Consider the following 56392-nt stretch of genomic DNA (forward strand, 5'->3'; position numbering starts at 1 on the left):
TCCCGCACCACTCGACCGCGATCTCGACCTGGCCGGGGCCGACCTGCGGGTCGGGCATCTCGTCGATGCGGATGTCGCCGGGCCCGTGGAACCGCGCTGCTCTCATGTGTCCACGGTCACGCCGGCGCGGCGCCCGCGACAACCGTTGCACTCAGGTTGCAGAGCTGCGGCTTCGCCGCTCGTGCGTGGTAAGTGGTGCTCTGGCACCACTTACCACGCACGAGCGGCGCAGCCGCAGATCACGGGACCAGATCGAGGGCGCGGCCGAGGGTGGTCAGCTTCTCGTCGAGGGTCTCGCCTGCCGGGTAGAGGCGGACGGTGTCCACGCCCGCGGCCTGCCAGACCCGCAGGCGCTCCCGGACCCCCTCCTCGGTGCCGAGCAGGGTCGTGGCCAGCACCATCTCGTCCGTCACGAGGTCGGCCGCGCCGACGCGGTCACCCGCCTGCCACCGCTCCCGGACGGCGGCCGCGACGTCCGCCCAGCCCTGGCGGGAGTACGCGGCGTTGTAGAAGTTCGTGCGGGCCGACCCCATGCCGCCGAGGCTGAACGCCAGGCCGGGCTTGCGCGCGGCGACCATCTCGGCGAGCTCGGCCTCGTCCCGCGCGAAGCCGACCTCCGCACCCTGGCAGACGTCCAGGTCCGCCCGGGTGCGACCGGCTGCGGCCAGGCCCTCGTCGAGCGGCCCGAAGTAGGCGGCCGCGCCCTCGGGCACGAAGCTCGTGCCCAGCCAGCCGTCCGCCGTCTCGCCGGTGAGCCGCAGCATCGCCGGGGACAGCGCCGCCAGGTAGACCGGGATCTCCCGCGGGGCGACCGACACCCGCATCGGACGGGACTCCCCGGGCAGCGGGATCCGGACCGTGGACCCGTGCAGCTCCACCTTCTCCCCCGCGCACACCTGCCGGACCACGTCCAGCGTCTCGCGCAGCCGGGTCAGGGGCCGGGCGAACGGCACCCCGTGCAGGCCCTCGACCACCTGCGGCCCGGACGGACCGAGCCCGAGGACGAACCGGTCGCCCGACAGCTCGGCCAGCGAGAGCGCGGCCTGCGCGATCGCGACTGGTGAGCGGGTGCCGACCTGCAGGACCCCGGACCCCAGGCGGATCCGGGAGGTGCGGGCGGCGAGATGGCCGAGGACGGACACGGCGTCCGGGCCCCAGGCCTCGGCGACGTACACGTCGTCCAGGCCCAGCTTCTCCGCCTCGACGACGAACTCGACCGACCCGGCCCCCTCGACGGTGGTGGCGGTCCTCATGCCCCCTCGACGCGCTTCTTGATCGCCTCGACGGTGCCGGTCATGTTCCGCTCGAACTCGCGCAGCCGGACGAACACGATCTTCTGTTCCTTGTCCGGCATCGCCTCGATCGCCAGGCTCAGCCCCGACGGCGCGGGCCCCATCCGCACCCACTGGCGCAGCCGGGTGCCGCCGTCGACCGTGTCGAGGGTGAAGCGCCAGGTGGCGGTGGGCTGGTCGGGATCGGCGACGGCCCAGGCGAACACCCGCGGCTCCTCGCACTCGACGACGTGGGAGACGGTCTCCCACTCCCCCAGCGACGCGTGGGAGCTGCGCCCGCGGAACCGGGAGCCGACCTCCGGACCGCCGTCGAGCCACTCGACGTGGACGATCTCCGGGCTCTGGTCGGGCATCGCGGTCACGTCCACCACCGCGGGCCAGACCCGCTCCGGGGGCGCATCGACCCAGGTCTCGACCTGCACCGTCGGGCCGTCCGCGTACCGCGCGCCGGTCCACTCCATCGCGCCTCCTCCTCGAGTGCGGCCAGGGTTTCCGAGGAAGACCCAGTTGTCAACTCCGGACAGCCCCGTCACACCCCAGTTGTGCGAACCCCACGACGTGGAAGACTGGTCCCGGTCCGCCGTCGCCGACCGAAGCCAGGTGTCCCGCATGCAGGACCGCCTCCCCCGGATCACCGGGATCGGGCACGCGCTCCCCCCGCGGGTGGTGACGAACCACGACCTCGTGGCCCGTCTGGACACCTCGGACGACTGGATCCGCAGCCGCAGCGGCATCGCCACCCGCCACCACGTGGACCCCGGCACGGCCACGTCCGACCTGGCCGCCGAGGCCGGCGCCCGGGCGCTCAAGCACGACCTGCGCACCGGCGGCACCGGCGAGGTGGGGCTGCTGGTGCTGGCCACGACCACGCCGGACCGCACCTGTCCGGGCACGGCGCCGCTGGTCGCGGCGAAGCTCGGCCTGGGCACGATCCCGGCGTTCGACGTCAACGCCGTCTGCTCCGGCTTCCTCTACGGCCTCTCCACCGCGACCGGCATGATCGCGGGTGGCGTCACGGACTCCGTGCTCCTGGTCGCCGCGGACACGTTCTCCACGATCGTCGACCCGGAGGACCGCCGCACGGCGTTCCTGTTCGGCGACGGCGCGGGCGCCGTGGTGCTGCGCGCGGGCGGGGGCGGGGTGCACGCCATCACCCTCGGCGCGGACGGCGGCCAGGAGGACCTGATCATCACCCCCGGCGGGGGCTCCCGGGACCCGGAGGGCGACGAGCGCTGGTTCGCCATGCAGGGCCAGGCGGTCTACCGGCAGGCCGTGGAGCGGATGACCGGGTCGACCCGCGAGGTGCTCGAGACCGTCGGCTGGGGGGTGGCGGACGTGGACCGGTTCGTCGGGCACCAGGCCAACAGCCGGATCCTCGCGGCGGTGGCCCAGCGCCTCGGGCTGCCCGCCGACCGCGTGGTGATGAACCTGGACCGGGTCGGCAACACCGCCGCCGCCTCCATCCCCGTCGCCCTGTCGGACGCCCACGACCGCGGCCTGCTGCAGCCCGGCGACAAGGTGGCCCTCGCGGCGTTCGGTGGCGGGGCGACCTGGGGCGCGGCGGCCCTCACCTGGCCCGAGCTGGGCTGAGGGCGGAACCCCGCGTTCACGCCCGGTTCACCGGCGTCGGGGAGGGTGGGCGCGTGGCGGTCGACGAGAGCGGGCGGACCTTCGGGATCGTCGCCGTCGACGCAGCGGCCCGGCCCGTGGCCGAGGCGTGGGGGACCCGGTTGCGGGAGCTGGGGAGGCCCGTCCAGACCTGGTTCGGTCCCGCTCCCCCGCTCGACGCGTGGTTGACCGCGGCCCGGGTCGGCTACCGGTTGCTCCTGGCCGGGCCGGAGGCGGACCTGCTCGCGCTGCGGGCGCGGGCGGGGGTGCTGCTCGACGCGGAGATCACCCTGTACGTGACCGACTCCCGGGAGCGGGTGGTGCGCTGCGCCCGCTGCCGCACCGCGACCCGCACGGCGGCGGCCGTCCTGGACTGCGCGGGGTGCGGGCTCCGGATGGCCGTGCACGACCACGTCTCGACCGTCCACGGCGCCCACCTCGGATCCTGGTCGGGCGCGTGACCGAGCTCGTCGTGTCGCGCACGGCCGATCCCGCGCCGGGGATCCGCGAGCTCACCCTGGCCGACCCGCGCGGGGGCCCGCCGCCCGCGGCCCCGCCCGGCGCGCACGTCGTCCTGACCTGCGGGGACCGGCGGAACGCGTACTCGCTGGTCGACACCGACCCGTACGTCGTGGCCGTCCGCAGGCAGGGTGCGGGCTCGTCGTGGCTGCACCGACTCGCTCCGGGTGACCGGGTGGAGGTGAGCGGGCCGCGCAGCACCTTCGCGCCGGTCCGGACCGCGCGGCGGCACCTTCTCGTCGCCGGGGGGATCGGCGTGACCCCGCTGCTGTCGCACGCGCGGGAGGCCGTCCGCTGGGGACAGGACGTGCGCATGGTCTACGTGCACCGCCGCGGTGCGTATGCCGCCGAGCTGCGCGCGCTGCTCGGCGACCGGCTGCGGGAGGCCGGCCGGGCCGATCTCGAGCGGGCGCTCGACCTCACCGACCAGCCCCTCGGCACCCACCTCTACGTCTGCGGACCGCCCGGCCTGCAGGACCGGGTGGTCGACGCGGCCGCCCGCGCGGGCTGGCCCGGCGCCCGCATCCACCGGGAACGCTTCACCGCCGCGCCGGAGCCGGGCGTGGCGTTCACCGCGCGGCTCCGACGCACCGGCCGGGACCTCGCCGTGCCCGAGGGCACCACCCTGCTCGGCGCGCTCGAGGCCGCCGGACTCGCCGTGCCGTCCCAGTGCAGGCAGGGGGTGTGCGGCGAGTGCAGGCTGCCCCTGCTCGGCGGGCGCCCGCTGCACCGCGACCACTACCTCGCCCCCGAGGAGCGCGCCGCCGCGATCATGCCCTGCGTCTCCCGCGCCGAGACCCTCGTGGAGCTCGACCTGTGACCCGCCTGTCCCGCTTCCCCTTCCCGCTCGCGGCCGACACCTTCACCTACACCACGAACGTCGAACCCGCCCGGGTGCCGGTGGCGACCGCCGCGGGCGAGTGGGGCGCCGGCATCGTCGAGCCCGACGACGAGTACCGCACCGAGGTGGCCGAGCGCGCCGCGGTGGTCGCCCGGGACCCGTCACGGGTGCAGCTGCTCCCCCACATGCGCCCCGCCGCCTGGGACGCCCTGCTCACCCTGCTGCGCGAGCTCGCCGCGCAGTGCCCCGCGCACATGGCGCTCGTCGAGGGCCCGCAGTGCCTGTGGCGCAACGACCTCCTCGGCGTCGAGCAGCGGTTCACGGTCGGGGACGACGAGTCGCTGCCCGGTGGGCCGCTGGGGTTCCTGAACGGTCAGCTGCAGGAGGACGTGGTCCTGCTCGACCAGCGCGAGGACGCCCTGTGGGTGGACGCGGGCGCCGTCGCGTTCGCGGCGGACTGGTCGCTCGCCTTCGTGACCGGCATGCGGTTCGCGGAGGTCCACCGGCCCGTGGTGGCCCGCGTCCACCAGGCCGGCGTCCTGACCAGGGCGGAACAGTTCCTGCTGCGGCTGCCGCCGGGGGCCGAGTACCGCAGGCTCAACTGGACCCTGTCCGTGGATCGCAGGCTGGACCTCTCCACCGAGGTCCGCGAGGAGTGGGAGCCGCAGCGCGCGGCCCTCGCCGCGGCAGCGCCCGCCGAGCTCGGACGGCGCGTGCACCTGCGTGTGGAGCTGCAGCACCTGATCCGGTTGGGCGCCTCGGGCGCGGTCCTGTTCCTGATCCGCACCCACCTGCTCTCCCTCGACGAGCTCGCGGCCGTCCCCGCCTGGCGGCGGCGGGTCGGGCGGGTGCTCGCCGCCCTGCCCGACGACGTCGCGGACTACAAGGGGCTCAGCGGGGTGCGCCCCGGCGTCGTGCGCTGGTGTCTCGAACCGTGATCGTGGGTACACCGGCCCCATGGCTGACGGGGACCCGGCGTGGACGCGGCTGGAGTCGCGCGGCAGGCGGGAGCTGCAGCAGGGGCTGGACCGGGCCGGGCTCGACGCGGACGCGGTGTGGGTCGACTACCTGACCCTCGGCGGCGCGCTGTCCGCCGACGACCTCGTCGCGGCGGTCGCGGGGCGGCGGGCCCTGGCCCGGCGGGACCACGACCTGCTCGCGCACGCCGTCAACGAACGCCTGCCCGCGGACGGTCCCCGCGTCCCCTATTCCGACCAACTGGGCTGAAACACCGGACCCGGATCCCTACCGCCGGACCGATCATGCTCGCTACCCTCGCGCGGTCGGGCTAGCCGTAGAGGGGCGGAATGGGCGTCTCGTTGGTCGACGGGTGGGTCCCACTCGCGGTGCTCGGGCTCGGTGCGCTCGCGATGGCGGGCCTGCTCGCCCGGCGGGGGCGCGGCGCGGTGGTGTCCCTGCTGCTCGCGGTGCTGCTCGCGGCGCTGACCTACGCGCTGCTCAACCGCCTCGTCGTCGACGTGCTGCAGCTGGTGCCGGAGCCGCTGCCCACCACCGTGCTCGTGTGGAGTGCGGTCGCGGTCCTCGCGGTGGTGCTCGCGGTCGGCGCGCTCATCCGCACGGGCGTGGGCCGCAGCGTGGCCGCCGTCCTGTGCGGGCTGGTGGTGCTGGTCGCCTGCGCGTCCCAGGTCAACGTGTACTTCTCGCAGTACCCCACGCTCGGTGCCCTGCTCTCCAGCACCGAGGACGAGCGTCATTTCTCGGGCGGGACCGGGGCGCCCTCCCGGTCGATGACCACCCCGGTCGTCTCCCGGTGGCGGGGGCCTGCGACGGGTGCCTCGAGCATCGTGACGGCGCCGATCCCGGGCACGAGGTCCGGCTTCACGGGCAGGCCCGCGCAGATCTACCTCCCGGCGGCCTACAACTCCCCGAACCCGCCGCTGCTGCCGGTGCTGGTGCTGGTGGCGGGGCAGCCCGGCGGCCCGGAGGACTGGGTCGTCGGCGGGCAGCTGCAGGAGCTGATGGACGGCGTCGCCGCGGCGCACGGCGGGCTCGCGCCGGTCGCCGTCGTCGTCGACCCGAACGGCGCCGACTCCGCGGACTCGATGTGCATGGACTCGACCATCGCCAAGGCCGACACCTACCTGTCCCAGGACGTGCCGGCCTGGATCGAGGGCAACCTCGGGATCGACTCCAACAAGGCGCACTGGGCCTTCGGCGGCTGGTCCTACGGGGGCACGTGCGCGCTGCAGATGGCCACGATGCACCCGCAGATCTACCCGAACTTCATCGACGTGGCGGGTGAGCTGCAGCCCGCCATCAGCGCGGACCACGCCCAGGACGTCCAGCAGGCGTTCGGGGGGAACGAGGCGGCCTTCGACGCGGTCGCCCCCCTGACGCTGCTGCGGCAGAACCGCTACCCGGACGTCTGGGGCTACTTCGCGAACGGCAGCGAGGAGCAGGAGGTGGGGCAGTGGACGACCCAGCTGTCGACGGCGGCCCGGCAGGCCGGGATGACCGTGCAGACGCAGGTGGTCCCGGACCAGGGGCACTCGTGGGCGGTGCCGCACGCGGCCCTGCCACCGGCGCTGGACTGGTTGGGGCAGCGGATCGGGATCCGACAGTGACCACGGCCGCCACCCCCGAGCCCGCGAGCCCGCCCGTGGCACCGACCCCACCACCGACGAAGGCACCCGGGCCCCGCTCGTCCGCGCCGGTCACGGCCGCGGACGCACCCGCGGCGTCCGCCCCGCTGCCCACCCGCACGGTCACCTTCGAGGCGTGGGCCTCCCGGCTGACCGGGATGCTGCCCCAGGCGTGGTCGCGGATCCCGTTCACGCTCACCGTCGTCGCGCTGCTGCTGGTGGCGGGCATCGTGGGCCGCACGATCTGGCGCCCGCTGTGGCGGGAGGGCTGGTTCCCGGAGGTCGCCTACGGCGTGCCCGCGCTGCGCGAGGGAAGGGTGTGGACCTTCCTCACCGGCCCGTTCTTCGCGATCACCCCCGGCCAGTTCCTCAGCGGCCTGCTGCTGTTCGCGCTGATCGTCGGCGCCTGCGAGATCCGGATGGGCACCCGGGTCGTGGCCGTGACCGCCGTGCTCGGGCAGATCGGCGGGGTGCTGGCGGCGTCGTTGCTGGTCTGGGCCCTGTCCGGGTTCCCGTGGCCGTGGGCCCAGCACCTCGCGACGATCCGGGACGCCGGGTTCACCACCGGCACCCTCACCGTCCTCGCCGTGACGACCGCGGCGCTGCGCTCGCCCTGGCGGCTGCGGGTGCGGGCGGCGCTGGGCTTCTACGTGCTCGTCGCGGTGCTGTTCGAGGGCACCCTGTCGGACGTCTCGCACCTGCTCGCGGTGAGCGTCGGGCTCGTGGTGGGCCAGCGGCTGTTCGGCGTCGAGCCCGGGTTCGGGCCGCGGACCCGCCGCGAGACCCGGCTGCTGGCGTTCGCCCTCCTGCTCGCCATCGGGCTGACGGAGCTGGTGGTGCTGCTGTTCCCGGGCCGCGGCCCGTTCGGCCCCACCGGCGGCAGCGACACCCTGCTCGACGTCGCCGTCGACGTGGTGATCATCGCCGTGATCGCCAACGCGCTGCGCCTGGGCAAGCGGTGGGCGTGGTGGGCGGCCGTGGTGCTCGGCGTGATCAACGCGTTGACGCTGGTCGCGGCCGTGGTCGGGCTGAGCGTGCAGGCCGCGCGGCCGGATCTGGAGATCGACATCTCCTCGCCGAGCGTCACCATCGGCACCGGCCTGCTCTGGCTCGGCCTGTTGCTGACGCTGCTGTTCAACCGGCGCTCGTTCCGGGTCCCGATCCGGCGGCGGATCGTGGGCTCGCAGGTGGGCGAGGACGCGGAGACGCGCGCCCGCGCCCTCCTGACCACCGTCGGCGGCTCCACGATGTCCTGGATGACGCTGTGGCCGGAGATGCGCTACTACTTCACCCGGGACGGCCGCGGCTACGTCGGCTACCAGCGCCACGCCGGCATCGCGCTGGCCCTCGCCGATCCGGTGGTCCCCGCGGGCACGATCGCGGACGCCGTCTCCGAGTTCACCGCGGAGGCCGAGCGCGGCGGGCTCACCCCCTGCCTGTTCTCGGTCACCGACGCCGCCGCCGAGGCCGCGCGCGCGGCCGGGTGGCGGACCGTGCAGATCGCCGAGGACACCCTCATCGACCTGCCCGGCATCGCGTTCAAGGGCAAGAAGTGGCAGGACATCCGCACCGCGCTGAACAAGGCCAAGCGCGAGGGCATCGAGTTCCGGCTGGTCACCCTGGCCGAGGAGTCCTTCGCGATCCTCGCTCAGGTCCGGGCGATCTCGGAGCAGTGGGTCGGGGACAAGGGCCTGCCCGAGATGGGCTTCACCCTCGGCGGGGTGGACGAGGCCCTCGACCCGCTGGTCAAGGTCGGCCTGGCGATCGACGGGACCGGCAGCGTCCACGGCGTGACGTCCTGGATGCCCGTCTACGGGCCCGACGGGACGGTGCACGGCTGGACCCTCGACGTCATGCGGCGGCGCACCGACGGGTTCCGGTCGGTCATGGAGTTCATGATCGCGTCGGCCTGCCTGGCGTTCGGCAAGGAGGGCTATGCGTTCATCTCGCTCTCCGGGGCGCCGCTGGCCCGCGGGGACGTGCCCGCCGAGCTCGACCGCACCGACCGGCTGCTCGACAAGCTGGGCGGGGCGCTGGAGCCGTTCTACGGTTTCCGGTCGCTGCACGCGTTCAAGGCGAAGTTCTCGCCGCGCTACGAACCCGTCCATCTCGCGTTCCGTGACGAGGCGGATCTGCCGCGCATCGGGATCGCCCTGACCAGGGCGTACCTCCCCGACGCGACTCCTCGGCAGCTGCTCGCTGCGGGGTTCTCGGGCGGCGGCGGATCCGAAGATCATCGAATCTGACGAGTGTCCTTGCGGTGACGAAACGGTGTGCGCTAGGTTTCGTTCTGCACGGGGGATGCGCACTTGGGGCGCCCTGTCAGGTTCAATTCCTGTGTCCTCCACCAAACGTGGACCGAGGGTCGGCCGCCGTCATCGGTGGCCGACCCTCCGTCGTTTCCACCCCTGTTTCCGCTGGTTGTCCGAGGAGACCGCGATGGCCGCCCCGACCGCCGACACCGCCCCGCGCGAGCCGGACCGTGGCCCGGCCGCCCAGCCCGCGCTCACGGCGGAGGCCCGTCGGTCGGGTCTCCCGGTGCTCGACGCCGGCCGCGGCCAGCCGAACTGGATCGCGACCGCACCTCGCGCCGCGTTCTTCCGCCTCGGCACGTTCGCGGTGGAGGAGGCGGTGGCCGCGGGCTCCCCGGTCGCCGAGGACCCGTACTGGGGCCGCACACCCGTCGCGGAGGGGATCGCGGACCGGCTGGTCGCCGGGCTGGACCCGGCGGACTTCCTGCGCGCCGCCGTCGACTGGGTGGTCGCCGAGCTCGGCGCCGACCCGGACGAGCTGGTGTCGGAGTGGGTGCGCGCGATCCTCGGGGACGGCTACCCCTCCCCCACCCGGATGCTGCGCCACTGCGAGTCCGTCATGGAGCGGTACCTGCAGGAGGTGACCGGGGCCCGGGTCCCGCTGCGCGTCTTCGGCACCGAGGGCGGGGCCGCGGCGATGGCGTACACCTTCCGGTCGTTGAAGGAGAACGGGATCCTCGGGCCCGGGGACAAGGTCGCGATCGCCGCCCCGGTGTTCACGCCGTACCTGCAGATCCCGGCACTGGCGGACTTCGGGCTCGAGATCGTCGAGGTGCGGGCGGCCCCGAACGCGGCCTACCGGTTCGAGCCGGGGCAGCTCACCGCGGCCCTGCGGGACCCCGCGATCAAGGCGTTCATGGTGATCAACCCGGGCAACCCGGACACCCGCGCGATGCGGCCCGAGCGGCTCGCCGAGCTCGCCGCGCTGGTCGCGACGGAGCGGCCGGACCTGGTGGTGGTCGCGGACACCGTCTACGCGACGTTCGTCGAGGGCTTCCGCGGGCTGCTCGCCGAGATCCCGCGGAACGTGATCTGCCTGCACAGCTTCTCCAAGAACGCCGGGGCCACGGGCAACCGGCTCGGGTTCGTCGCGCTCGCCGCGGACTCCCTGCTGGACGAGCTGCTCACCCCCGCCACCGCGGCCCGCTACGAGTCGGTCACCGCGGACCCCGCGGCGCTGCCGTTCGTGGCCCGCATGGTCGCGGACAGCCGGGAGGTGGCGCTGCACAACATCGCGGGGCTGGCCACGCCGGACCAGGTGCAGATGGCCTTCTTCGCCCTGTCGCACCTGCTGCCGTCCGGAGCCGCGCCCACCGCGTCGCTGCGGGAGGAGCTCGCCGCCCGCGCCGCCGCCCTCCTCGGGCCGCTCGGCGTCGACGCCCCCGGCGGCCAGGACACGTTGTACTACGCGCTGGTCGATCTCGAGGCGGTCGCGCGGGTGCGCCACGGCGAGGCGGGCGTCGAGCGCCTGCGGGCCCAGGACCCCACCCGGGTCCCGGTGCGCCTGGCCCACGACCACGGCGTCGTCGTGCTGCCCGGTGCGGGGTTCGGCGCCCCGACCTGGGACGTCCGCGTCTGCCTGGCCGCTCTGCCCGCGGATGCGCTCCACCGGGTCGCGGAGTCCCTCACGCAGGTCGTGGACGCCCTCACCACCTGACCCGGCATTGTGGCTCCACACTGCACACGGTCCGGCCTCAGACGGCGGCTCTCGACCTCGTCTGCTGTGCCTGCATGAGGGTGTCGAAGGACGCGCGCCAGTCGTCGGCCAGGGGGTACTCCTTGCGGGCCGCCTCCTCCAGGCTCAGCTCCAGGGGCATGCCGAAGGTGTCGTGCAGCTCGAAGAGGTGGGCGCCGGTGACCGTCTCGCCCTGACGGTTCAGCCGACGCAGCAGCGACAGGCCCTTGCGCAGGGTCCTCGCGAACTGCTTCTCCTCCTTCTGCAGCACCGCGACGATCGCGGCCTCCTGCGCCGCGACCTCGGGATAGACGTCCGCGTACAGCCGCCCGACGACCGGCACCAGGTCCGCCGCCACCCCGGCCGTCAGCTCCAGGTCCAGGCCGAAGCGCAACGCGCGCCGGACCAGCCTGCGCATCACGTAGCCCTGCTTGCTGTTGCCCGGCTTCACCCCGTCCGCCGCCAGGAAGGCCGCGCCGCGGAGGTGGTCGGCGACCACGCGCATGCTCTCGGTGTAGTCGTCGTAGGACTTGCCGGAGACCTCCTCCAACGCCTGCACGATGGGCCAGACCAGGGAGATGCGGTAGACGTCCGGGCTGTCGATCGAGGCCGCGGCGATCCGCTCGAGGCCACCGCCGAAGTCCACGTTGTGGCGGGGCAGCTCGGCGAACCCGCCGTCCTCGGTCTTGCGGTAGGTCATGAAGACGGAGTTGCCGATCTCCAGGTACTGGCCGCCGTCGGAGTTCTGGTGCGGGTAGCGCCCGAACGCCGGGTCGTGCTCGACCTGCGGGAAGTAGTAGAAGACCTCCGAGTCGGGTCCGCCGGGGTCCCCCGCGGGCATCTCGTCGGGCCCGCCGAAGCGGCTCCACCAGTTCTTGTGCCCGTAGAACGCGATCCGGGCGCCCTGCGAGCCGTGCTCGTTGCCGTACTCCTCGGTGTCGAGGTCGATGCGGTCGGCGCTGACCCCGCGCTCGGTGAACAGCCGCTCCCAGATCGCGGCGCTCTCCTCGTCCCGCGGGATGCCGTGCTCCGGATCGCCGATGAAGCACGACACGTAGATCCGGTTCGGGTCGAGCCCGACCGTGTCGACCAGGAACCGGAAGAGCCGCGGGATCTGCTCGGCCTTCTCGTAGTCGCCGAGGCTCCAGTTGCCGAGCATCTCGAAGAACGTGGTGTGCCGGTTGTCGCCCACCTCGTCCATGTCCTGGGCGCGCAGACACGGCTGGACGTCCGCGAGCCGGGCCCCGTCCGGGTGGTCCGCCCCGAGCAGGTACGGCAGCAGCGGCTGCATGCCGGAACCGGTGAACAGGGTGGTCGGGTCGTCCCGCAGGACGATCGGCGCGCGCGCGACGATGGCGTGCCCGTCGGCGGCGAGCAGGTCGAGGAAGGCGCGACGGATGTCCTGGGCGTCCATGCGGTGACCCTGCCAGTGAGATCCACAGTGTGGACAGGTCCGAACGAACGATGTCGGCGGTCAGGACCGCCAGTTCCAGAGCGCGGGGTGCGTGACCGCCGTCAGTGCGACGGCCACCACGCAGGCCGCTCCCCCGGTCAGCGCCGCGACCTCCGGACCGGCGAACCCGGCCACGAACCCGGCGCGGGCGTTCCCGACACCCGGGCCGCCCGCTCCGACCACGTACTCCACCGAGGTGACGCGCCCCCGCACACCGTCGGGGGTCGCGAGCTGGACCAGGGTGCCGCGGGCGATCACCGAGACCGTGTCGGCCGCCCCGGCGACGGCCAGGCACGCCAAGGTCGGCCACAGGCCGTCGACCAGCCCGAACCCGGCCAGCGCCGCACCCCAGACGGCCGCGGCCACCACCGAGAGGCCGCCCGGTCGAGCCGCCCGGGCGACCGGACCGGACAGCGACCCCGCGACCATCCCGCCGACGGCGATCGCCGAGAGCAGGAACCCCAGCGTGCGCGGGTCGCCGTCGAACCGGGCAGCGTTGATCGCCGGGAAGAGGGCGATCGGCATCGCGAGGAGGGTCTGCGCCAGGTCGACCAGCAACGCCCCGCGCAACACCGGGGTGCGCATCGCGACGCCGAAGCCGGCGAGCAGGGACCGCGGGGAGCCGTCGACCTCCGGACGCATGCGGGGCAGCCGGGCCACGCCGTAGAGCGCGGCGACGGTGACCGCCGCATCGACGGCGAACGCGCCCTGCGCACCCCACCCCGCCACGAGGATCCCGCCCAGCGCAGGCCCGCCCAGCATGGCGATCTGGAACGCCAGGTGGTCCAGTGCCAGACCCGCCCCGACCTGGTCGCGGGGCAGCAGCCGGGGCACGAACGTGCGCCGGGCCGACGACCCGAGGGCGGCGCAGGCGGTCTGGGCCGTGACCAGCCCCAGGAGTAGCCCCACCGACTCGACGCCCGCCGCGGCCTGGAGCGCGAGCAGCGCCGCGGCCACCGCGGAGCCCGTCCGCGTGCCGAGGACGAGCGTGCGCCGGTCCACCCGGTCGGCGAGCGCACCGCCCAGGAGCCCCGCCACACCGGTCGCCACGCCGGTGCCCAACCCGATCGCGCCCACCCACACGCTGCTCCCGGTGAGCTCCCACACCCGCACGAGCACGGCCACCACGGCGATCTGGGTGCTGATCTGCGAGGCGGCCCCGGTGAGCCACAGCCGTCGGAAGTCGGCGGACCCGCGCAGCGGACGGAGGTCGACGGCCGCCCTCACTGGTCCGCATCCGGCAGGTGCGCCTCGATCCGGTCCGCGAAGGGCCGTGCGGCCAGCGCCGCGGCCATGTCCTCGATCACCTGCGTGACCCGGTACGGGAGCTCCCCGTCCAGCTGCGCGACGGCGGCCTCGGTCGCCCGCCACTCCGCCTCCAGGAACGGCACCAGCCCCGCGCCGCGCGGGGTCAGAGCGACGAGCCGGGTGCGGGCGTCCGGCCCCGGCGCGGACTCGACGAGCCCCTCCCGCCGCATCGCGGCGACGGTCTGGCTCATCGCCGAGTGCGTGACGTCGACCTGCCCGGCCAGCTCCTTCACCGACAGCGGGCCCCGGTGGTGCAGGCGGATGAGCGCCATCGAGAACCGCGGCCGCACCCCGGTGATCCCCCGCCGGGCGTAGACCTCGCCGATCGCGGCGTCCATGTCCGCGAGCAGCGCCTTGAGCGGGACGAGCCAGCTCTCACAGGTGGGGTCGGAAGATGTCACAGCGCTAATATAACAGTGCTGTCAGGAAACGGGGCAGGGCTCAGGCCAGCAGCGGGGCCAGCCGGTCGGCGTGGTCCCGCAGGAGGGCGACGATCTCGTCGTTGGGTTCGGCGATCCGGTGCGGCGGCCCCGCGATCGCGAGCCCCGCGGCCAACGTGCCGTCGGACGGCGCCCGGACGGGCACGGCGAGGCACCCGCGGTCCGCGCGCAGCTCGCCGCACTGGCGGGCGAGGCCCGCCGCGGCCACCGCCGCCAGGTCGAGGTCGGCCGCCCGCGTCGTGTGCGCGGTGAAGGCCCGTTCCTCCCGGACCAGGGCGTGCCAGTCCGGCTGCTCGGCGAGCAGCAGCCGTCCCAACGCGCTGACCTGCGGATACCGGGCCAGCAGGGCGCCGTCGCTCGGCGGGTGGTCCGGATCCGGGTCGACGATCACCACCTGCCCGGTCCGGAACGACGCCAGGTGCACGCCCCACCGGACCAGCCCACGCAGGTGCTCGACGACGGCGCGGGCGGCCGTCGGCGGCGCCGTCACCACGGGGACGGCGAGGCGGGCCGCGCGCCGACCGAGCTCGAACCCCTTGAGGTCGGGCAGCCGGACCAGGTACTCCTCGGCGACCAGGAGGTTGAGCAGCCGGTACGTGGTGGCCTGGGGCAGCTTGAGGGCCGCCGAGATCTCCTTGGCGGTCACGCCCGGCCCGGCCGCGACGACCTCCTCGAGCACCGCGAGCGCGCTGCGGACCGCCTTCGGCTGGCGACCGGACAGCGGCGCGGGGCCGGTCACGGGCGGGCCCGCGGCTCGGTCGCGCCGATCCGCCCGCCGACGACGTCCGCCGCCACGGTCTCGTCGTACACGCCGATGCCGCCGAGCGCGGCGGGACGGCGCCACCGCAGCCACGCCCACCAGCCGACGCCGAGCACCACGATCACACCCAGGACGGCCACCAGGATCGGGCGCTGGGCCACGAACGCCACCAGCACCACGACGAGGATCGGCGCGATCACCGCCGTGGCGGCGACGGCCGTCCAGGTCAGCTCGCCGATCCGGTGCAGGAACACCGGGGCCGCGACGCAGACCAGCAGGTAGGCCACGAGGAAGCCGGAGGTGGCGAGCGTCAGGAGGGTCACGAGCACCGCGCCGAGCGGGACGCCGAGCGCCACGGGCACGGCGAGCGCGGCCACCACCACCGGCATCGCCACGGCGAGCGCGACGTGGGGGGTGCGGAACCGCCGGTGCGTGCGACCGAGCGCGGCGGGCCCGACCCCGTCCCGGGACAGCGAGAACAGGACCCGGACCAGCGCCGTGGTCGTCGCGAGGGCGCAGGCGAGGAAGGACATGATGAGCCCGAGGTCGAGCACGACGGGCACCCAGGCCCAGCCGCGGGCGGTCGCGAGCACGAGCACCGGCTCGGCCTCCCCCGCCAGCCCGCCCGGGGTGTCGGCGAACCCGACGACCTGCACGTGCGCTGCGAACAGGTACAGCACGCCGGCGACCGCGGCGGTGATCCCGACCGCGCGGGGGACCGTCCGGAAGGGGCGCCGGGCCTCCGCGCCGAGGGTCGTGGCGATCTCGAAGCCGATGAACGCCGCCAGGGCGGGCAGCACCCCCGCGGCGACCCCGCCGAGTCCCGGCGACGCCACCCCGGACCCCGGCCCCGGGATGGGCCCGCCGACCAGCAGCAGCGCGAACACCACCACGAGCACGGTGATCGCCACGGACTCGACCAGCAACACCACGCGGGCCGCCAGCCGCACCCCGCGCAGCGCCAACAGCGCCACCACCCCGCCGACCAGCACGGCGACCCCGAACGGCACCCACCGGCCGTCGGTCAGGCCCAGCCGCCCGAGCAGGGCGTCGACGTAGGCCGAGACCCCGGCCAACGCCGCCGCGGCGAGCAGCCCGTACCCCGTCAACAGCGCGATCCCGCAGGCCAGCGCGGCACCGGGCGCCAGGCCCTTGGCGGTCAACGCGTAGAGCCCGCCGGGCGCGGCCATCCGCCGGGTGAAGCGCGCGATGCACCCGGCGATCAGCAGTGCCAGCACCGTCGCGACCACGAACGACCACAGCGTGGCCCCCGCGGCGGACGCCGCGACGATCACGGGGACGGCGGCCATCGCGGCGCTCGGCGCGGCGCCGGACACCGACGCGGCGAGCACGTCCACGGCGCCGAGCCGCCTGCGCTCGAGACCGTGCACCGGCGAGCGGTCCCGCAACATGGCCACCTCCTGATCCTGGCCCGCGCACGTTAGCCGGTGATCGCGTCGCCGTGACCTGCCGCGACGGGTCGAATGAGAATTCGCGTCCGCCGATTCCCGCAGCCCGGGAACGGCGGGGGCGGTGATTCGCAGCACAGGGGAACGGCGGTTGCCTGGCCCGGGCGCCGCGGGCACGGTCCTGCGCATCCGCCACTCCCCTGGAGCCTTGATGAGCACAGGCACGCGCACACTCACCGGACGTCTCGGTGTCGGATCCATCGTCTTCATGGTCGTCGCGGCCGCCGCGCCGCTGACCGTCATCGCCGGCACCGTCCCGCTCGGCCTCGCCGCGGGCAACGGCGCGGCCTTCCCCACGACCTTCGCCCTGTGCATGGCCGTCCTGCTGCTGTTCGCGGTCGGGTTCTGCGCGATGAGCAGGCACGTCCCGAACGCCGGCGCGTTCTACTCCTACGTCGCGCGCGGCCTCGGGCGCGCCCCCGGTCTCGGCGCCGCGTTCCTGGCGCTCGTCACCTACACCGCCGTCCAGCTCGCCGTGTTCGGCTACATCGGCGCGGTGATCGACGGCCTGGTGCAGCACTGGGGCGGCCCCGCGCTGCCGTGGTGGCTGTGGTCGGTCGTGGTGCTCGGGATCGTCGGCGTGCTCGGGTACCGGCACATCGAGCTGTCCGGCAAGGTCCTCGGGGTCCTGCTCGTCGCCGAGGTGGCCATCGTGCTGGTGTTCGACGCCGTCGTCGTGGCGCGCGGCGAGACCCTCTCGACCGCGTTCCTGCAGCCGTCGCAGTTCGTCTCCGGCTCGCTGGGCATCGCGATCATGTTCGCGATCGCGAGCTTCATCGGGTTCGAGGCCACCGCGGTGTTCCGCGACGAGGCCCGGGACCCCGAGCGCACGATCCCGCGGGCGACCTACACCGCCCTCCTCGTGATCGGGGTGTTCTACACCCTCTCCGCGTGGGCCGTGGTGTCCGCCTGGGGAGACGACGCCGCCGTCGAGGCCGCGGGCGCCGACCCGGGGAACATGATCGTCACGACGATCACGACCATCCTGGGGCCGGTCGGCGGGGACATCGCCCAGGTGCTGCTGATGACCAGCCTGTTCGCGGCGATCCTGTCCTTCCACAACGTCCTGGCCCGCTACTGGTTCGCCCTCGGCAACGCCCGCTCGGTGCCCGCCGCGTGCGGCCGCAGCCACCCCCGACACGGCTCGCCGCACGTCGCGTCGCTGACCCAGTCCGGCATCGCGCTGATCCTCCTCGCGGTCTTCGCCCTCGCCGGGATGGACCCGGTGGCGCAGGTCTTCGCCTGGATGGCGGGCACCGCGACGCTCGGGGTGCTCGCGCTCATGGCGCTGACCTGCGCCGCCGTGCTGGTGTTCTTCCGCCGCGACCGCCCGGACACCCGCCCCTGGAACACCCTGATCGCCCCCGCCCTCGGCCTGGCGGGCCTGCTCGCCTGCCTCTGGCTGACCGTCTCCAACTTCCCGACCCTGATCGGCGGCTCGCCGGCGCTGGCCGCGGGGATCGGCGCCGTCCTGGTGCTGGCCTTCGCGGTCGGGGCGCTCTGGAGCCGCAAGCCCGCCACCGCCCCCGTCGCCGCCTGAGGAGAGACATGACGACGCTCGAGAACCGCACGCACGCCCTCGCCATGACCTCCGCGGAGGAGGTCGCCGCGGTCCGGCGGGTCCTCCTGGACGAGGGCCTGCTCACCGAGACCGTGCGCTACACGTTCTTCACGCCCGAGGAGCCGCCGAAGGCAGACGTCCTCGCGGGCTCGGGATGGTCGGCGACCGAACGCCGGTTCCGGGTGATCCTGCTGGACATCGCGACGGGCCGGTCGTGGGACGTCGTGGCCTCGACCACCGCCGTCGTCTCCCGCCGGGAGATCGAACCGGCCGTCGACGGCCAGCCCCCGATCATCGACACCGAGTTCGAGATGATCGAGGACATCCTGAACGGCGCCCCGGACTGGCTCGCGGCGCTGCAGAGCCGCGGCCTGGACCCGGCCGCGGTCCGCGCGGTGCCGCTGTCCGCGGGCGTCTACGACTACCCCGACGAGGTGGGCAGGCGGATCGTCCGCGCCTTCGGGTTCCACCAGGACCACGAGCAGGACCACCCCTGGGCGCACCCGATCGACGGGCTCGTGGCCTACGTCGACCTGACGGCGCGCCGCGTCGACCGGGTGATCGACACCGGCGTGGTGCCCGTGCCCGCCACCACCGGGAACTTCGACGACCCGGCCGTCCAGGGCCCGCCGCTGGACCTCAAGCCGATCGAGATCACCCAGCCCGAGGGCCGGTCCTTCACCGTGGAGGACGGCCGCGTGCGGTGGGGCAGGTGGGACCTGCGCATCGGCTTCAACGAGCGCGAGGGCCTGACCCTGCACCAGATCGCGTTCGACTCCCGGCCCATCTGCTATCGCGCGTCCGTCGCCGAGATGGTGGTGCCGTACGCCGACCCGGCCCCGGTGCGCTTCTGGCAGAACTACTTCGACTGCGGCGAGTACATGTTCGCCCGCTACGCCGACTCGCTGCAGCTGGGCTGCGACTGCCTCGGCGACATCCTCTACACCGACGCCGTCGTCGCCGACGACCTCGGCAACCCGCGGGTGATCCCGAACGCGATCTGCATGCACGAGGAGGACTACGGCGTCCTCTGGAAGCACTCGGACATGTTCACCGGCTCCCGCGAGACCCGCCGCCAGCGCAGGCTCGTGATCAGCTTCTTCACCCCGATCGGCAACTACGACTACGGCTTCTACTGGTACCTCTACCTCGACGGCACGATCGAACTCGAGTGCAAGGCCACCGGCATCGTGTTCACCAGCGGCACGCCCGGCGAGTACGCCACGGAGATCGCACCGGGCCTCGGGGCGCCGTTTCACCAGCACCTGTTCTCCGCACGGCTGGACATGACCGTCGACGGCCCGCGCAACGCCGTCGAGGAGGTCGAGGCGCGACGGGTCCCGATGGGCGAGGGGAACCGGTACGGCAACGCCTTCCGCCGCTCGGTCACCCGCCTGAGCCGGGAGTCCGACGCCCAGCGGGACGCCGACGCCGCCCGCGCGCGCGTCTGGCACATCGTCAACCCGGATAAGACGAACGCGCTGGGTCACGAGGTCGGGTACGTGTTGCACCCGACGGGCCAGCCGACCCTGCTCGCCGACGCCGACTCCTCCATCGCGGGCCGGGCGGCCTTCGCGACGAAGGCGCTGTGGGTCACGCGGTACACGCCGGAGCAGCGCTATCCGGCCGGTGACCTGGTGAACCAGAACCCCGGCGGGGCGGGGCTGCCCGCGTGGGTGCAGGCGGACCGTTCGGTCGACGGGGAGGACATCGTCGTCTGGCACACGTTCGGCCTGACCCACTTCCCGCGCCCGGAGGACTGGCCGGTCATGCCGGTGGACTACACCGGTTTCGTCCTCAAGCCCGCGGGCTTCTTCGACCGCAACCCCGCCCTCGACGTCCCCCCGACGGCGGCGAAGCACTGCCACTGACGCACTGCCACCGACGCACGAACGGCGCGTCGGCTCACGAGGTGTGAGCCGACGCGCCGTTCGTCGGGAGGGTCTTCAGGCGGAGGCGGGGGCTGTGCGGCGGGACTGGACCGTGCGCAGGACCAGGGCGAGGGCGGTGACCGCCACGATCACCACCGCGTAGACCTCGGCCGTGATCCGCAGCCCGAAGGCCGTGCTCGCGAACCCCGCCGCCACCGCGGGGAGCGAGAAGGCCAGGTAGGACAGCACGAACGCGACGGCGAAGAGGGCGCCCCGCTCGTGGGGCGCGGCGATGCGGGCGAACGTGCCGAAGGTCGCGAGCGCCGCCGCCCCGAACCCGACGCCCGCGACGAGCGTCCCGAGCACGCCGAGCGCGACCTGCCCGCTCCAGATCCCGACCAGCGTCACGAGCGTGCCGCCGCCCAGCAGCGCCGCCGCCGGGCCGAGCAGCCGCACCGCGGACGTCCGCCGCAGCACGAACGCGGTCACCGCGCCGGTACCGCACAGCAACGTCACGACCACGCCGCCGATCAGATGGCTGGACATCCCGAAGATCTGCGCGGCCAGCGACGGGCCGAGCGAGAGGTACAGGCCACCGAGCATCCAGCTGGCGAGCATCACCGGGACCACCGGTGCGACGTCCGCGCGCAGCCGGGCGGGCACGCCGACCACCGGTCGCAGCGACGCGACCGCCCCCGGCCGCCGCTCGGACGTCTCGGGCATCAGCGCGACGAGGATCGCGGCCACCCCCATCCCGGCCAGCAGCAGCGCGTAGACGAACCGGGTGGGCGACGGCCCGAACTGCACGAGGGCGCCGGTGCCGAGCGCCCCCAGCGCGAGACCCGCCGTGGGGGCCACCGAGTTGACGACCCCGGCCCGGCCGCGGGCGTGCGGCGCCTCGAGGTCCACCAGGGCGGCGCCGAGCGTGGAGATCGCGGCCCCCGTGGCGATGCCCTGCAGGAACCGGGCCGTGGACAGCACCAGCACGTCGCCCGCCAGCAGGAACAGCACCAGCGCGACGCTCTCCAGCAGGATCGCGCCGAACAGGACCGGCCGCCGCCCGACGTGGTCGGACAACCCGCCCACCACCAGCAGCGAGCCGAGCAGGCCCGCCACGTAGATCGCGAACACGACCGTCAGCACGGTCGGCGTGAAGTGCCACATCTGCTGGTAGACCACGTACAGCGGGGAGGGCGCGCTGGACGCCGCCAGGAAGAGCATCACGATGGCGCCCACCGCCGTGAAGAACAGGGCGCGGGAGCGGATCCCCGAGGACGGAGACGTCGTAGCTGCAGTCATGGCTGTCCCATTCGCAATGATCCGTGCGTTAACGGAGAGGACGCTACCACGCTCGCAATGATCGTTGCGTTAGTGCCATACTCGTCTCATGAGCGCACCGGCGGGAACACAGCAGGGAACGCGCCCCGGCGGCCGGTCGGCGCAGAAGCGGGCCGCGGTGCACCGGGCCGTCGCGGAGCTGCTCGCCGAACAGGCGGACCTGACCCTCCCGGTCGTCGCCGCGCGCGCCGGCGTGCACCCGACCACCCTCTACCGGCGGTGGGGGTCGGTCGGGGACCTGCTCGCGGACGTCGCGACCAGCAGGTTCACCGGAGAGGTCGTGGTGCCGGACACCGGGTCGCTGCGCGCGGACCTGGAGCGCTGGGCGGCGGACGTGGCGACGGACGTCTCGGACCCGGACGTGCTGATGCTCATGCGCGCCGCGGTCGGCGCGGGCGAGAGCGGGGCCTGCGCGTGCCGTGGGGACCGGGAGGAGCAGCTCGCCGCGCTCCTCGACCGCGAGCGGGCCCGGGGCGGCAGGCCCCCGACCGTCGCGCGGGCGGCCGAGGTGCTGTTGGGCGCGATCTACTACCGCGCGATCTTCACCGAGACCCCCGGTACACCGGAGTGGGCCCGCGGCCTGGTCGAGGTCCTGCTCCCGAGCTGACGCGGGGCCGTGACGCGTGGCCCTGACGCAGGGGCCTGACGCAGGGGCCTGACGCTTGGGACGCCCAAGCACCGCTGAGCGACGCTTGGGCGTCCCAAGCATCAGCGGCATCGGCGGCCCGGCGACGCTTGGGCGTCCCAAGCACCACTGAGCGACGCTTGGGCGTCCCAAGCGTCAGCGGCATCGGCGGCCCGGTGACGCTTGGGCGTCCCAAGCACCACTGAGCGACGCTTGGGCGTCCCAAGCGTCAGCAGCCCCAGCACCCCCCGCCGCCCCCGGCGTCACCACGACCGGCGGGCGGGAGGCTGGCCACACCCCCACTCACCCGGTGGCGCGGTCGTTCGCGACCCGCCCTCGGCGGGACGCTTCTCCCAGCGAACGGCCGCCCCCGCGGCCCCGGACCAGGGAGAGACCCATGACCGCCGTGTACCCCACCGACAGCCTGCTCCTCGCGGTGCAGGGACCCGTCTTCGCGCCCGGCGACGCCGGGTACGCGGAGGAGGTCGCCGGCTTCAACGTCGCGCACCGCCCCGCCGCCGCGCTCGTCGTCGGCGCCACGAGCAGCGCGGACGTCGCCGCCGCCGTGCGGTACGCCCGCGCGACCGGCAAACGGGTCGCCGTGCAGGCCACCGGCCACGGGCTGACCGAGGAGCTGTTCGACACCGTGCTGGTCAGCACCCGTCGGATGGACCGGGTCTCGATCGACCCGCTCAACCGGCGCGCGACCGTCGGGGCGGGCGTGCGGTGGAGTGCGGTGATCGAGGCCGCCGCGCCGCACGGGCTGGCCCCGTTGAACGGCTCGTCGTCCCACGTCGGGGTGGTCGGCTACACGACCGGCGGCGGGCTGGGCCCGATGGCGCGCCGCTACGGCTTCGCCGCGGACCACGTGCGCCGGTTCACGATCGTCACCGCCGACGGCCGGGTCCGCGACATCGACGAGAACGCCACCGGCGAGGACGGCGACCTGTTCTGGGCGGTCCGCGGCGGCAAGGGCAACTTCGGGATCGTCACCGAGCTGGAGTTCGACCTGGTCCCGGTCGCCGGGTTCTTCGGCGGCGCCGTGATCTTCCCGGGCGAGGCCGCGGGCGCCGTGCTGCACGCCTGGCGTGCCTGGGCGCCGACGCTGCCCGAGGAGACGACCACCTCGGTCGCGCTGCTGAACCTGCCGCCGGACCCGCGGCTCCCGGAGCCGCTGCGCGGCCGCTCGGTGGTCGCGCAGCGGTTCACCCACCTCGGCGCCGGCGGTGCCGACCTGCTCGCCCCGATGCGTGCCGTCGCCGAGCCCCTGATGGACACGGTCGCCGACCTGCCGTACGCGGCGATCGACGCCGTCCACATGGACCCGACCGATCCGATGCCCGGCTGGGACCGGGGCTGCGCGCTCGCCGAGCTCACCGCCGAGACCGCGGACACGGTGCTCGCGCACGCGGTGGACTCGCCCCTGGCGATGATCGAGATCCGGCTGCTGGGCGGAGCGATCGCCCGCCGTCCCGAGGTGCCGAACGCGGTCTCCGGCCGCGATGCCGCGTTCGGGGTGTTCACCGTGGGCGTCCTCGCCGGCCCGCAGCCCCATCTCGTCCCCGCCGCGAGTGCGGCGCTGGTCGAGGCGCTGCGCCCCTGGGCCGCCGCGGGCGGGCTGGTCAACTTCCTGGGCCAGGCCTCCCCCGACCGCGTCGGCAGCCTGTGGTCGGCGGCCGACCGCGCCCGGCTGCGGACGATCGCGGCGACCGTCGACCCGGACCGGACCTTCGCGACCAACGTCGTCCTCGGGTGACTGCTGTGGACGGACGCTGACCGACACGGAACCATGGGACTCCCAGCCGACGAGGTGAGGAGTCCCATGACCGTCTCCGGTGACGACCCGCGCGAGGCCCGGACCAGGGCTACCGAGGTCCGGGGCCGGCGGGTGTGGGGCTTCGGCGGCCCCACCTCCGGCTCCGGCTCGCACGACGGGCAGAGCGCCTTGAAGCTGCACCGGGGGATCTCGGTGCTCGCCTTCCTGCTCTGTGTGCTGGTCGTGGTGGTGTTCATCCTGGACGGGGCGTTGGTCCCCGCGATCGTGTTCGCGGTCGTCGCGCTGGGCTGTGTCGGGATCTTCGTCTGGACCTCCGCCCAGCTGCGGCGCACCTAGCGTCGCACCTGGCCTCATACCCAGCGTCACCGAGGCGCTACTCTCCGCCGCCATGGGGCGGCATCGGTGCGCGGCGCAGCTCCGCCCCCGGGCGGCGATCGCGCTCGTCCAGGTGCTGGGCCTGGCCGTGTGGTTCTCCGCCTCGGCGGTGGCGCCCGCGCTCCAGCGGGAATGGGCCGTCGGCGCCGTCCTCCTGACGGTCGCGGTGCAGCTCGGATTCGTGGCGGGGGCCGTCGGGTCGGCCGTGCTCACCCTGGCCGACCGCCTCCCGCCCCACCGTCTGGTGGCCTGCTCGGCCCTCGGCGCGGCGGCCTGCACCGCGCTGCTCACCCTCGTCGACTCCGCGGGACCCGCGCTGGTGCTCCGCGCCCTGACCGGGCTGTTCCTCGCCGGCGTCTACCCGGTCGGCATGAAGCTGACGACGTCCTGGTCGGGCCCCTCCACCCGGGGCCGGGACCTCGGCCTGCTCCTCGCCGCCCTGACGCTCGGCTCCGCCCTCCCCCACCTGCTCGGCGGCCTCGCCCTCCCGTGGCGCGGGGTGCTGCTGGGTGCCGCGGCCGCCGGAGCCCTGGCGGCGGTGATCGCCGCGGTCGCGGTCCGGCCGGGGCCGGGCCACGCCCCCTCGCCCCCGCCGAACCCGCGGTACGCGCTCGCGCTGCTGCACGACCGCACCGCCCGGCTGGTCGTGCTCGGCTACCTCGGACACATGTGGGAGCTCTACGCCTTCTGGACCTGGCTGCCGACCTACCTCGCCGCCGCGACGACGGTCCCGGCGGAGTCCGCGCACCTCGTCGCCTTCGCCGCGGCCGGGGTGGCGGGCGCGGCGGGCTGCGTGGTCGCAGGCCGCGCGGCCGACCGGGTCGGGCCGGTGCCGGTCGCGCTCGCCGCCCTCGCCGTGTCCGGGACCTGCTGTCTGCTGGCGCCGGTGGTGGCGGACGGGGCGCCCGCGGCCGTCGTCGGGTTCGTGCTGCTCTGGGGGGCCGCCGTGATCGCGGACTCCGCCCTGTTCACCGCCGCGTTGTCGGACGTCGTGGACCACCGCTACGTCGGCACCGCGCTGACGACCCAGACCGCCTTGGGCTTCCTGCTCACCAGCGCGGCCATCCCGACGGTCGCCGCCGCGGCGGCGCTCACCGACTGGCGGCTGGCGGCGGTGGCCCTGCTGCCGGGCCCGCTGCTCGGCGTCCGGGCCCTGCGCGCGCTCCTCGCACGACGAGTCACACTGGAGGCATGACGCTCCCGGGCTCCACCGACCTGCTCGTGATCGGCGCGGGCCCGGCCGGGTCGGCGGCCGCCGCCTGGGCCGCCCGCCAGGGCATCGACACCGTCCTCGCGGACGCCGCGGCCTTCCCCCGGGACAAGACCTGCGGCGACGGCCTGACCCCGCGCGCGATCGCCGAGCTCGACCGGCTCGGCCTCGGTCCGTGGGTGCGCGGGCACGGCGCCAACCGCGGCCTGCGGGCCGCCGGGTTCGGCCGGACGCTGGAGCTCCTGTGGCCGGGCGGGTCACTGCCGTCGGAGGGCAGCGCGGTCGCGCGCACCGAGCTCGACGCCCGCATCCGGGAGGTCGCCCTCGAGGCGGGCGCGGTCGGCGTCGTCGGCAAGGCCGTGGACGTCGAGCGCGACGGGGAGCGGATCTCCGGCGTGACGTTCGCGGACGGCCAGACCGTGGCCTGCCAGCGCGTGGTGGTCGCCGACGGGGTGCGCTCGACCCTGGGCCGGGTGCTGGGTCGGGAGTGGCACCAGGACACCGCGTACGGCGTGGCGGCCCGCGGGTACATCCGCTCCGCCCGCCACGACGACCCGTGGATCTCCTCGCACCTGGAGCTGCGGGGCACCGCGAACGAGGTCCTGGCGGGCTACGGCTGGGTGTTCCCGCTGCACACCGGCGAGGTGAACATCGGCGTCGGCACGCTGGCCACCGAGAAGCGACCCGCGAACGTGCAGCTCCGGTCGTTGATCCAGCACTACACGAACCTGCGCCGCGAGGACTGGGGGCTCGACGGCGACGTCCGGCTGGTGCGGTCCGCGCTGCTCCCGATGGGTGGGGCCGTGTCCGGGGTCGCCGGGCCGAACTGGGCGCTGATCGGTGACGCGGCGGGCTGCGTCAACCCGCTCAACGGCGAGGGCATCGACTACGGCCTGGAGACCGGGCGGCTGGTCGCCGAGCTGGCGGTCGCCGAGAAGGACCTCGCCCGCGCGTGGCCCGCCACCCTGCGCGGGCACTACGGCAGCGCGTTCTCGATCGCGCGGCGGCTGGCGGGCCTGCTCACCGTGCCGAACCTGCTGCGGGCCGCGGGCCCGGTCGGGATGCGGTGGACCGGGTTGATGCGCGTCGCGCTGCGGGTCATGGGCAACCTCGTCACCGAGGAGGACCGGGACCTGACCGCCCGTGCCTGGCGGGCGGCGGGGGCGCTGTCCCTGCGGCTCGACGACCGCCGCCCCTTCCCCGCCGCCGACCTGCGCTGATCCCGTCGTGAGTGGCGATGGTCGCCAGAGCGACCATCGCCACTCACGGGTGTCAGAGGGCGGCGCGGTACAGGTCGACCAGGGCCGCCCAGTGCCGGTCCTCGGACTCCTGGTCGTGCGTGGGGTTGTCCGGGACCGCGAAGCCGTGCGCGGCGGGGTAGGTCTCGATGGTGTGCCGGACGCCCGCGTCCGTCAGCGTCTCGTCGAGCAGCGCGAACTGCTCGGGGCCGAAGGAACCGTCGTCCTTCGCCCCGGCCACGTAGACCGCGGCGGCGATGCCGCCCGCCCGATGGTGCGGGCTGCCGGGGTCGTCCGCGACCGCGAGCCCGCCGCCGTGGAAGGACGCCGCCGCCCCGACCGTCGCGCCGAGCGCACCGGCCGCGGTGAGCGAGGCCTTGCCGCCCATGCAGTACCCGGTGGTGCCGACCGCAGGCCCGGCCACCTCGGGCCGCGCGAGCAGCGCCTGCGCGTAGGCCGCGGCGTCCGCGGCGACGAAGTCCGAGGTCAGGCTCTTGACCATGCCCATCAGCCGGGCCCGCTCCTCGGGGTCGGCGAAGACGGTGTCCATGTCGAAGGGCGCGAAGCCGCCGTGCCGGTAGTAGACGTCCGGCAGCAGCACCGCGTACCCGAGGCTCGCGAGGTGGTCCGCCATCGCCAGGAAGGTGTCCCGCACCCCGCCCGCGTCCACGAACATCACCACGCCCGGCCAGGGCCCGTCCCCGTCGGGGGTGTGCAGGGTGGCCGAGCAGGCGCCTTCGGGCGCGTCGATCGTGAGCGGCGTGCGGGGCATGCGTCCTCCGTCGGATCAGTCGGACCGGGTCCTCAGCGGACCCTACTGTCCTGCGCGTGCAGGAAGGCGGACGTCGAGAACCCGACCTCGGCGAGGAACCGGTCCACCACGTGGCGCTCCTCCACCGACAACCCCAGCAGGACCGCACTGGCCCGGTCCGCGAGCGTACGCAACAGCTCTCCCGCCACCGCGTGCCCGGACTCCTCGCACAGCAGCCGGACCCGCCGCCGGTCCGCCGAGTCGGGCTCGCGCTGCACGTGCCCGGAGCGCACCAGCCGGTCGACCAGACCCGTGATCGCCCCCGTGGTCAGCCGCAGGGTCTGCGCGAGGTCGCCCGGTGTCGCGGGCGCCCCCATGCGCTCGGCGCCGGCGATCGCCACCAGGGCGTGCACCTCGGTGGGGCGCAGCGCCCGCGTCCGCGCTACGACCTCGACGACCCGCTCCGCCCCCGCCGCCAGGACGTGCAGTCGTTCGCCGATGCGCGGCACCGTCTCCTCCGACGACGATGACGAAGAAGACGACGATGACGGCGCCGCCTCCGCCCGCCCCGGCGAGCGGACGCTCTCCTGCTGACCCATCACCCGCTGTCACCCTCCGGCACCGGCCGTTCGCCGATCACATCGCCTCCAGACGAATGGCGGCGCCCGCGGATCCGGCCGCCCCTTGCGGATTCAAACACAGCTGCAGCGGGCGCGCGCGCGAACGATTCCGCGCTTCGACCCGGACCGACCGCAATGGCGACGCTGGGCAATGGATCACCTACGTGGCGTCAATTCGGACATTCTCTCAGCGTGTGGTCGGTCCACCACCGTACGTGCCTCACCTGCGACGACGTGTGCTGTGACACAGTCGCGCAACCACTCCCGGACACCATCGATCCGGCGCTTCCGCATTGCGGCGGAGAATGCACAATCGACCGTATCTGAGAGCTCTCGGTCAGCCCCTCAGATAATCCGGAGTGGACCGAAAATTCCACGATGTCCCAGGTGAGTGCTCGACATCGGAGCCCGGGAATGGCGCCGAGAGCGCCACAGGAGGGCGTGGCAAAGGCGTCGAGGCGCGGCGCCGAAAGCGCTGCGTGACGCCCGGTGCGGCCCCGAGGACAGCGTGATCCGCTCAGCGCGCTCCGGGTCGGCCACCGGGTGCCGCCCGGCGCACCGGCGCGGCATCGTTCCGCCGTGGTCGGGCGCCGCTGAGCCCTCCCGAAGGTGAGGATCACCTGACGTGAGAGTGGTCACGTCCGCGCGGCGGGGTCCGGTGGGCGGACGGCGCTACGCGGTCTCCCGGCGGCGCATCACGCGTCCCACGAGCTCGATCAGCACGCCGGCCGCCAGCCCCAGCGCGAGCGCGACACCGAGCCGCTCGAGGGTGACGTCGAGCAGGAAGATCCCCCCACCGAGCGCGGGGACCGCCAGGATGATCGCGGCGACCCCCGCCAGCCCGCCGACCAGCGCGAGCTTCCAGGCGTTGAAGGGCCGCGCGAACAGCGTCAGCGCCCACAGCGACGCCGTGAGGACCGTGACCGTCGCGACGGTCTGGCTCGCGGTCAGTCCGCCCGCGGGCTGCAGCCACCGGATGGTCCGGTCGCCCGCGTAGGCGGCGGCGCCGATCAAGACCCCGACCGGGATCGCGAGCCGCAGCACGCGACGCAGGAAGCCGGGGACGTAGCGGCGGCGGTTCGGGGCCAGCGCCAGCACGAAGCCCGGGATGCCGATCGTGAGCGCCGAGATCAGCGAGAGCTGGATCGGCGCGAGCGGGTACGCCGCGGCCGTGAAGATCACGACGAGCGCGATGAGCAGCGAGTACACGTTCTTGACCAGGAACAGGTTCGCGGCCCGCTCGATGTTCGCGATCACCCGGCGGCCCTCGGCCACGACGTCCGGCAGGTGGGCGAACTTGCCGTCGAGCAGCACGAGCTGGGCCACCGCCCGGGTCGCGGCGGCGCCGTTGCCCATCGCGACGCCGATGTCCGCGTCCTTGAGGGCCATCGCGTCGTTCACCCCGTCGCCGGTCATGGCGACGACGTGGCCGCGCTGCTGCAGCGCCCCCACGATCGCGCGCTTCTGCTGCGGGGTGACCCGGCCGAAGACGACCTTCTCGTCGAGGACCGCGCCGAGCTCGTCGGGGTCCTCCGGCAGCGTCCGGGCGTCGACGGCCTCGTGGGCGTGGGTGATCCCCGGCAGTCCGACGGCGGTGGCCACCGCGCCGACCGTGCGCGGGTTGTCCCCGGAGATGACCCGCAGGGACACCCCCTGCTCGGCGAAGTAGGCCAAGGTGTCCGCGGCGTCCTCGCGGACCCGCTCGGCCAGCACGACGAGCGCGCGCGGCTCCAGGTCCTCGGGCAGGCAGTCCTCGACCGGGCCGGCCTCGCACGAGGCCAGCACCAGCACCCGGCGGCCTTCCTCGGCGATCTCCCCGGCCTGGAGCAGCAGCGGGTCCGCGGCCGGCCCCGGGAACACCATCTCGGGTGCACCCAGCACCCAGGTGCCGTGCTCCCCCGCGACGACCGCCGACCACTTGCGGGCCGAGGAGAACGGCACCCCGCCGGTGCGTTCCCAGACGCCGCCGGAGAAGACCGAGCCCAGGGCCTGCGCGGTGGCGTTCGAGTCCGGTCCGGACGCGCTGAGCACGAGCGCCTCGCGGACCTCCGCGTCGTCCAGCGCGTCCGCACCGGCGGGCATCACGAGCCGGTCGAACACGATGTCGCCGTGGGTCAGCGTGCCCGTCTTGTCCAGGCACACCACGTCCACCCGCGCGAGGCCCTCCACCGCGGGCAGCTCCTGCACCAGGGTCTGGCGCCGGGCCAGGGTGACCGCGCCGAGCATGAAGGCGAGGCTGGTCAGCAGGACCAGCCCCTCGGGAACCATGCCGACGAGCGCGGCGACGGTGCCCGTGACCGCGTCCTGCCACTGGTGGGTGTCCGGGGTGCGGAACTGGCTCCACACCAGCAGCGGGGCCACCACCAGCATCATCAGCGAGATGTAGCGCAGGAGCGTGTTGGTGCCGCCGACCAGCTCGGACCCGACCTTGGTGAACTTCTTCGCCTCGGCGGTGAGCCGGGTGGCGTAGGCGTCCGCGCCGATCGCGGTGGCCCGGAACCGCCCCCGGCCCGCGACGACGATGGAGCCGGAGCGGACCTCGTCCCCCGGTTCCTTGTGGATCGGGTCCGACTCGCCCGTCAGCAGGGACTCGTCGACCTCCAGCCCCGCCGACGTCGTCACCACGCCGTCCGCCGCCACCTGGTCGCCGGAGCGCAGCTCCATCACCTCGTCCGCCACGACGTCCGCGACGTCGATCTCGGACAGGGCCCCGTCCCGGACCACGCGGGCGTGCGGCGCGTTGAGCACGGCGAGCTTGTCCAGGGTGCGCTTGGCGCGCACCTCCTGGATCACCCCGATGGCCGTGTTCGCCACGATGACCAGCCCGAACAGGCCGTTCTGCCACCGCCCGGTGGCCACGATGACCAGGAACAACACGAACAGCAGCCCGTTGAAGGGCGTGAGCACGTTGGACCGGACGATCGCGAGGGTGCTGCGGCTGGTGCGGGTGTCGACGGCGTTCGTGCGGCCCGCGGCCACCCGCTCCGCGACCTCGGCCGCCGTGAGCCCGGTGGCGGGTGTACCGGGTGCATGCAGCAGGGGTGCCCCGCCGATCACGTCCGCCATCGTCCCCCCGCCTCGCCGATCCCCGGCGCCACTCTAGGGCCGACGATCGGACGGCTGATCCCGGCCCGCTCCTACGGGTGCTCGTTCCGGGGCACCGGGACGCTACGCCGGTCGAGGTGCTCAGGTGCCCGGCGCGGCATCGGTAGGCCCGCGGGCGGGGTCCTCTCCGGCCCGGTCCCGCCGCGGCCCGCCGTGATGTCGTAGCCCGTCTCGGCGTGCTCGGACAGGTCCAGGCCGCCGTGCTCGGCCTCCCGGCCCGCCCGGAAGCCGATGGTCGCCCGGATCAGGTAGCCGAGCACGAGCGTGACGACGAACGAGTAGCAGGCGACGACGCCCGCCGCGACGGCCTGCCTGCCCAGCTGGGTCCAGCCGCCGCCGTAGAGCAGCCCCTCGGTCGGGATCCCCGGGTTGACGGCGCTGGTGGCGAACACCCCCACCAGGAGCGTGCCGACCAGCCCACCGACGAGGTGGATCGCCACGACGTCCAGCGAGTCGTCCAGCCGCAGCCGCCACTTCAGCGCGCAGGCGAGCGGGCAGATCACCCCCGCGGCGACCCCGATAGCGATGGCCCCCCACAGCCCGACGTACCCGCAGGCCGGGGTGATGGCCACCAGCCCCGCGACGGCCCCGGAGGCCGCGCCCAGCGTGGTGGGGCTGCCGGTCCGCAGCTGCTCGACGACCAGCCAGGCCAGCACGGCCGCGCACGTCGCGACCGTGGTGTTGGCGAAGGCCATGGCCGCCAGCCCGTTGGCCGACAGCGCCGACCCGGCGTTGAACCCGTACCAGCCGAACCACAGCAGCGCGGCGCCGAGCACGGTGAACGGGAGGTTGTGCGGGCGTGCGATGGCCTCCGGCCACCCGGTGCGCCGCCCGAGCACGATCGCCAGGGCGAGCGCGGCGGCGCCGGCGTTCATGTGGACGGCGGTGCCGCCCGCGAAGTCCAGGGCGTGCAGCCGGTTCGCGATCCAGCCGCCGATCGCGTCCGGCGCGACGACGCCGTCCACGGCGAAGACCCAGTGCGCGACCGGTGCGTAGACCAGCACGCTCCAGAGCGCGACGAACACCAGCCACGGCCAGAACCGGGTGCGCTCGGCGACGGCGCCGGAGATCAGCGCCGGGGTGATCACCGCGAACATCAGCTGGAACATGGCGAACGCGAGCAGGGGCACGGTGTGCTCCCCCGACCCCGCGAGCGCCCCCACCGACCAGTGCGCGCCCGGGGCCGACACCCCGCCGATCAGCCCGTGGAACCCGTCGCTGCCGAACGCCAGGTCGAACCCGACGACCGCCCAGACGAGACCCACCACCACCAGGCAGATCACGTTCATCATCAGCATGGTCAGGACGCTCTTCGCCCGCACCATTCCGGCGTAGAAGAACGCGAGCCCCGGAGTCATCAGCATGACCAGCGCGGCACACGCGAGCAGCCACGCGGTGTCACCGGTGTTCATCGTGCCCGCCTCTTCACCGCCGTCAGGACCCTGTCCCCGGATACGGACCGTAGGCCCCGGGCCGCCGACGTTCAGCGGCCGCGGAGAAGGTTAACGAATCGGTAACCGGTTATGCGACGGATTCCAGGAGCGATTCCGCTCGCATTCTCGGACATTCCGTGGCCCTTCCGTCACCCTCCGAAATCGCCGAGATCGGCGGGCGGGAGCGGTAGGGTCCGGCGCATGGTCGTCCGCCTCAGCGTCACCGCCCTGGACACGCGCGATCCGGTGGGCCTGGCCCGCTTCTACTCCGCCCTGACGGGCTGGCCGATCCGACCGGACGACGATGCGGGGGCCGGGGAGACGGACCCGCCGGACTGGGTCGAGCTGGACGCCGGTGGGGCGGCCACGATCGCGTGCCAGCTCTCCCGGGGCCACGTCCCGCCCGTCTGGCCCGGGGACGAGCACCCGCAGCAGGTCCACCTGGACTTCGCGGTCGCGGACCTCGACGAGGGCGAGGCCTTCGTCCTGGGGCTGGGTGCGCGCAAGCACGACATCCAGCCGGACGCCGGCTGGCGGGTCTTCCTCGACCCCGCGGGCCACCCCTTCTGCCTGGTCACGGAGAAGTGAGTCAGAGCTGAGCGCGGTTGCGCGCCATCACGGCCCGGCGCCGCTCCTCGAGCGCGGCCATGTCCGTCCGCCCGGAGCGGGCGATGGCGGTCTCGGTCGCGAGCGCCGCGAGCACCGGCGCCCCCGAGCCCTCGACGTACATCCGCTTGACGTCCGCCACGACGTCCGCGGGCGGCTCGGCGGCCGCGGTGGCCAGCTCGACGGCCCGGTCGAGCAACCGCCCGTGCGCCACGACCTCGGTGACCAGGCCGATCCGGGCGGCCTCGGCGGCGTCGAGCACCTCACCGGTCAGCGACATCCGCCGGGCCCGGCCCATCCCCACCAGGGACGGCAGCCGCGCCGTCATCCCGCCGCCGGGCCGCACGCCGACCCTGGTGTGGGTGTCGGCGAACACGGCCCGCTCGGAGGCGACCAGGAAGTCGCAGCCCAGCGCCAGCTCGAGGCCACCGGTGAACGCGGCGCCGTTGACCGCGCCGACGATCGGCGTGCGCATCAGACCGGTCTGCTCGATCACCGGGCTGTCGCGGTGTCGGCGGAAGTAGGCCTCACCCTCGGCCGCGGCCTGCTTGAGGTCGACCCCCGCGCAGAAGGCCGGGTCCGCCCCGGTCAGCACGACGGCGCGCACCGGCTCGGCCGCGTCCGCCGCGACCAACGCCGCGTACAGCGCGACGATCAGGTCCCCGCTCAACGCGTTGCGGGCCGCGGGCCGGTTCATCGTGATGATCCGCACCGCGCCCCGGTCCTCGACCAGCACCACGTCGTTCGGCGCGCTCACCCGTTGTCCCCCTCGGTTCGGTCGGCGTCGTCACGGTCCGCGTCGTCACGTTCCGCGTCGTCTCGGTCGGCGGCCCACTCCACTGTGACGTGTCCGGGCCGGATGTCGTGGTGTCGGGGCGGGCGGGGTAGAACCGACCGGTGAGTACTCCCGACACCGATCTCGACGCGCAGTCCGGTCTCAGCCTGCTGTGGGCGGACCGGGACGCCGCACCACCCGAGGTGCCGGCGGGCTTCCTGGCGATGGTCGAGACCATGCGTGAGCTGCAGGACCGGCTCACCGCCGCCGCGCCGCCCGCCGAGGTGGTGGCGGAGGTGACCGAGGCGCTGCGCAGCGTGGCGGACCGCCTGGGCGAGTACGAGGTCGACGAGCGGAAGCAGCTCGCCGGGCACCTGCACCACCTGCCGGGCCGCGGCCAGGCCCTGGTCCCGCCGCTGGTGGTGACCGACGGGGACGAGCAGAGCTCTCGCGGCCACGTCACCTTCGGCCGCTTCCACCTGGGCGCCAACGGCGCGGTGCACGGTGGGGCCCTGCCGCTGGTGTTCGACGACCTGCTCGGCAGGCTCGCCAACACGGGCGACCGCGTCCCGGCCCGCACGGCCTACCTGCGGGTGGACTACCGCTCGATCACGCCGATCGACCGGGAGCTGCAGGTCCGCGGGTGGTTCGACCGCGAGGAGGGCCGCAAGCGGTACCTGCGGGGCACGATCCACGCCGGTGACGTGCTGTGCGCGGAGGCCGACGCCCTCTTCGTCGCCCTGCGCCCCGGCCAGCCGTAGGCCCCGGGTCCCGGTCACCGCGCGAGCCCGGCGACCACGTCCCGGCGCACCAGCTTGCCCGTCGGAGTGCGCGGCAGCTCCGCCCAGGCGACGATCCGGTCGGGGGTCTTCGCGCCGCGCAGCGACCCGCGGACGGTGGCGCGCAGGGCCTCCAGCGCCTCCGCGTCGAGGTCGACGCCGCGCCGCGGCACCACGACCGCCTCGATCCGCTGGCCCCACTCTTCGTCCGGCACCCCGACGACGACGGCGTCGGCCACGTCCGGGTGGCGCTGCAGGACGTCCTCGATCTCGGCCGGGGCGATGTTCTCCGCGCCGCGGATGATCGTGTCGTCCACCCGGCCCTCGAGGAACAGGTAGCCCTCCGCGTCCAGCCTGCCGCGGTCGCGGGTGTGGAACCAGCCGTCGGCGTCGAGCGAGGAGCCGGACCCGCCGCCCGCGTACGCCGTGGACACCTGCTCCCCGCGGACCCAGACGTGGCCGGAGGTGCCCGCGGGCAGCGGGGTGTCGTCGTCGGCCCGGACCTGGATCTCGACGCCCGGCACCGCCCGGCCCGCCGAGGACAGCCGCTCACCCCCGGCGCGGTGGTCCTCCGGGCCGAGCACGGTGATCGTCGAGCTGGTCTCGGTGAGGCCGTAGGCGTTGACGAAGTCGACCGCGGGCCACTCGCGCAGTGCCTGCTCCACGACCCGCCGCGGCATGGCGGCGCCGCCGTAGGCCAACGACCGCAGCGAGGGGACGGACCGGTCGAGTCCCGGCTCGTCCATGATCCGGGCGAGCATGGTGGGGACCACCATCGCGTTCGTGACGCCCTGGTCCCGCACCGTCTCGACCCAGTCCTGCGGCGTGAACGCCTCCAGGACGATCACCCGGCGGCCCGCGTAGAGGTTCGTGAGCGCGTTGGAGACGGCGGCGATGTGGTAGGGCGGCACGCTCATCAGCGCCGCGTCGTCCTCGGCGGCGGCGCCGTACTCGACCGTGCCGAGCACGTAGGACACGAGGTTGGCGTGCGTCAGCACCACGCCCTTCGGCGCGCTCGTGGTGCCGCTGGTGTAGATGACGACCGCGGCCGAGTCGGGGTCGACCTCGCGCGGCTCGACCGCGTGGGGGGCGGGCGTCCGCGTCTGCTGCAGGAACTCCTCCGGCGTGCGCGCGGTCAGGCCCGCGCGCTCGATCGCGGCCCGCTGCCGCTCGTCCGCCACGACCAGCGCCCGCGGGTGGTTCCCGACGAGGTGGTCGAGCTGCTCGGCGCCCAGCCGGTAGTTCACCGGGACCAGCGGCACACCCGCCAGGCCCGCGGCGAACAGCGCGACGGGGAACGCGGGGGTGTTCACCGCGAGGTGGAGGATCGCGTCCGCGCCCTCGGCCTCGACCAGCGCGGCCCCCGCGCTCGCCCTGGCACGCAGCGCCTGCGCCGTCAGGCCCGCCTCCCGGGTCCCGACGACGACCCGGTCGCCGAACCCGTCGGCGGCCATGTCCAGCAGCACGGTGATGTTCACGGGTCCGCCCGCTCAGTCGGAGGCGGGGAGCGGCTTGGCGTCCTTGAGTGGCACCGGGACGCCGCCGATCGCGAGCGTCCCGCTGCCCGGCTTCGTGCAGAGCAGCTCCACCCCGTGCTCCTCCGAGGCGTACCGCTTGCCCATCACCGTGCCCGCCTGCTGCGCGGGATCGGCGGGGTGAGACGTCCCGGCCTCAGGCCCCCTGGCGTCCACCATCGGCGCCCCGCCGCAGGTCACGTCCAGATCCTCGGCTCCCCACCGCACCACGATCACCGTGGTCTGGTCGGTGGTGCTGGCCAGGGTGGCCCCTACACGCGGCTTCATCGCGGCGCCTCTCCGTCCGGTCCCGGCTGGGTGCCGTCACTATAGATCAAACGTTCGTTAAGTGGGGAAGGGCGGGCCGGCGGTGAACGCTTGCCGCCGAACGGCGGAGTGCGGTTCACTGATGCCGTGATGCGCATGCGGCTCCAGTTCTTCTGGCCGAGCCGCCGCGTGTGCGAGTTCGACGAGTTCTGTCTCCCGGCCGCGTAGCCGCCGCGCCCCTTCCTGCGTCGATCCCGCGTCTGCGCGGCCGTCCCGACACGCATCCCCGTTTCGAGGACCTCGTTCGACCACGTTCGACCACGCCAGGAGACACCCATGTCCGTCACGGACGACCTGCTCGCGAACAACGCCCGCTACGCCGAGTCCTTCTCCGGCCCGCTGCCCCTGCCGCCCGCCCGGAAGGTCGCCGTGGTGGCCTGCATGGACGCCCGGCTCGACGTCTACCGCATCCTCGGCCTCCAGGAGGGGGACGCGCACGTCATCCGCAACGCGGGCGGCGTCGTCACCGAGGACGAGATCCGCTCGCTGGCCATCAGCCAGCGGCTGCTGGGCACCGAGGAGATCATCCTCATCCACCACACCGACTGCGGCATGGTGACCTTCACCGACGACGACTTCAAGACGTCCATCCTCGAGGACACCGGCCTGCGGCCCGCCTGGGCGGCCGAGGCGTTCCCCGACGCGGACGAGGACGTCCGGCAGTCCCTCGCCCGCATCCGGGCCAACCCGTTCGTCCCCCGGAAGGACTCGGTGCGCGGCTTCGTGTTCGACGTCGCCACCGGGAAGCTCAACGAGGTCGTCTGACCGCCCGTCGACTCCCCCGCGCGGTCAGCGGCCGCCCGCGCGGGGCTTGTCGACGAACCGGTGGTAGGCCTTCATGCCGTACCGGTCCACGGCCGTGCGGATGAGGCCGAAGAGGGCGCCCTGGATGGTGGCCGCGAGCAACACCTCGCGGGTGCCGTAGGCGCGCGAGAGCGCCTGCGGGGTGTGCGGCTCCTTGGAGATCTGCTTCCAGACCAGCCCGAACACCTGGCTCGCCACGGCGCCGCCGACGATCCCGGAGATGATCCCGACGGGCTTGTAGGCCAGCTTCAACGCACCCGGCAGGTCGTCACCGATCTCGGGGTCCTTGTCCTGCTTGTCGCTCATGCCCTCACCTACCCGGGGCGCGGAACCGTCAATCGCACGGCAGGATCGCGCTGCGTACCCGGTGATCCACGCTTCGGGAGGGCGGCGGTCGAGACGCGACCGTCCCGCTCCCCGGCTGCGGATCACCGGCTGCGGATCACCGGCTGCGGATCACCGGCTGCGGATCACCGGCTGCGGATCACCGGCTGCGGATCGACGACCGGGCGGCCGGGGAGGCCGGCAGACCCCGGTGTGGGGTGCCACGGACCGAGCACCACAGGGTGGGCAGCTCGCGGGCCTCGGCGGTGCGGGCCCGGGCGGAGCACTTCTCCCCGTACAGCCTGCGCACCGCCCGCTTCGCCGAGCGCTGGGCCGAGCGGACCAGCTCGCTCGCCTCACCGGCGCCCTGGAGCACCGCGACGTAGGCGTAGCGGCGCCGCCTGCCCCGGCCCTCCCGCCAGGCGGGCAGCCACTCCAGCTCGGCCACGACCGGGCGGGTCGGGTCGCCGTTCAGCGCCCGGGTCAGCGCCGCCTCCAGAACGTGCGGGTCGATCCCCGACGGCGCCTTCACCTGCAGCAACGCGAGACAGGGCGCGTGCATGTCTTCCTCCCCCAGGGCCGGTGTCCCCGACGCTGCCTGCTCAACGCCCGCTCCCACAGTCGCACAGTCCGGGCATGATGCCCACATGAGTGGCACGCACGAACGGGCGGGGGTGGCGCTGTCCAGCCTCGACTCCCCCGTGCTCGACGGCGACCCGGCGACGAAGGGCGATCTCGTCGACTATCTCGACGCCGTCGCGGACCGGATGCTGCCGGTGCTGGCCAGGCGACCGTTGACCGTCACGAGGGTGCGGCCCGGACAGGAGCCCTTCGTCCAGAAGAACCTGCCGAAGTACACCCCGGACTGGGTGGAGTCGACCACCATCCGCTCGCAGACCGGCCGCGAGGTCCGCTACGCCCTGTGCGACGACCGCCGCACCCTGCTGTGGTTCGCCAACCAGCGGGCCGTCGAGTACCACCCGGGCCTGTTCACCGTGGACGACCACGCCGCGACCCAGCTCGTCCTCGACCTCGATCCGCCCGAGGGCGCCGGTTTCGAGGCGGTGGTCGCGGTGGCGCACCTGGTGCGCGAGGCCCTCGGCACGCTGCGGGGCGCGGTGAAGACCAGCGGCTCCAAGGGCGTGCACATCGTGGTCCCGCTGGTGCCCACCGGATGGGAGGACGCCGCGGCCGCCACCCGGGCCCTCGCCGCCCGAGCGGCCGCGCTCGACCCGACGATCGCGACGACGGCGTTCGTCAAGGAGGAGCGGGAGGGCAAGGTGTTCGTCGACTCCACCCGGTCGGGGGGCGCGACGGTCGTCGCCGCCTACAGCCCGCGGGTGCGGCCGGGTCTGCCGGTGTCCTTCCCCCTGGAGTGGTCCGAGTTGGACTCGGCGTCCCCCGGCGACTTCACCATCGCGACGGCCCCGGCCCTGCTCGCCGACCGTCCGACATGGACGGCCCTGCTGCCGGAGCCGCAGACCCTGCCCGCGGACGTCGTCGCCGAGGGGCACGAGATCCCCGTCGCCCGGGTGCAGGCGATGCACGAGGGCAAACGCCGCAAGCGGGAGGCCCGACGGCAGCGCTGACGGGCACCGGGCGGACGGCACTGAACGGGGCCGGGACCGCCCCCCACGCGGTCCCGGCCCCGAGCCGGGGGCTCAGCCCGTGACGGGCAGGCTGTGTTCGACGATCACCGGCGCGGGCGCCTCCTCGCGGTGCGCGGCGGGCACGGCGGGGGCCTCCTCGTGCTCCTCGTGGTCGTCCGCGGCGGGTTGCTCCGGCGCGGGTGCGTCGAAGGAGCAGATCGCGGTCCCGATCGTCACGGTGAGGACGCCGCCGCTGCCGCCACCCAGGGCGTCGACCAGATCGCCGACGGTCGAGATCAGCGGCACCTTGGCCAGGTCGACCCCGAACGCCTTGAGCAGGTCCGGCACTGCGGCGAGCTCGGCGCCGTCGAGCTTCTCGGCCTTCGGCTTCGCCGACGGCAGCACCGTGATCTTCAGCCCCTCGACTTTGAGCGCCCCGTCGGCCACGGTGTGCTTGTTCAGCTCGAGCTTGAGCAGGGGCGACACGTCGAGCGTGGTGGGCGGCTGGTCGGCGGAGAACGGGACCCCGAGGATCCGGCCGTTGACGATGCTCAGGCCGCCCTCGTCGCCGTCGCACCAGGTGGTCACGGCGTCCGCGGTGACGAGCTTGAGCACGTCCAGCTTCGCGACGGTCGCCTCGGCCTTGTTCCCCTCGGCCTCGGCGGTGACCAGCGCGGACCGGATGCCGCCACCGAGCCCGGGCAGCACGCCGAGCGAGGCCAGCTCCTGGTAGTCGTGCTTGCCGTCCCGGGACTCGGCGTACGGCGTGGGGCTGATGCTCACGACCCCGCCGACGGTCAGCAGCGAGGCCGAGGACCGCTCGTCGGTGCCCGCGGCCGCGACGGCGGAACCGAGCACGAACACCGTGGCGGCGGTGGCGGCACCCACGGCCACCGCGCCGAACTTGTGGGTCTTCACGTGGGGGTCCCTCTCAGGAGTTGTCGATCATGACGAGCGTGCCCAGGGGCACCGTGGACAGCTGCCGGAGCGCGTCCGCGGGCACCCGGATGCAGCCGTCGCTGGAGGCCTGGCCGAACACGTCGGCCGTCGGCCAGGTATGGATCGCGACGGTCCCCGGACCGCCGCCGAAGGTGTCGTGCGTGGGGCTGTGCGTGCCCAGCGGCAGGATCACCGGGGAGAACCTCTGCTTCGCGTCGGTGAACGCGCCCAGCAGGAAGGTGCGGCCGGTCGGGGTGGGCGCGGACTCCTTGCCGATGCCGACCGTCCACTGTGCCTGCTGGACGCCGTCCCGGAAGAGCGCCAGCGTGCGCGAGCCGAGGTGCACCTCGATGCGGTACGGCGTGGTCTTGATGTCGAGGTCCGCCGTGGACAGCCAGCCGGTCGAGGACTCCGGCCGGGACGGCAGCAGCACCCGCACCCAGTCGCCCTGCTGCTCGACCACGGGCAGCCAGGTGTCGCCGATCTGGGTCACCGGCATGCGGGCGATCGGGGTGCCGTCGGGGGCGTCGTGCACGACGGTCTCGCGGACCGGGTGCGCGACGCGGCCGTCGGTCGCCCGGTCGGGGGCCGGGTCGGGCGCGGCTCCCGGGAGGGTGGTGTAGGTCGTGCTCTCCGGCAGCGTCGCGGGGTCGACGGCGACGGGGGCCGCGGCGCCGGGCTCGGCGGCGGCGACCGGCGCGGCCCCGCCGTCGGCGGCGGGCGACGGCGCGCCGCCGACCAGCATCCCCACGCCCAGGACCAGCGCGAGGACGGCGACGACACCGATCACGGCCCAGCCGACGAGGCCGGTCCGGGACGGCCGTCGGGCGGCCCGACGGGTGCGGGGCGGGAGGGTGTGGTTGGCCATCAGGCCCACCACGACCGGTTGCGGACGGGGGCCGTGCGGCGGGGGGCGACCGACTCTGCGTGCACGTTCACCAGAACGAGGGGTCCCCGATGAGGTGACGGTGCGTTCCGCCTTGATCGCGGTCGGTCGCGACCAGTGGCGTGACTCACGCGCTGGACGGCGGTGTCTCACCGCCCGTCGGACCGCACGTCCATTCGGCGCAGTGACGCAGCGCAGTCAAACGCCCGAAAGCGGTCACTCCCGGTACACGACGAACGGCGCGTTCGCTCACACCTGGTGAGCCGACGCGCCGTTCGCCGGTCAGGGACGGGCGGGGCGGGGCCCGGAGTCCCGCGGGCTCCGGCGGGTGGCCCACCAGTAGTGCCCGGCGAGGCTCGCCGCGATCCAGAACACCGGCCCCGCGGGCCAGAAGAACGGGACCGGCCCGACGAGCCACCGCAGCAGCAGGAGCAGCGCGAACGCGGCCCCGATCCCGGCGTGGATCAGCAGCCTGCGCCGGGCCTGCGGGCTCAGCGTCCCGCGGCGCGGCACCGCGGGCGGGGGCGGCTCGGGCAGGTCCGCGGTCAGCGGCGCGAGGTCCGCCCCCACCCTGGCCTCGTACACGGCGCGCTGGCGCTCGTCGGCCTCCTCCAGGGTGAGGCGGCCCTCGGCGGCGGCGTCCCGGATGCGGACGGCGACGCTCTCCCGCTCGGCGTCGGAGATGCGGATGTGGTCGTTCACGGTGTCCCCCTTCGGCGATGTACCACCACGATGGCGCGCCGCCGGGCGGGCCGCGTCGGACCAGGGGAGCGAGCCGGCCTGCCCCGTCGGGACACCCCCGGACGTCCGGCGTACTCCCCCGGGAGTAGGCCGCCGGTCCCCCGCGAGCCGACGCGGCGGGGCCCGTCGCCACTCTAGGGTTGCCGCCGTGGACTGGTTCCGGGAACGCGCCTGGCGCGGGGTGGGGCACACGCTGCTGCTCCCCCTGGTGTGGATCCCGGTCGCGCTGGTCGCGGCGCGCAACATCCCGCAGTGGGTGCCGCTGCAGCGCCCGCTCGACGCCCTCGGGGTCGTCCTGATCGTCCTGGGCCCACTGTTCCTGCTGGTCAGGCATGCGCTGCCGCGGGAGGTGCTGGTCGGGTGCGCGGTCGTGCTGCTCGCCTACCTCGGTCTCGGGTACGCGTTCGGACCGGTGGTGGTGCCGTCGCTGATCGCGCTGGCGGCGGCGATCCAGGCGGGGCACCGGCGGTTCGCGTACGGCGTGACCGTCGCGACGGTCGGGCTGGGCCTGCTCCTGCAGGCGACGACCCGCGGCGGGGTGGTCTCGTGGGAGGGCACGGCCCTGCTGCTCGCGTGGCTCGCCGCCTACGTCGCCGGGTGCGAGCTGTGGCGGGCCCGCACCGAGCGGCTGGCCCAGGCCCGGGCCGCGCGCGAGGAGACGGCGCGCAGGCAGGCGGGCGAGGAGCGGCTGCGGATCGCCCGCGAGCTGCACGACCTGCTCGGCCACCACGTCTCGCTGATCAACGTGCAGGCGGGCGTCGCGCTGTACCTGATGGACTCCGACCCGGAGCAGGCGCGCGGGGCGCTCGCCACGATCAAGCAGTCGAGCGGGGAGCTGCTGCGCGAGATGCGCGCCACGCTCGGCGTGCTGCGCGGGGTGGACGAGGAGCCGCCGCGGGCGCCGACCGCCGGGCTGGCCGTGCTGGGCGGGCTGGTCGCGGACAACGAGGCTGCGGGCCTGTCCGTCGAGTCCGTGGTGGACGACGTCGACCTCCCGGCGGGCGTCGACCTGGCGGCGTACCGCATCGTGCAGGAGTCCCTGACGAACGTCCGCAGGCACGCGGGCGCCACCCGAGCCACCGTGCGGATCACCGCCGAGCCGGGCGCGCTGCGCATCCTCGTCGAGGACGACGGGCGCGGCGCCGCGGGCGGGCCCCCCGGCAACGGGCTCGCGGGGATGCGGGAACGGGCCGCGGCCCTGGGTGGGACGCTGGTCCACGGCCCCGCCCCCGGCGGCGGATTCCGCGTCGAGGCGCGGTTACCCCTGGAGGACGCATGATCCGCGTGGTGCTCGCCGACGACCAGGCGCTGGTCCGGGCGGGGTTCCGGGCGCTGCTCGGGTCGGCCGCCGACCTGGAGGTCGTCGGCGAGGCCGAGGACGGGGACGCCGCGGTCCGGGTCTGCCGCGAGACCACGCCGGACGTCGTGCTGATGGACATCCGGATGCCCGGGCGCGACGGGCTGGCCGCGACCCGGGACATCACCGCGGACCCGCGGCTGGCAGGCACCCGGGTCGTGGTCCTGACCACCTTCGCCGAGGACGCCTACATCTTCGACGCCCTGCGCGCCGGGGCCAGCGGGTTCCTGGTCAAGGACACCGACCCGGCCGAGCTGCTGCACGCCGTCCGGGTGGTGCACGGCGGCGAGGCCCTGCTCTCCCCCACCGTGACCAGACGCCTGGTGGCCGAGTTCGCCCAGCGGTCCCGCCCCGCCGCCCCGGACGCCCGCCTCGACCTGCTCACCGACCGCGAGCGCGAGGTCCTGGCCCTGGTCGCGAGGGGGCTGTCCAACGACGAGATCGCCCAGCGGCTGGTGGTCAGCCCGGCGACGGCGAAGACCCACGTGAGCCGCTCGATGATCAAGCTGGGGGCGCGGGACCGCGCCCAGATCGTCGTCCTCGCCTACGAGACCGGCCTCGTCCAGCCCGGCTGGCGCTAGCGTCCCGAGCCGATCAGGCGTGGACGAGGGTGCCGGTGTCCTTGTCCGCCAACGCGTCGGTGAGCGCCCCGCGGGACAGCCCGTCGACGATCCGGAACTCCCGCACGTGCTTCGCGGTGCCGAGCAGCTCGCGGGCCAGGTCGTCGACCGGCAGCCCGGTGGTGGACGCCGGGACCCGACCGCCCGGCCCGGCGCCGTCCTTCACGAACACCAGCCGCCGCGCGCCGAAGGCGTCCGCGAGCAGGACCGCGCCCGCGTCCGTCCGGTGCTGCGGGAGCCTGCCGACGGCGGGCGGGAACTCGCTCGTGCCGTAGGGCGGGTAGCCGTTGGACACCACGGCGGGCCCGGCCACGAGGTGCGCGGCCAGCTGCCGGGCCACGGTGCCGTGGGGCACGTAGGACACCCCGTCCTCGGCCAGCAGCGCCGCGATCAGGTGCCCGTTCTGCTCCGCCTCGGTGGCGGCCAGCTCGGACAGCGCGCCCGTGGGCAGCCCCAGGTCCAGCCCGACCCCCATCGCGTGCCGCGCCCGGATGCCCGCCCCGGTCAGGATCAGCATCTTGCGCTCGCCGAACCGGGCCCGCAGCTCCTCGACGACCGGCAGGACGGCCTCCCGCCCGCGGTCGATGATCGCGGTCCCGCCCAGCACGACGACGTCGAGCCACGGCAGCAGCCTGCGCACCGGCTGCGCCGCGGCGGGCCGGACGAGCTCGCGGTCCAGCAGCGTCTGCCGGGCCAACAGCGAGGGGATGTCCTTACTGCTCATCGCGCACCTGCCGTGATGATCGTGCCGACGTGCTCGCCGTTGACCGCGCGGGTGAGCAGGCCGGGCTTGAGCCCGTTGACGATCTGGATCTCCCGGACGAACCGGGCGTGGCGCATGAGGTCCAGCACCGGCCGCTCGACGACGAGGTCCGGCAGGTCCCGCGCGATCAGCTCGTCCACGGTGATCTCCGGGATGAACTCGGCCGCCGGGTCGGTCTTGGGGTTCGCGGTGTACAGGCCGTCCTCGTCCTTGACGAAGATCATCGACTTGCAGCCGTAGGTCTCCGCGACGAGGTAGCAGCCCGCGTCCGTGCGGTAGGGCGGGATGACGCCCTCGGCCGGGACGCGCTGCCACATGTCGTAGGGCGGCATGCCGGCGAACACCGCGGCACCCACCTCGGCGACCTTGAGCGGCAGCGAGGCCATCGCGCCGCCCGCGACGACCGGGATGCCGTACTTGGCGAGCAGGTGCCCGAGCATGGTCGCGTTCTGCCCCGCGACCGCGGACCCGATGTCCGACAGCACGCCCGTCGGCATGCCGAGCTCGGCGGCGAGGGCGTAGGCGTGCCGGGCGCGGGTGCCGCCGCCGGTGCCGATCAGCAGCTGGTGCTGCTCACGCGCTGCCAGGAGCTCGGTGATCAGCGGGTGGACGGCCGCACGCCCGCGGTCGATGAAGCTCTGCCCGCCGATCTTGAGGACGTGCGCGTCGGGCAGGATCCGGGTCTGCGGTGCGGCCTCGCTCGCCGCGAGCAGCTCCGGGTCGTCGAGGCTGCGGCTGAGCAGGAGCTCGCCGAGCGCCGCGGTGGTCATACGTACCCCCAGGTCGGCGGCCCGTCCGAGGTGACGTGCCGACGGCGAACCTAGCGACCCCGCCCGCCCGCGCGCCAACCGCCACCGACCCCGCCCGCCGCGCTCGCGCCGTGATCGCGGACTCCGCTCCGCCCGCCCGTCCGCACCCGCGCACCCAGCCCCGGTGTTGTGTTCCCCGTCACCGTGCGCGGCGATGGTCGCTCCAGCGACCGTCGCCGCGCACGAGGTCAGAGCTGCAGGAAGTCGCGCAGGCCCGCGAGCAACCGTTCGACGTCCTCGGCGCAGGTGTAGGGCGCGAGGCCGACGCGCAGCCCGCCGGTGTCCCCCAGGCCCAGCCGCCTGCTCGCCTCCAGGGCGTAGAACGAGCTGGCCGGGGCGTTGACCCGGCGGTCGGCGAGGTAGCGGTAGGCGTCCGCGGGGCGGTCGAGCTGCAGCAGCAGGGTCGGGGTGCGGTGGGCGGCGCGCGAGCGGACCACCACGCCGGGCAGCTCCGCCAGGCCCGCCTCCAGCCGCGCCCGCAGCGGGTCCTCGTGCGCCTCGATCGCGCCCATGGTCTCGACCAGCGCGGCGCGCCGGTCGGCCGTCGAGCCGCAGATCCCGGCGAGGAAGTCGACGGCCGCGGTCGTGCCCGCGAGCAGCTCGTACGGCAGGGTGCCCAGCTCGAACCGCTCCGGCACCGCGTCCGAGCTGGGCAGCAGCTTGGCCGGGCGCAGCTCCTCGAGCAGCTCGGGGCGGGCCGCGAGCACGCCCAGGTGCGGCCCGCAGAACTTGTACGGCGAGCAGGCGTAGACGTCCGCGCCGAGCTCGGCCACGGAGATCGCCGCGTGCGAGGTGAGGTGCACGCCGTCGACCACCGTCACCGCTCCGACGGCGTGCGCGGCGTCGGCGATCGCTCGGACCGGCGGCCGCGTCCCGACCAGGTTGGACGCGCCCGTCACGGCGACGAGCCGGGTCCGCGGGGACAGCACCGTGGCGACGTCGTCGAGCTCCGTGGTGTCCGGGTCGAAGTCCAGCCACCGGACCGTCGCGCCGACCGACTCGGCGGCCAGCACCCAGGGTCGGATGTTGGCGTCGTGGTCCAGCCGGGTCACGACGACCTCGTCCCCCGGCCCCCACGTCCCGGCCAGCGTGCGGGCCAGGTCGAACAGCAGCGCGGTGGTGCTGCGCCCGAACACGATCCCGCGCGGGTCGGCGTCGAGCAGGTCCGCCATGGCCGCCCGCGCCCGCAGCACGATCCCGTCGGCGTGCTTCTCCGCCTCGGTGACGCTCCCGCGGTTGGCGATCGGGCTGGTCATCGCGTCGGCGACCGCCTGCGCGACGACGGCCGGGGTCTGCGAGCCGCCCGGTCCGTCGAAGTGGGCGGTCCCGGCGGCGAGGGCGGGGAACTGCGCTCGGAGGGCGGCGACGTCGTAGCTCACCGGTTCACCGTAGGACGGACCCCTTCGTCTCGGGCAGGGTGAGGATGGTCAGGAACGCCACGACGGCACCCGCGGCGACGTACCAGAAGAAGGCGCCGCCCAACCACTGGATCATCAACGGGGCGGTGCCGCCGAACACCGCGACGGTGAGGTTGTACCAGGCGCCGATCCCCAGCCCGCGAACCTCGGTGGGGAACAGCTCGCTCATGATCGCCGGGGCCAGCGAGGTCATCATCGTGTAGAGCCCCAGGCCCACGCCGAACACCACGAGCAGCCCCCAGAAGGCGGGCCCGACCAGGGTGGACAGCGGCACGACCAGGATCGCGGTGGCCCCCGACCAGAACAGCAGCTGCGGCTTGCGGCCGATCCGGTCCGAGAGCGCGCCCATCGGGTACTGCAGCAGGACGAACAGCAGCGTCGCGATGCTCAGCGCCAGGAACACGTCGAACGGGTCGGCGCCACGCGAGCGCGTCGCGTACGGGGTGAGCGCGGAGAAGAAGGTGTAGTAGCAGAGCGTCGAGAGCAGGGTGAAGCCGAACAGCTGCCCGACGGCCCTCGGGTGCTCCCGCAGCGTGACGAGCAGCGGGTTCCTGATCTTCTGTGCGGCGGACTTGTTGGCCTCGAACTGGTCGGTCTCCGGCATCGCGCGGCGCAGCCACAGCCCCAGCAGCCCGAGGATCCCGCCGAGCACGAACGGGACCCGCCAGCCCCAGCTCGCCAGCGCGTCGTCGGACAGCGTCCCGGCGAGCACCACCCCCAGCACCGACGCGATCAGCACGGCGGTCCCGGTGGAGATGTAGAAGAAGGACGAGTAGCGCCCGCGGTGGCGCGGCGGTGCGATCTCGCCGAGGTAGGCGCTGGCGTTGGACACCTCGCCGCCCAGCGACATGCCCTGCGCGATCCGGGCGAGCAGCAGCAGGACCGGGGCGAGCCAGCCGACCATCGAGAACGTGGGCAGGGCGGCGATCACGAGCGAGCCGCCCGCCATCAGCAGGATGGTGACCATCATGGCCGTCCGGCGGCCCCGCAGGTCGGCGAAGCGCCCGAGCAGGAACCCGCCGAGCGGGCGGAAGAAGAAGGCCAGCGCGTAGGTGGCGAGGGTGCTGATCAGCGCCAGGGTGGCGTTCTCGGGCGGGAAGATCTGGGTCGCGAAGTAGATGCTGAACGTCGCGTAGATCGTCCAGTCGTACCACTCGATGGCGTTCCCGATGGACGCCGCGACGAGCGTCCGGACCGGGAGCCGGTGTCGGGTCGTGACCTCGGTGTCCTGCGCCATCACGCGAGGGTAGATCGCCCGGACGGGTGACGCAGGGTGAGCTCAGCGGGCCGGCCAGGCGGCGACCTGGACCCCCGTCTCGTCGCGCAGGGCGCAGGCAGGCAGGGCGTCCCGGAGCGCGTTGGTCAGGACGACGCTCTCGGCGCGCGCGAGGGCGTCCAGCGTCAGGACCGCCGGGTGGGCGTCCGGACGGTCGTCGAGGAAGGCGGTGCGGGCGGTGCCCGCCAGGATCCGCCCGTCGAGCGGCGGGGTGATCCACACGCCGTCGACCAGGGCGAAGACCGAGTGCCGGGTGGTCTCGAGCACCCGGCCGCCCGCGTCGACGAGCAGCGGGACCTCCCCCGGCCCGACCTGCGCCTCGTGCGCCTCCAGCCAGGCCCGGTCGGCCGCCTTGTGCGGGTAGGTGTGGGTGCTGCGGCGGACCCGCAGCACGGGTGCGGGCGGCGGGGCGCCCAGCGGGGCGCTCGTGATCCGGAGTGCTCCGCCCCCGACGTCCCCGACCTCGGTGCCGTCGGTGCCGTCGGTGCCGTCGGTGACCTCGCTGACCTCGCTGACGTCCATGCGCAGCCGGTGCCTGCCGACGAGCGGAGCCGCCGCCTTGAGCACGGCGCCCGCCACGTCCGCCTCCAGGGTGGTGCCGGTCAGCTCGAACCAGGACCGCCGCACCCGCCCGACGTGCTCCGCCAGCCGCCGCGGCCGCCCGTCCACCACGAGGATCGTCTCGAAGAGCGCGACCGGCCGGCCCGAGGTGTCGGACTCGCGGGCGGTGGTGTCGGACCCGCGGGGCTGCGGGGTGCGGGCGAGGGTGCGCAGGAGCGGGCCCGCCTTCGTCAGGCACTCCGCGTACTCCTCGGCCGGGGTGGAGTCCACGGTGACACCGCCGCCGACGCCGAGGCGGGTCGCGCCGGACGGGGCGATCTCCAGGGTGCGGATCGCGACCGCCAGCTCGAGGCCCGCGAGCGGGCTCGCGTAGCCGAGGGCGCCGGTGAACAGGCCGCGGCGGGTCGGTTCGAGCCGCTCGATCAGCTCCACCGCGCGGATCTTCGGGGTGCCGGTGACCGACCCGGGCGGGAGGGTGGCGGCGAGGAGGTCGGCGTCGTCGTACCCGGGGGCGAGGGTGCCCTCGACCTCGGACACCAGGTGCCAGACGCCGGCGTGCGGCTCGATCGCGCGCAGCCGCGGGACCGTGACGCCGGTGCAGACCCGGGACAGGTCGTTGCGCATCAGGTCGACGATCATCACGTTCTCGGCCGCGTCCTTCGCGGACGCCGCGAGCCGCGCGCGGTCGCCCGCGTCGTCGGCCCCGGTGCGCGGCCGGGTGCCCTTGATCGGCGCGGTCCGGACCCGGCGGCCCGCACGGTGCAGGAACAGCTCGGGGCTCGCGCTCACCGCCGCGCCCGCCGCCCCGACGACGAGCCCCGCGCGGGCGGGGGCGTGCGCCTCGACCAGCCGCGCCCACGCCTCGACGGGGCTGCCGTGCAGGTGCAGGTCGAGGTGGACGGCGATGTTCGCCTGGTAGATCTCGCCGCGGCGGACGGCCCGGACGCACTCCTCGACCGCGATGCAGTGCGCCGTGCGGTCCGGCAGGCCCAGGACCTCCAGCTCGGCCCGGCCGGGTGCCGGCGCGCGCCCGAGGTCCGCCACCAGCGCGGCGCAGCGGGCTTCCGGGTCCGGGAGCCCGGGGCCGACGAGCGCCTCGTAGTGCCACTCGCCGTCGTACCGCAGGACGTCCGGGTAGAAGGCCATGTCCGGCAGGCCGTGGAACGACACGGTGCCGAACCATCCGCCCCCGACCCGCGCGTCCCCACCCCCGAGGACCGGCGTCGCGGGCCAGACCAGGTCGGTCGGGACCGGGTCGCACGTCAGCAGGGCGCCCGCGGACCAGGCCCCCGACCAGGCCGTCAGACGCTCGCGGTGGCCGAGGCGCCGGGCCGCCGCGGCGGGCGTGAGGTCCGGCGGGACGGCCCCGCGCAGGGACCACGCCACCGCACGGACGGGTCCGGCGGGTCGGGTCACCGGAGGAGCATGCCCGGCGGGCCGCGCGGGAGGAAGCGGAGGGGGCACACCTCACGCCGTCACCCGCGGAGCCCGGCCGCCACGCTCCGAATCGGACACGCCGGGCACACCACCTGCGCCGACCGGGTGATTCCCACGATCGCGACGCAATCGCAATCCGCTTCGGGTTCACGCCGTCACCCTGCGTCGGCATGATGATCGTGGGGTTGGTGTGACGCGAGGGGGAATCGTGAAGTCCGTGCAGTGGCGTACCGCGCGGCGGTTGCTGGCCGGTGCGGTGACCGTCGGGCTGGCGGGCGCGCTGGTCGCGGCGGGGGTCACCGCCACGAACGGCACCCCGGCCACCGCCGGGACCACGCACGAGGAGGCCGCCGCCGCACCCGCGGCCCCGGCCCCGGTCGTCGCGGTGGCGACCCTGCAGCCACAGCCGGGCACGGCGGACGTCCACCCGCTCGGCGCCGCCCGGGCGAGCGCGTCCGCGGGCACCTTGTCGGACGTCGCGCTCACCGACTCCGACGGCGGCACCCTCCCCGGCGGCTACTCCCCCGACCGGACACAGTGGACGGCCACCGCCCCGCTGGCCTACGGCGAGACCTACACCTGGTCCGGCGCGCTCACCGCGCCCGACGGCGCCGTCACCCCGCTGACCGGCTCGTTCGGCACCGTGCGGCCCACCAAGTACGTCAAGGGCACCCTGAACATCGACGACGGCGCGACCGTCGGCGTGGCGGCGCCGGTGATCGTCCGGTTCGACCGGGACCTCCCGCCCGCGGCGAAGGCCGAGATCGAGCGCGGCCTGAGCGTGCAGACCTCCACCCCCGTCGAGGGCGCCTGGGCCTGGCTGCCGGACGACTGGGGCGGCTCTCGCGTGCACTGGCGGCCGAAGGAGTACTGGCCGGTCGGCACCCAGGTCACGGTGAGCATCCCGCTGTACGGCAAGGACCTCGGCGTCGGGTACGGGCGCGCGGACCTCACCACGCACTTCACCATCGGCCGCAGCCAGATCGTGAAGGCGGACGAGGACAGCCACCGGATCGTCGTGATCCGGGACGGCCAGCAGGTCATGGACCTGCCCGCGAGCTACGGCCTGGAGACCGACCCGCGCCGGGTCACCCGCAACGGCACACACATCGTGATGGCCAAGTCCGAGAAGGTGCTCATGTCCAACCCGGACTACGGCTACGTGAACCAGCCGGAGTACTGGGCGGTGCGGATCTCCAACAACGGCGAGTTCATCCACGCCAACCCCGCGTCCGTCGGGTCGCAGGGCAGGCGGAACGTCTCGCACGGCTGCATCAACCTGTCCACCGCGAACGCGAAGGCCTACTTCGACACCGCGATGTACGGGGACCCGGTCGAGGTCACCGGCAGCAGCGTCCCGCTGTCCGCCGCCGACGGGGACGTCTACGACTGGGCGGTCCCGTGGGACCAGTGGAAGGCCATGAGCGCGCTCTCGGTCTCGTAGCTAGATCCGCTTCTCCCTGCCCGCCCAGGCCTGCTCGCGCAGCACGAACTTCTGGATCTTGCCGGTCGAGGTCTTGGGCAGCTCCCCGAACGTGACGGTCTTCGGGGCCTTGAACCGGGCCAGCCGACCCCGCACGTGCTCGCGGATCTCCTCCTCGGTGGCCGTCGCGCCCTCCTGCAGCGTCACGTACGCCGCGGGGACCTCGCCCCAGCGGTCGTCCGGAACCGCGATGACGGCCGCCTCCAGCACCGCGGGGTGGTCCATGATCGCCTGCTCCACCTCGACCGACGCGATGTTCTCGCCGCCGGAGATGATCACGTCCTTGGACCGGTCCCGGAGCTCCACGTAGCCGTCCGGGTGCACGACGCCGATGTCCCCGGTCCGGAACCAGCCGTCCGGCACGGCGGCCGCGGTGGCCTCCGGGTCGTCGAGGTAGCCGAGCATGAGGTTGTTGCCGCGCAACGCGATCTGGCCCGTGGTGACGCCGTCGGCGGGCACGTCGCCGCCGTCCTCGGCCACCACCCGCGGCACCACGGAGATCATGTTCCCGACGCCCTGGCGGGCCTTGAGCCGCGCCTGCGCCTCCCCGTCCGCGGAGTCCCACTCGGGGCGCCAGTCGCAGATCATCGCCGGCCCGTAGGTCTCGGTCAGCCCGTAGAGATGGGTGACGTCGAACCCCAGCTCCGCCATCCGCCGCAGGATGGCGGGCGACGGCGGCGCCCCGCCCGTCGCGATCCGGACGGTGTGCTCCAGCGGGGCGGCGCCGGCCGCGTAGGCGATCATCGAGAGCACCGTGGGCGCCCCGTTCAGGTGCGTGACGCCCTCCTCGCGCAGCAGCCGCCAGATCTCCGGCGGGTCCACCTTGGGTAGGCAGACGTGCGTCGCGGCGGCCGCGGTGACCGCCCACGGGAACGTCCAGCCGTTGCAGTGGAACATCGGCAGCGTCCACAGGTGCACGCTCGACGGCGTCAGCCCGGTGTGTCCCACCATCGCGACGGCCTGCAGGAACGCGCCGCGGTGGTGGTACATCACGCCCTTCGGGCGGCCCGTCGTCCCGGACGTGTAGTTGATCGACAGCAGCGCCCGCTCGTCCGCCGGGGTCAGGTGCAGCGGCTCGGCCCCGGCCAGCAGCGCCTCGTACTGCTCCCCCGCCCGGATCCGGTGCGGCGGGGAGTCCAGCTGCGCGAGCGCCTCGTCCACCAGGGCGTCGAACGACGGGTCGTGGATCAGCACCGAGGACTTCGAGTGCTCCAGGATGTAGGCCACCTCGCCGACGGAGAGCCGGGTGTTCACCGCGACCAGCGGCACCCCCGCCCACGGCACCCCGAAGTTCGCCTCGAGCAGCACGTGGGTGTTCGGCGCGAGCACGGCCACGGGCCTGCGCCCGGCCAACGGCGCGAGCCCGCCCGCGAGGCGGGTGCAGCGCTCGTGCAGCTCGGCGTAGGTCCAGCGCCGGTCCCCGTCCACGACCCCGACCCGGTCCCCGTGCGAGGCCGCGGCACGGTCCAGGTACGACGTGGGGGTCAGGGGCTCGTAGGAGAACGAGTCAGGTGCATCGATCACCTGCTCAGCCTCACCCGGCGGGCGGCTCCGCGCAACGACCCGAGTCCGCGACCCGCGCGTGCAGGCGGGAGCGGATCTCCTCCGGGGTGTAGGAGCGGCGCTGCCGCTCGCCGCGCGCCACCACGATCCCGCCCGCCGCGACGCCCGCGAGCCCGGCCAGTCCGCACGCCTTCCAGACGGTCCATCGCACCTCGGTAGGTTAGGGGGATGCTGAGCCTGGACCGGGCCGTCGAGCTGACCCGCACCGGGGACGTCTGGTTGTTCCGAGGGCGCAGCGGCGCCGACCGGGCGATCCGCGGCGTCACGAACGCGCCGGTCAACCACGTCGGGATGGCGCTGGTGGTGGACGACCTGCCCCCGCTGCTGTGGCACGCCGAGCTCGGGAAGGCGCTGCCGGACCTGTGGTCGGGCACCCACCACCGCGGGGTGCAGCTGCACGACCTGCGCGCGGCGGTCGAGCAGTGGGCGCACCGCTACGGGCAGCGGGCCTGGCTGCGCCAGCTCACCCCCGAGGTGCCGCGGGAGGCCGAGGACGCCGCGTTGCGCGCGGTCGCCCGACTGGACGGGACCCCGTTCCCCTCGACGCTGCGGCTCGCGGGCCGCTGGCTGCGCGGGCGGGCCCCGGCGGTGCAGGACACGGCGTGGCAGGCGGTGGAGGGCGTGCGGTACGTGTCGCGGACGTCGGATGCGGTGCTGGACAAGGCGATCGACACCGTGAAGGACGGCGCCCGCAGGCTGCTCGGCCGACCGGTCGTCGAGCGGGGGCCCGCCCCCCGGCCCCCGGAGCCCGAGGACGCGCCCGCCCTGGAGACGGCCTACTGCGCCGAGGTCGTCGCCGTCACGTTCGAGGAGATGGGGATCCTGCCCGTCGACCGCCGGGCGAACTGGTACGACCCGGGCCGCTTCTGGAGCGGGGACGATCTCGCGCTGCTGCCGCCCTACTCGCTGGGCCGGGAGATCGCCGTCGAGCTGTGAGCCGCGCGCCGCGCCGCGACCATCTCGACGACCCCGGCGAGGAAGCGCTGCACCGCGGCCAGCTCGGCGTCGGAGAACCCGGCCACGAGCGCGTCCATGTCGGCCCCCAGGGGGCCGAAGAAGGCCCGGCCCACCCGCGCGGCCTCGTCGCCGTAGGTGAGGACGACGCGACGGCGGTCCGCCGGGTCCCGCACGCGCTCGACGTACCCGTGCCGCTCCATCCGGTCCACCAGCGCCGTGGTGGCGCCGGAGGACAGACCCAGGTGCGCGGCGAGCCTGCCCGCGGTGAGCGGCACGCCCCGACCCTCGGCCGCCAGCACGGCGATCAGCGCGTGCAGGTCGGTGGTGTGCAGGCCGTGCCGGGTGGCGAACTCGTCCGCCAGCCGGGCGGACTCGGTGGTGTAGGCCTGCAGCAGCCGGATCAGCTCGTCCCGGCGCTCCTTCATGCGGCGCAGGTTACCGGCCGGTCCACTGCGGCTCGCGCTTCTCCAGGAACGCGGCGATCCCCAGCGCCCCGCCCCGTAGTTCGCGATCACCCCGCGGGAGACCTCGGGCAGCCCGAACCGGGCCGACCGGCCCGCCACGACGACGTCGCAGGCCGGCACGATCTCGAACCCGCCGCCGTAGGCGATCCCGTCCACCGCCGCAACGAGCGGGGTGCTCCGCTCCCGCCGCACGACCCCGTAGTTCCCGCCCCGCTCGGTGGGCGCGCCTGCCCCGTTCGCGAGATCCGTTCCGGCACAGAACATCTGCGAGCCGCCGGTGAGCACCCCGCACCACAGCTCCGGATCGCCCTCGAGCTCGTTCAGCGCGGCGTCGAGGCCCGCGGTCATCGCGGCGTCGACGGCGTTCCGCTTGTCCGGCCGGTCCATCCGGATCACCAGCACCCGGCCCCGCGTTCGGCCGTGACGCGATTCATGCAGTCACCTTAAGCTGCGGGACGTGACCCAGACGAGATTCGCGCTCCCGCCCGTCGGCCTCTGGACCGGAGCCCTGGACTGCGTTCCGGCCACCCGCGCGCGAGAGCTCGCCGCCGAGCTCGAGGAGCTCGGCTACGGCGCGCTGTGGGTGCCGGAGGTCGCGGGCCGAGACCCCTTCGTCCAGCTGGCGCTGCTGCTGTCGGCCACCGAGCGGCTGATCGGCGCGACCGGGATCGCGAACATCTGGGCCCGGGACGCCGTGGCCACCTCCTGCGCCACCAACGCACTCACCGAGGCGTTCCCCGAGCGGGTCCTGATCGGGCTCGGGGTCAGCCACGCCAACCTCGTCGGCGGGCTGCGCGGGCACACCTACGACAAGCCGCTGACCGCGATGCGCGAGTACCTCGACGGCATCGACGCCGCCCCCTACACGGCCGAGCGGCCCACCACCCCCGTCCGGTACGTGCTCGCGGCCCTGCGGCCGAAGATGCTCGGGCTCGCCGGGGAGCGCACTGCCGGGGCGCACCCCTACTTCACCACGCCGGAGCACACGGCCCGGGCCCGCGAGACCCTCGGCGCGGGCCCGCTGCTCTGCCCGGAGCAGGCCGTCCTGCTCGAGACGGACCCGGCGAAGGCCCGCGCGATCGGCCGCGTCTACACCACCGTGTACCTGAACCAGCCGAACTACGTGAACAACATCAGGACCCTCGGGTTCGCCGAGGAGGACCTCGCCGACGGCGGGTCCGACGCGTTCGTCGACGCGCTGGTGGCGTGGGGGGACGAGGACACCGTGCGCGCCCGCGTGCAGGCACACCTCGACGCGGGCGCCGACCACGTGGCGGTCCAGGCGCTGCCGACCACGAAGCGGGGCGTGCCCGCTGACCAGTGGCGCGCGCTCGCCGCCCCCCTCGCCCACCTTACCCGCTGACCCCGTGAGTGGCGATGGTCGCCAGGGCGACCATCGCCACTCACGAGCGATCGGTCCCGCTGAGGTGCGGCTACGGGCCGCCGCCGCGGCTCGTAGGCTCGGGGCGTGGCCCGTCGCCTGCTCCGTCCCGTCCTCCGCTCCGCACTGTTCACCGCGGGCCTCGCGCTCGCCGGTGGGGTCGCCGCGGCGGGCTGGGGCCTGCCCCGTGCCCTGGGCGGTTCACCCGCCGCGCTCCGGGCGTCGGCGCCGGGCGGCTTCCGCAACACGGAGCCGCCCACCCCGCTGCCGCCCGGCACCGTGCGCCGGGCCGTGCGGGACGTCCGGCGGCGGGCGGTCGGCCGACCGGTGCGCCCGATCCCGTTGGCGCGCAGCGAGTTCGGCCCAGCCGGTGAGCTGGCCGCGACCTGGTTCGGGCACGCGAGCGTGCTCCTGGAGGTCGACGGGCGGCGGGTCCTCTCCGATCCCGTGTGGGGTGAGCGGGCGTCCCCGTCGCGGCTGATCGGGCCGCGCCGCCTCCATCCCGCCCCGGTGCCGCTGGCCGACCTGCCCGCGCTCGACGCCGTCGTCATCTCCCACGACCACTACGACCACCTCGACCTGACCACGGTCCGCGCGCTGCGGGACGATCCGCGCCACCGCGACGCCCCCTTCGTCGTGCCGCTGGGGATCGGCGCGCACCTGCGGGCCTGGGGCGTGCCCGAGGACCGGATCGTCGAGCTCGGGTGGGGCGGGTCCGTCGAGGTGGCCGGGCTGACCCTGACCTGCGCCGAGGCCCGGCACTTCTCCGGGCGCGGGCTCGCCCGCGACACCACCCTCTGGTCGTCCTGGGTCGTGGCGGGCCCGCGGCACCGGG

Annotated in this window: 54 protein-coding genes (2 of these 54 cut by a window edge); 25 read left to right on the top strand and 29 right to left on the bottom strand. The window is 74.4% G+C overall.

Going from position 1 to position 56392, the window contains the following annotated elements:
- The 3 genes from BLS43_RS00545 to BLS43_RS00555 form a co-directional block, all read right to left on the bottom strand.
- Positions 1 to 106, bottom strand: partial view of a 2,3-butanediol dehydrogenase gene (locus BLS43_RS00545; protein WP_093074866.1) — the beginning only. 962 nt of this gene lie to the left of the window's left edge; the window shows 106 of its 1068 coding nt (coding positions 1-106); its start codon is at positions 104 to 106; its stop codon lies off the left edge, out of view.
- 133 nt (positions 107 to 239) lie between these two features.
- Positions 240 to 1253: an LLM class flavin-dependent oxidoreductase gene (locus tag BLS43_RS00550; RefSeq protein WP_093074869.1), complete on the bottom strand. Its 1014-nt coding sequence runs from the start codon at positions 1251 to 1253 to the stop codon at positions 240 to 242.
- Positions 1250 to 1753, bottom strand: a complete 504-nt coding sequence (locus tag BLS43_RS00555; RefSeq protein WP_093074872.1) for an SRPBCC family protein — start codon at positions 1751 to 1753, stop codon at positions 1250 to 1252. Before BLS43_RS00555 ends, BLS43_RS00550 begins: the two co-directional genes overlap by 4 nt.
- Positions 1754 to 1901: 148 nt before the next feature.
- Here BLS43_RS00555 and BLS43_RS00560 point away from each other — a divergent pair, with 148 nt between their 5' ends.
- The 8 genes from BLS43_RS00560 (at position 1902) to BLS43_RS00595 (ending at position 10832) form a co-directional block, all read left to right on the top strand.
- On the top strand, positions 1902 to 2882 hold the full coding sequence (locus BLS43_RS00560; protein WP_093075998.1) for a beta-ketoacyl-ACP synthase III: 981 nt from the start codon (positions 1902 to 1904) through the stop codon (positions 2880 to 2882).
- Between the two features lie 53 nt (positions 2883 to 2935).
- Positions 2936 to 3361 (top strand): dimethylamine monooxygenase subunit DmmA family protein, encoded by a 426-nt coding sequence (locus BLS43_RS00565; protein WP_093074875.1) that lies wholly within the window; start codon positions 2936 to 2938, stop codon positions 3359 to 3361.
- Positions 3358 to 4239: a PDR/VanB family oxidoreductase gene (locus tag BLS43_RS00570; RefSeq protein ID WP_218129659.1), complete on the top strand. Its 882-nt coding sequence runs from the start codon at positions 3358 to 3360 to the stop codon at positions 4237 to 4239. Before BLS43_RS00565 ends, BLS43_RS00570 begins: the two co-directional genes overlap by 4 nt.
- Positions 4236 to 5198 carry a heme-dependent oxidative N-demethylase family protein gene (locus BLS43_RS00575; RefSeq protein ID WP_093074878.1) on the top strand — a complete coding sequence of 321 codons (963 nt, stop codon included), beginning with the start codon at positions 4236 to 4238 and terminating at the stop codon, positions 5196 to 5198. The genes BLS43_RS00570 and BLS43_RS00575 overlap by 4 nt, the downstream gene beginning before the upstream one ends.
- Before the next feature lie 19 nt (positions 5199 to 5217).
- Positions 5218 to 5487 carry a hypothetical protein gene (locus BLS43_RS00580; RefSeq protein WP_093074881.1) on the top strand — a complete coding sequence of 90 codons (270 nt, stop codon included), beginning with the start codon at positions 5218 to 5220 and terminating at the stop codon, positions 5485 to 5487.
- 80 nt (positions 5488 to 5567) lie between these two features.
- Complete coding sequence (locus BLS43_RS00585) at positions 5568 to 6845, top strand: alpha/beta hydrolase (protein ID WP_093074884.1); 1278 nt, start codon at positions 5568 to 5570, stop codon at positions 6843 to 6845.
- Complete coding sequence (locus BLS43_RS00590) at positions 6842 to 9109, top strand: bifunctional lysylphosphatidylglycerol flippase/synthetase MprF (RefSeq protein WP_245707220.1); 2268 nt, start codon at positions 6842 to 6844, stop codon at positions 9107 to 9109. Before BLS43_RS00585 ends, BLS43_RS00590 begins: the two co-directional genes overlap by 4 nt.
- A 193-nt stretch (positions 9110 to 9302) precedes the next feature.
- Positions 9303 to 10832: a bifunctional aspartate transaminase/aspartate 4-decarboxylase gene (locus tag BLS43_RS00595; protein WP_143029903.1), complete on the top strand. Its 1530-nt coding sequence runs from the start codon at positions 9303 to 9305 to the stop codon at positions 10830 to 10832.
- 37 nt (positions 10833 to 10869) lie between these two features.
- Here BLS43_RS00595 and BLS43_RS00600 read toward each other — a convergent pair whose 3' ends face one another.
- Genes BLS43_RS00600 through BLS43_RS00620 form a run of 5 tightly spaced genes read right to left on the bottom strand, consistent with a single transcriptional unit; the run spans position 10870 to position 16223 of the window.
- Positions 10870 to 12264, bottom strand: a complete 1395-nt coding sequence (locus BLS43_RS00600) for an alanine--tRNA ligase-related protein (RefSeq protein ID WP_093074890.1) — start codon at positions 12262 to 12264, stop codon at positions 10870 to 10872.
- A 60-nt stretch (positions 12265 to 12324) separates the two neighbouring features.
- Complete coding sequence (locus BLS43_RS00605; RefSeq protein WP_093074893.1) at positions 12325 to 13530, bottom strand: MFS transporter; 1206 nt, start codon at positions 13528 to 13530, stop codon at positions 12325 to 12327.
- Positions 13527 to 14012, bottom strand: coding sequence for a MarR family winged helix-turn-helix transcriptional regulator (locus tag BLS43_RS00610; RefSeq protein WP_245707221.1), 486 nt, complete (start codon positions 14010 to 14012; stop codon positions 13527 to 13529). The genes BLS43_RS00605 and BLS43_RS00610 overlap by 4 nt, the downstream gene beginning before the upstream one ends.
- A gap of 40 nt (positions 14013 to 14052) precedes the next feature.
- Entirely contained in the window at positions 14053 to 14790 is a 738-nt protein-coding gene (locus BLS43_RS00615) for an IclR family transcriptional regulator (RefSeq protein WP_093074896.1), read from the bottom strand.
- Positions 14787 to 16223 (bottom strand): APC family permease, encoded by a 1437-nt coding sequence (locus BLS43_RS00620; protein ID WP_093076009.1) that lies wholly within the window; start codon positions 16221 to 16223, stop codon positions 14787 to 14789. The genes BLS43_RS00615 and BLS43_RS00620 overlap by 4 nt, the downstream gene beginning before the upstream one ends.
- A 208-nt stretch (positions 16224 to 16431) precedes the next feature.
- On the opposite strand from BLS43_RS00620, the gene BLS43_RS00625 reads away from it, so the two are divergent.
- Both BLS43_RS00625 and BLS43_RS00630 read left to right on the top strand, forming a co-directional pair.
- Positions 16432 to 17820, top strand: coding sequence for an APC family permease (locus BLS43_RS00625; RefSeq protein ID WP_093074899.1), 1389 nt, complete (start codon positions 16432 to 16434; stop codon positions 17818 to 17820).
- 8 nt (positions 17821 to 17828) lie between these two features.
- Positions 17829 to 19712 carry a primary-amine oxidase gene (locus BLS43_RS00630; protein ID WP_093074902.1) on the top strand — a complete coding sequence of 628 codons (1884 nt, stop codon included), beginning with the start codon at positions 17829 to 17831 and terminating at the stop codon, positions 19710 to 19712.
- A 75-nt stretch (positions 19713 to 19787) separates the two neighbouring features.
- Here BLS43_RS00630 and BLS43_RS00635 read toward each other — a convergent pair whose 3' ends face one another.
- Positions 19788 to 21011, bottom strand: a complete 1224-nt coding sequence (locus BLS43_RS00635) for an MFS transporter (protein ID WP_093074905.1) — start codon at positions 21009 to 21011, stop codon at positions 19788 to 19790.
- 88 nt (positions 21012 to 21099) lie between these two features.
- On the opposite strand from BLS43_RS00635, the gene BLS43_RS00640 reads away from it, so the two are divergent.
- The 5 genes from BLS43_RS00640 (at position 21100) to BLS43_RS00660 (ending at position 26257) form a co-directional block, all read left to right on the top strand.
- Complete coding sequence (locus BLS43_RS00640; RefSeq protein WP_093074908.1) at positions 21100 to 21657, top strand: TetR-like C-terminal domain-containing protein; 558 nt, start codon at positions 21100 to 21102, stop codon at positions 21655 to 21657.
- Between the two features lie 415 nt (positions 21658 to 22072).
- Positions 22073 to 23431: an FAD-binding oxidoreductase gene (locus tag BLS43_RS00645; protein WP_093074911.1), complete on the top strand. Its 1359-nt coding sequence runs from the start codon at positions 22073 to 22075 to the stop codon at positions 23429 to 23431.
- A 66-nt stretch (positions 23432 to 23497) separates the two neighbouring features.
- Positions 23498 to 23788 (top strand): hypothetical protein, encoded by a 291-nt coding sequence (locus BLS43_RS00650; protein ID WP_093074914.1) that lies wholly within the window; start codon positions 23498 to 23500, stop codon positions 23786 to 23788.
- Positions 23789 to 23840: 52 nt separating this feature from the next.
- Positions 23841 to 25022, top strand: coding sequence for an MFS transporter (locus BLS43_RS00655; RefSeq protein WP_093074917.1), 1182 nt, complete (start codon positions 23841 to 23843; stop codon positions 25020 to 25022).
- Complete coding sequence (locus tag BLS43_RS00660; protein ID WP_093074920.1) at positions 25019 to 26257, top strand: geranylgeranyl reductase family protein; 1239 nt, start codon at positions 25019 to 25021, stop codon at positions 26255 to 26257. The genes BLS43_RS00655 and BLS43_RS00660 overlap by 4 nt, the downstream gene beginning before the upstream one ends.
- Before the next feature lie 52 nt (positions 26258 to 26309).
- Here BLS43_RS00660 and BLS43_RS00665 read toward each other — a convergent pair whose 3' ends face one another.
- The 4 genes from BLS43_RS00665 to BLS43_RS00680 form a co-directional block, all read right to left on the bottom strand.
- A complete protein-coding gene (locus tag BLS43_RS00665; protein ID WP_093074923.1) occupies positions 26310 to 27047 on the bottom strand; it encodes a dienelactone hydrolase family protein in 738 nt (245 codons plus the stop codon).
- A 32-nt stretch (positions 27048 to 27079) separates the two neighbouring features.
- Positions 27080 to 27535: a MarR family winged helix-turn-helix transcriptional regulator gene (locus tag BLS43_RS00670; protein ID WP_176921113.1), complete on the bottom strand. Its 456-nt coding sequence runs from the start codon at positions 27533 to 27535 to the stop codon at positions 27080 to 27082.
- 783 nt (positions 27536 to 28318) lie between these two features.
- The gene (locus BLS43_RS00675; protein WP_093074929.1) at positions 28319 to 30712 is read right to left on the bottom strand and encodes an HAD-IC family P-type ATPase; all 2394 of its coding nucleotides are present in this window, start codon (positions 30710 to 30712) and stop codon (positions 28319 to 28321) included.
- A gap of 71 nt (positions 30713 to 30783) precedes the next feature.
- Positions 30784 to 32163: an ammonium transporter gene (locus tag BLS43_RS00680; RefSeq protein WP_093074932.1), complete on the bottom strand. Its 1380-nt coding sequence runs from the start codon at positions 32161 to 32163 to the stop codon at positions 30784 to 30786.
- A 222-nt stretch (positions 32164 to 32385) separates the two neighbouring features.
- Here BLS43_RS00680 and BLS43_RS00685 point away from each other — a divergent pair, with 222 nt between their 5' ends.
- The gene (locus tag BLS43_RS00685) at positions 32386 to 32772 is read left to right on the top strand and encodes a VOC family protein (RefSeq protein WP_093074935.1); all 387 of its coding nucleotides are present in this window, start codon (positions 32386 to 32388) and stop codon (positions 32770 to 32772) included.
- 1 nt (position 32773) lies between these two features.
- Here BLS43_RS00685 and BLS43_RS00690 read toward each other — a convergent pair whose 3' ends face one another.
- Positions 32774 to 33547 (bottom strand): enoyl-CoA hydratase, encoded by a 774-nt coding sequence (locus BLS43_RS00690; RefSeq protein ID WP_093074938.1) that lies wholly within the window; start codon positions 33545 to 33547, stop codon positions 32774 to 32776.
- 140 nt (positions 33548 to 33687) lie between these two features.
- Here BLS43_RS00690 and BLS43_RS00695 point away from each other — a divergent pair, with 140 nt between their 5' ends.
- Positions 33688 to 34326: a PaaI family thioesterase gene (locus BLS43_RS00695; protein ID WP_218129660.1), complete on the top strand. Its 639-nt coding sequence runs from the start codon at positions 33688 to 33690 to the stop codon at positions 34324 to 34326.
- A gap of 14 nt (positions 34327 to 34340) precedes the next feature.
- On the opposite strand, the gene BLS43_RS00700 is transcribed toward BLS43_RS00695, so the two are convergent.
- Complete coding sequence (locus BLS43_RS00700; RefSeq protein WP_093074941.1) at positions 34341 to 35822, bottom strand: class I adenylate-forming enzyme family protein; 1482 nt, start codon at positions 35820 to 35822, stop codon at positions 34341 to 34343.
- A 12-nt stretch (positions 35823 to 35834) separates the two neighbouring features.
- Positions 35835 to 36146, bottom strand: coding sequence for a hypothetical protein (locus tag BLS43_RS00705; protein ID WP_093074944.1), 312 nt, complete (start codon positions 36144 to 36146; stop codon positions 35835 to 35837).
- A 315-nt stretch (positions 36147 to 36461) separates the two neighbouring features.
- Between BLS43_RS00705 and BLS43_RS00710 the strand changes: the two genes are divergently transcribed.
- Positions 36462 to 36950 (top strand): beta-class carbonic anhydrase, encoded by a 489-nt coding sequence (locus BLS43_RS00710; RefSeq protein WP_093074947.1) that lies wholly within the window; start codon positions 36462 to 36464, stop codon positions 36948 to 36950.
- Positions 36951 to 36974: 24 nt separating this feature from the next.
- Here BLS43_RS00710 and BLS43_RS00715 read toward each other — a convergent pair whose 3' ends face one another.
- Positions 36975 to 37295: a DUF4235 domain-containing protein gene (locus BLS43_RS00715; RefSeq protein ID WP_093074950.1), complete on the bottom strand. Its 321-nt coding sequence runs from the start codon at positions 37293 to 37295 to the stop codon at positions 36975 to 36977.
- A 178-nt stretch (positions 37296 to 37473) separates the two neighbouring features.
- Positions 37474 to 37875, bottom strand: a complete 402-nt coding sequence (locus BLS43_RS00720) for a hypothetical protein (RefSeq protein WP_093074953.1) — start codon at positions 37873 to 37875, stop codon at positions 37474 to 37476.
- Positions 37876 to 37960: 85 nt separating this feature from the next.
- On the opposite strand from BLS43_RS00720, the gene BLS43_RS00725 reads away from it, so the two are divergent.
- Entirely contained in the window at positions 37961 to 38902 is a 942-nt protein-coding gene (locus BLS43_RS00725; RefSeq protein ID WP_093074956.1) for a DNA polymerase domain-containing protein, read from the top strand.
- A 72-nt stretch (positions 38903 to 38974) separates the two neighbouring features.
- On the opposite strand, the gene BLS43_RS00730 is transcribed toward BLS43_RS00725, so the two are convergent.
- The 3 genes from BLS43_RS00730 to BLS43_RS30785 form a co-directional block, all read right to left on the bottom strand.
- On the bottom strand, positions 38975 to 39820 hold the full coding sequence (locus BLS43_RS00730) for a choice-of-anchor P family protein (RefSeq protein WP_093074959.1): 846 nt from the start codon (positions 39818 to 39820) through the stop codon (positions 38975 to 38977).
- Positions 39821 to 39833: 13 nt separating this feature from the next.
- Positions 39834 to 40709: a L,D-transpeptidase gene (locus BLS43_RS00735; RefSeq protein ID WP_143029904.1), complete on the bottom strand. Its 876-nt coding sequence runs from the start codon at positions 40707 to 40709 to the stop codon at positions 39834 to 39836.
- Positions 40710 to 41009: 300 nt separating this feature from the next.
- Positions 41010 to 41429: a DUF1707 SHOCT-like domain-containing protein gene (locus BLS43_RS30785; RefSeq protein WP_093074965.1), complete on the bottom strand. Its 420-nt coding sequence runs from the start codon at positions 41427 to 41429 to the stop codon at positions 41010 to 41012.
- A 187-nt stretch (positions 41430 to 41616) separates the two neighbouring features.
- Here BLS43_RS30785 and BLS43_RS00745 point away from each other — a divergent pair, with 187 nt between their 5' ends.
- Positions 41617 to 42747: a sensor histidine kinase gene (locus tag BLS43_RS00745; RefSeq protein WP_245707222.1), complete on the top strand. Its 1131-nt coding sequence runs from the start codon at positions 41617 to 41619 to the stop codon at positions 42745 to 42747.
- Positions 42744 to 43406, top strand: coding sequence for a response regulator transcription factor (locus tag BLS43_RS00750; RefSeq protein ID WP_093074968.1), 663 nt, complete (start codon positions 42744 to 42746; stop codon positions 43404 to 43406). The genes BLS43_RS00745 and BLS43_RS00750 overlap by 4 nt, the downstream gene beginning before the upstream one ends.
- A gap of 13 nt (positions 43407 to 43419) precedes the next feature.
- Here the strand turns inward: BLS43_RS00750 and BLS43_RS00755 are convergent, their stop codons facing one another.
- From BLS43_RS00755 to BLS43_RS00775, 5 genes are all read right to left on the bottom strand, one after another.
- Complete coding sequence (locus tag BLS43_RS00755; protein WP_093074971.1) at positions 43420 to 44169, bottom strand: amino acid kinase family protein; 750 nt, start codon at positions 44167 to 44169, stop codon at positions 43420 to 43422.
- The gene (locus BLS43_RS00760) at positions 44166 to 44978 is read right to left on the bottom strand and encodes an amino acid kinase family protein (protein ID WP_093074974.1); all 813 of its coding nucleotides are present in this window, start codon (positions 44976 to 44978) and stop codon (positions 44166 to 44168) included. Before BLS43_RS00760 ends, BLS43_RS00755 begins: the two co-directional genes overlap by 4 nt.
- A 227-nt stretch (positions 44979 to 45205) precedes the next feature.
- Positions 45206 to 46396, bottom strand: a complete 1191-nt coding sequence (locus BLS43_RS00765) for a cysteine desulfurase-like protein (protein WP_093074977.1) — start codon at positions 46394 to 46396, stop codon at positions 45206 to 45208.
- Positions 46397 to 46400: 4 nt separating this feature from the next.
- A complete protein-coding gene (locus BLS43_RS00770; protein ID WP_093074980.1) occupies positions 46401 to 47672 on the bottom strand; it encodes an MFS transporter in 1272 nt (423 codons plus the stop codon).
- 42 nt (positions 47673 to 47714) lie between these two features.
- Positions 47715 to 49688 carry a chorismate-binding protein gene (locus tag BLS43_RS00775; protein ID WP_143029905.1) on the bottom strand — a complete coding sequence of 658 codons (1974 nt, stop codon included), beginning with the start codon at positions 49686 to 49688 and terminating at the stop codon, positions 47715 to 47717.
- A gap of 229 nt (positions 49689 to 49917) precedes the next feature.
- Here BLS43_RS00775 and BLS43_RS00780 point away from each other — a divergent pair, with 229 nt between their 5' ends.
- The gene (locus BLS43_RS00780) at positions 49918 to 51153 is read left to right on the top strand and encodes a L,D-transpeptidase (RefSeq protein ID WP_245707223.1); all 1236 of its coding nucleotides are present in this window, start codon (positions 49918 to 49920) and stop codon (positions 51151 to 51153) included.
- Here BLS43_RS00780 and BLS43_RS00785 read toward each other — a convergent pair whose 3' ends face one another.
- A complete protein-coding gene (locus BLS43_RS00785) occupies positions 51154 to 52716 on the bottom strand; it encodes an AMP-binding protein (RefSeq protein ID WP_245707224.1) in 1563 nt (520 codons plus the stop codon). It lies immediately after the preceding gene.
- Between the two features lie 10 nt (positions 52717 to 52726).
- Positions 52727 to 52906: a hypothetical protein gene (locus tag BLS43_RS00790; protein WP_093074986.1), complete on the bottom strand. Its 180-nt coding sequence runs from the start codon at positions 52904 to 52906 to the stop codon at positions 52727 to 52729.
- 17 nt (positions 52907 to 52923) lie between these two features.
- Here BLS43_RS00790 and BLS43_RS00795 point away from each other — a divergent pair, with 17 nt between their 5' ends.
- Positions 52924 to 53691: a hypothetical protein gene (locus tag BLS43_RS00795; protein WP_176921114.1), complete on the top strand. Its 768-nt coding sequence runs from the start codon at positions 52924 to 52926 to the stop codon at positions 53689 to 53691.
- On the opposite strand, the gene BLS43_RS30790 is transcribed toward BLS43_RS00795, so the two are convergent.
- Positions 53655 to 54578, bottom strand: a complete 924-nt coding sequence (locus tag BLS43_RS30790) for an enoyl-CoA hydratase-related protein (protein WP_342741071.1) — start codon at positions 54576 to 54578, stop codon at positions 53655 to 53657. The two genes, BLS43_RS00795 and BLS43_RS30790, sit on opposite strands and share 37 nt — an antisense overlap.
- 55 nt (positions 54579 to 54633) lie before the next feature.
- On the opposite strand from BLS43_RS30790, the gene BLS43_RS00810 reads away from it, so the two are divergent.
- Both BLS43_RS00810 and BLS43_RS00815 read left to right on the top strand, forming a co-directional pair.
- The gene (locus BLS43_RS00810) at positions 54634 to 55539 is read left to right on the top strand and encodes an LLM class F420-dependent oxidoreductase (RefSeq protein WP_093074989.1); all 906 of its coding nucleotides are present in this window, start codon (positions 54634 to 54636) and stop codon (positions 55537 to 55539) included.
- Positions 55540 to 55644: 105 nt separating this feature from the next.
- Positions 55645 to 56392: the 5' portion of an MBL fold metallo-hydrolase gene (locus BLS43_RS00815; protein WP_245707226.1), read on the top strand. It continues 359 nt past the right edge of the window; only the first 748 of its 1107 coding nucleotides appear in the window; the start codon lies at positions 55645 to 55647; its stop codon lies off the right edge, out of view.

This window comes from Pseudonocardia oroxyli (assembly GCF_900102195.1).
Taxonomy (GTDB): Bacteria; Actinomycetota; Actinomycetes; order Mycobacteriales; family Pseudonocardiaceae; genus Pseudonocardia; species Pseudonocardia oroxyli.

Bases quoted from the DNA above. Each gene is read 5' to 3' on its own strand.
- BLS43_RS00550 (WP_093074869.1), bottom strand. From the start codon at position 1,253: ATGAGGACCGCCACCACCGTCGAGGGGGCCGGGTCGGTCGAGTTCGTC.
- BLS43_RS00555 (WP_093074872.1), bottom strand. From the start codon at position 1,753: ATGGAGTGGACCGGCGCGCGGTACGCGGACGGCCCGACGGTGCAGGTC.
- BLS43_RS00560 (WP_093075998.1), top strand. From the start codon at position 1,902: ATGCAGGACCGCCTCCCCCGGATCACCGGGATCGGGCACGCGCTCCCC.
- BLS43_RS00580 (WP_093074881.1), top strand. From the start codon at position 5,218: ATGGCTGACGGGGACCCGGCGTGGACGCGGCTGGAGTCGCGCGGCAGG.
- BLS43_RS00585 (WP_093074884.1), top strand. From the start codon at position 5,568: ATGGGCGTCTCGTTGGTCGACGGGTGGGTCCCACTCGCGGTGCTCGGG.
- BLS43_RS00595 (WP_143029903.1), top strand. From the start codon at position 9,303: ATGGCCGCCCCGACCGCCGACACCGCCCCGCGCGAGCCGGACCGTGGC.
- BLS43_RS00600 (WP_093074890.1), bottom strand. From the start codon at position 12,264: ATGGACGCCCAGGACATCCGTCGCGCCTTCCTCGACCTGCTCGCCGCC.
- BLS43_RS00620 (WP_093076009.1), bottom strand. From the start codon at position 16,223: ATGTTGCGGGACCGCTCGCCGGTGCACGGTCTCGAGCGCAGGCGGCTC.
- BLS43_RS00625 (WP_093074899.1), top strand. From the start codon at position 16,432: ATGAGCACAGGCACGCGCACACTCACCGGACGTCTCGGTGTCGGATCC.
- BLS43_RS00630 (WP_093074902.1), top strand. From the start codon at position 17,829: ATGACGACGCTCGAGAACCGCACGCACGCCCTCGCCATGACCTCCGCG.
- BLS43_RS00635 (WP_093074905.1), bottom strand. From the start codon at position 21,011: ATGACTGCAGCTACGACGTCTCCGTCCTCGGGGATCCGCTCCCGCGCC.
- BLS43_RS00640 (WP_093074908.1), top strand. From the start codon at position 21,100: ATGAGCGCACCGGCGGGAACACAGCAGGGAACGCGCCCCGGCGGCCGG.
- BLS43_RS00645 (WP_093074911.1), top strand. From the start codon at position 22,073: ATGACCGCCGTGTACCCCACCGACAGCCTGCTCCTCGCGGTGCAGGGA.
- BLS43_RS00650 (WP_093074914.1), top strand. From the start codon at position 23,498: ATGACCGTCTCCGGTGACGACCCGCGCGAGGCCCGGACCAGGGCTACC.
- BLS43_RS00655 (WP_093074917.1), top strand. From the start codon at position 23,841: ATGGGGCGGCATCGGTGCGCGGCGCAGCTCCGCCCCCGGGCGGCGATC.
- BLS43_RS00660 (WP_093074920.1), top strand. From the start codon at position 25,019: ATGACGCTCCCGGGCTCCACCGACCTGCTCGTGATCGGCGCGGGCCCG.
- BLS43_RS00665 (WP_093074923.1), bottom strand. From the start codon at position 27,047: ATGCCCCGCACGCCGCTCACGATCGACGCGCCCGAAGGCGCCTGCTCG.
- BLS43_RS00675 (WP_093074929.1), bottom strand. From the start codon at position 30,712: ATGGCGGACGTGATCGGCGGGGCACCCCTGCTGCATGCACCCGGTACA.
- BLS43_RS00680 (WP_093074932.1), bottom strand. From the start codon at position 32,163: ATGAACACCGGTGACACCGCGTGGCTGCTCGCGTGTGCCGCGCTGGTC.
- BLS43_RS00685 (WP_093074935.1), top strand. From the start codon at position 32,386: ATGGTCGTCCGCCTCAGCGTCACCGCCCTGGACACGCGCGATCCGGTG.
- BLS43_RS00705 (WP_093074944.1), bottom strand. From the start codon at position 36,146: ATGAAGCCGCGTGTAGGGGCCACCCTGGCCAGCACCACCGACCAGACC.
- BLS43_RS00710 (WP_093074947.1), top strand. From the start codon at position 36,462: ATGTCCGTCACGGACGACCTGCTCGCGAACAACGCCCGCTACGCCGAG.
- BLS43_RS00715 (WP_093074950.1), bottom strand. From the start codon at position 37,295: ATGAGCGACAAGCAGGACAAGGACCCCGAGATCGGTGACGACCTGCCG.
- BLS43_RS00720 (WP_093074953.1), bottom strand. From the start codon at position 37,875: ATGCACGCGCCCTGTCTCGCGTTGCTGCAGGTGAAGGCGCCGTCGGGG.
- BLS43_RS00725 (WP_093074956.1), top strand. From the start codon at position 37,961: ATGAGTGGCACGCACGAACGGGCGGGGGTGGCGCTGTCCAGCCTCGAC.
- BLS43_RS00735 (WP_143029904.1), bottom strand. From the start codon at position 40,709: ATGGCCAACCACACCCTCCCGCCCCGCACCCGTCGGGCCGCCCGACGG.
- BLS43_RS00750 (WP_093074968.1), top strand. From the start codon at position 42,744: ATGATCCGCGTGGTGCTCGCCGACGACCAGGCGCTGGTCCGGGCGGGG.
- BLS43_RS00755 (WP_093074971.1), bottom strand. From the start codon at position 44,169: ATGAGCAGTAAGGACATCCCCTCGCTGTTGGCCCGGCAGACGCTGCTG.
- BLS43_RS00760 (WP_093074974.1), bottom strand. From the start codon at position 44,978: ATGACCACCGCGGCGCTCGGCGAGCTCCTGCTCAGCCGCAGCCTCGAC.
- BLS43_RS00770 (WP_093074980.1), bottom strand. From the start codon at position 47,672: ATGGCGCAGGACACCGAGGTCACGACCCGACACCGGCTCCCGGTCCGG.
- BLS43_RS00795 (WP_176921114.1), top strand. From the start codon at position 52,924: ATGCTGAGCCTGGACCGGGCCGTCGAGCTGACCCGCACCGGGGACGTC.